The organism is Prevotella marseillensis, assembly GCF_900625065.1.
Classification (GTDB): domain Bacteria; phylum Bacteroidota; class Bacteroidia; order Bacteroidales; family Bacteroidaceae; genus Prevotella; species Prevotella rara.
Genome location: NZ_UYXY01000001.1, coordinates 1,358,015 through 1,415,685 on the forward strand (window position 1 = coordinate 1,358,015; position 57,671 = coordinate 1,415,685).

General features: G+C 50.0%; 53 protein-coding genes, 1 other RNA gene and 2 pseudogenes (2 of these 56 running past the window's edge). 15 read left to right on the forward strand and 41 right to left on the reverse strand.

The features are described from left to right. Together EJL04_RS05695 and nifJ are read left to right on the forward strand one after the other, a co-directional pair. Nucleotides 1–523: the end of an ATP-binding protein gene (locus EJL04_RS05695; protein ID WP_021854560.1), read on the forward strand. It extends 665 nt beyond the left edge of the window; 523 of the gene's 1,188 nt are visible here — the last part of the coding sequence; its start codon lies off the left edge, out of view; the stop codon is at nt 521–523. 69 nt (nt 524–592) lie between these two features. Further along, nucleotides 593–4,165: a pyruvate:ferredoxin (flavodoxin) oxidoreductase gene (gene nifJ / locus EJL04_RS05700; RefSeq protein ID WP_125104341.1), complete on the forward strand. Its 3,573-nt coding sequence runs from the start codon at nt 593–595 to the stop codon at nt 4,163–4,165. A gap of 680 nt (nt 4,166–4,845) precedes the next feature. Here the strand turns inward: nifJ and EJL04_RS05705 are convergent. The 6 genes from EJL04_RS05705 to EJL04_RS05730 form a co-directional block, all read right to left on the reverse strand. Then, entirely contained in the window at nt 4,846–5,118 is a 273-nt protein-coding gene (locus EJL04_RS05705) for a PqqD family protein (RefSeq protein WP_053399125.1), read from the reverse strand. Between the two features lie 6 nt (nt 5,119–5,124). Next, nucleotides 5,125–5,613 (reverse strand): S24/S26 family peptidase, encoded by a 489-nt coding sequence (locus EJL04_RS05710; protein WP_021854564.1) that lies wholly within the window; start codon nt 5,611–5,613, stop codon nt 5,125–5,127. Next, nucleotides 5,580–6,515, reverse strand: a complete 936-nt coding sequence (locus EJL04_RS05715; RefSeq protein WP_125104342.1) for a hypothetical protein — start codon at nt 6,513–6,515, stop codon at nt 5,580–5,582. The genes EJL04_RS05710 and EJL04_RS05715 overlap by 34 nt, the downstream gene beginning before the upstream one ends. Nucleotides 6,516–6,542: 27 nt before the next feature. Continuing rightward, complete coding sequence (locus EJL04_RS05720) at nt 6,543–6,950, reverse strand: hypothetical protein (protein ID WP_125104343.1); 408 nt, start codon at nt 6,948–6,950, stop codon at nt 6,543–6,545. Beyond that, a complete protein-coding gene (locus EJL04_RS05725; RefSeq protein ID WP_021854567.1) occupies nt 6,947–7,810 on the reverse strand; it encodes a sigma-70 family RNA polymerase sigma factor in 864 nt (287 codons plus the stop codon). The genes EJL04_RS05720 and EJL04_RS05725 overlap by 4 nt, the downstream gene beginning before the upstream one ends. 175 nt (nt 7,811–7,985) lie before the next feature. Further along, nucleotides 7,986–9,431 carry a Do family serine endopeptidase gene (locus EJL04_RS05730; RefSeq protein ID WP_021854568.1) on the reverse strand — a complete coding sequence of 482 codons (1,446 nt, stop codon included), beginning with the start codon at nt 9,429–9,431 and terminating at the stop codon, nt 7,986–7,988. Between the two features lie 274 nt (nt 9,432–9,705). On the opposite strand from EJL04_RS05730, the gene rnpB reads away from it, so the two are divergent. The 3 genes from rnpB (at nt 9,706) to EJL04_RS05745 (ending at nt 12,082) form a co-directional block, all read left to right on the forward strand. Further along, nucleotides 9,706–10,077, forward strand: an RNA gene (gene rnpB, locus EJL04_RS05735) — RNase P RNA component class A. A gap of 26 nt (nt 10,078–10,103) precedes the next feature. Continuing rightward, a complete protein-coding gene (locus tag EJL04_RS05740; protein ID WP_053399121.1) occupies nt 10,104–11,423 on the forward strand; it encodes a YihY/virulence factor BrkB family protein in 1,320 nt (439 codons plus the stop codon). Nucleotides 11,424–11,689: 266 nt separating this feature from the next. After that, a complete protein-coding gene (locus EJL04_RS05745; RefSeq protein ID WP_125104344.1) occupies nt 11,690–12,082 on the forward strand; it encodes a YkvA family protein in 393 nt (130 codons plus the stop codon). Between the two features lie 115 nt (nt 12,083–12,197). Here EJL04_RS05745 and EJL04_RS05750 read toward each other — a convergent pair whose 3' ends face one another. The 3 genes from EJL04_RS05750 to rfbC form a co-directional block, all read right to left on the reverse strand. After that, nucleotides 12,198–12,932, reverse strand: coding sequence for a DUF4738 domain-containing protein (locus EJL04_RS05750; RefSeq protein ID WP_162207750.1), 735 nt, complete (start codon nt 12,930–12,932; stop codon nt 12,198–12,200). 65 nt (nt 12,933–12,997) lie between these two features. Further along, nucleotides 12,998–14,311, reverse strand: coding sequence for a UDP-glucose dehydrogenase family protein (locus EJL04_RS05755; RefSeq protein WP_125104345.1), 1,314 nt, complete (start codon nt 14,309–14,311; stop codon nt 12,998–13,000). A 24-nt stretch (nt 14,312–14,335) separates the two neighbouring features. Then, nucleotides 14,336–14,887 carry a dTDP-4-dehydrorhamnose 3,5-epimerase gene (gene rfbC, locus EJL04_RS05760; RefSeq protein WP_021854573.1) on the reverse strand — a complete coding sequence of 184 codons (552 nt, stop codon included), beginning with the start codon at nt 14,885–14,887 and terminating at the stop codon, nt 14,336–14,338. A gap of 136 nt (nt 14,888–15,023) precedes the next feature. Between rfbC and EJL04_RS05765 the strand changes: the two genes are divergently transcribed. The 3 genes from EJL04_RS05765 (at nt 15,024) to rpsA (ending at nt 18,611) form a co-directional block, all read left to right on the forward strand. Then, nucleotides 15,024–16,112, forward strand: coding sequence for an HU domain-containing protein (locus tag EJL04_RS05765; protein ID WP_125104346.1), 1,089 nt, complete (start codon nt 15,024–15,026; stop codon nt 16,110–16,112). 4 nt (nt 16,113–16,116) lie between these two features. Then, nucleotides 16,117–16,656 carry an FHA domain-containing protein gene (locus EJL04_RS05770; RefSeq protein ID WP_125104347.1) on the forward strand — a complete coding sequence of 180 codons (540 nt, stop codon included), beginning with the start codon at nt 16,117–16,119 and terminating at the stop codon, nt 16,654–16,656. A 182-nt stretch (nt 16,657–16,838) separates the two neighbouring features. Beyond that, on the forward strand, nt 16,839–18,611 hold the full coding sequence (gene rpsA, locus EJL04_RS05775; RefSeq protein ID WP_021854576.1) for a 30S ribosomal protein S1: 1,773 nt from the start codon (nt 16,839–16,841) through the stop codon (nt 18,609–18,611). 986 nt (nt 18,612–19,597) lie between these two features. Here rpsA and EJL04_RS05780 read toward each other — a convergent pair. The 19 genes and pseudogenes from EJL04_RS05780 to EJL04_RS05870 form a co-directional block, all read right to left on the reverse strand. Beyond that, on the reverse strand, nt 19,598–20,458 hold the full coding sequence (locus tag EJL04_RS05780) for a DNA adenine methylase (protein WP_125104348.1): 861 nt from the start codon (nt 20,456–20,458) through the stop codon (nt 19,598–19,600). Then, nucleotides 20,455–21,093, reverse strand: coding sequence for a thymidylate synthase (locus EJL04_RS05785; RefSeq protein ID WP_125104349.1), 639 nt, complete (start codon nt 21,091–21,093; stop codon nt 20,455–20,457). The genes EJL04_RS05780 and EJL04_RS05785 overlap by 4 nt, the downstream gene beginning before the upstream one ends. Before the next feature lie 73 nt (nt 21,094–21,166). Then, nucleotides 21,167–21,409, reverse strand: a complete 243-nt coding sequence (locus tag EJL04_RS05790) for a hypothetical protein (RefSeq protein ID WP_125104350.1) — start codon at nt 21,407–21,409, stop codon at nt 21,167–21,169. Nucleotides 21,410–21,596: 187 nt separating this feature from the next. Next, the gene (locus EJL04_RS05795; RefSeq protein ID WP_164511702.1) at nt 21,597–22,154 is read right to left on the reverse strand and encodes a hypothetical protein; all 558 of its coding nucleotides are present in this window, start codon (nt 22,152–22,154) and stop codon (nt 21,597–21,599) included. Nucleotides 22,155–22,313: 159 nt separating this feature from the next. Beyond that, entirely contained in the window at nt 22,314–23,615 is a 1,302-nt protein-coding gene (locus EJL04_RS05800) for a reverse transcriptase domain-containing protein (protein WP_125104352.1), read from the reverse strand. A 525-nt stretch (nt 23,616–24,140) separates the two neighbouring features. Beyond that, complete coding sequence (locus EJL04_RS05805; RefSeq protein WP_125104353.1) at nt 24,141–31,121, reverse strand: CotH kinase family protein; 6,981 nt, start codon at nt 31,119–31,121, stop codon at nt 24,141–24,143. A gap of 2 nt (nt 31,122–31,123) precedes the next feature. Next, nucleotides 31,124–31,447, reverse strand: coding sequence for a hypothetical protein (locus EJL04_RS05810; RefSeq protein ID WP_125104354.1), 324 nt, complete (start codon nt 31,445–31,447; stop codon nt 31,124–31,126). Beyond that, the gene (locus EJL04_RS05815; protein WP_125104355.1) at nt 31,431–31,724 is read right to left on the reverse strand and encodes a hypothetical protein; all 294 of its coding nucleotides are present in this window, start codon (nt 31,722–31,724) and stop codon (nt 31,431–31,433) included. The genes EJL04_RS05810 and EJL04_RS05815 overlap by 17 nt, the downstream gene beginning before the upstream one ends. A gap of 341 nt (nt 31,725–32,065) precedes the next feature. Continuing rightward, a pseudogene (locus EJL04_RS05820) lies at nt 32,066–35,407 on the reverse strand (hypothetical protein); the annotation flags it as partial. A 30-nt stretch (nt 35,408–35,437) separates the two neighbouring features. Next, on the reverse strand, nt 35,438–35,902 hold the full coding sequence (locus EJL04_RS05825; RefSeq protein ID WP_164511724.1) for a hypothetical protein: 465 nt from the start codon (nt 35,900–35,902) through the stop codon (nt 35,438–35,440). An 8-nt stretch (nt 35,903–35,910) separates the two neighbouring features. Next, the gene (locus EJL04_RS05830) at nt 35,911–39,807 is read right to left on the reverse strand and encodes a hypothetical protein (protein ID WP_125104356.1); all 3,897 of its coding nucleotides are present in this window, start codon (nt 39,805–39,807) and stop codon (nt 35,911–35,913) included. Between the two features lie 51 nt (nt 39,808–39,858). Then, nucleotides 39,859–39,990, reverse strand: coding sequence for a hypothetical protein (locus EJL04_RS16715; protein WP_277595994.1), 132 nt, complete (start codon nt 39,988–39,990; stop codon nt 39,859–39,861). A 92-nt stretch (nt 39,991–40,082) separates the two neighbouring features. After that, complete coding sequence (locus EJL04_RS05840) at nt 40,083–40,574, reverse strand: hypothetical protein (protein ID WP_125104357.1); 492 nt, start codon at nt 40,572–40,574, stop codon at nt 40,083–40,085. Between the two features lie 4 nt (nt 40,575–40,578). Then, nucleotides 40,579–41,070, reverse strand: a complete 492-nt coding sequence (locus tag EJL04_RS05845; RefSeq protein WP_125104358.1) for a hypothetical protein — start codon at nt 41,068–41,070, stop codon at nt 40,579–40,581. After that, the gene (locus tag EJL04_RS05850) at nt 41,060–41,410 is read right to left on the reverse strand and encodes a hypothetical protein (RefSeq protein ID WP_241209945.1); all 351 of its coding nucleotides are present in this window, start codon (nt 41,408–41,410) and stop codon (nt 41,060–41,062) included. The genes EJL04_RS05845 and EJL04_RS05850 overlap by 11 nt, the downstream gene beginning before the upstream one ends. Continuing rightward, nucleotides 41,373–41,840, reverse strand: coding sequence for a hypothetical protein (locus tag EJL04_RS05855; protein ID WP_125104359.1), 468 nt, complete (start codon nt 41,838–41,840; stop codon nt 41,373–41,375). Before EJL04_RS05855 ends, EJL04_RS05850 begins: the two co-directional genes overlap by 38 nt. Before the next feature lie 14 nt (nt 41,841–41,854). Further along, complete coding sequence (locus tag EJL04_RS05860; protein WP_125104360.1) at nt 41,855–42,319, reverse strand: N-acetylmuramoyl-L-alanine amidase; 465 nt, start codon at nt 42,317–42,319, stop codon at nt 41,855–41,857. A gap of 273 nt (nt 42,320–42,592) precedes the next feature. Continuing rightward, nucleotides 42,593–43,627, reverse strand: a pseudogene (locus tag EJL04_RS05865) (hypothetical protein); the annotation flags it as partial. A gap of 45 nt (nt 43,628–43,672) precedes the next feature. Continuing rightward, on the reverse strand, nt 43,673–44,614 hold the full coding sequence (locus EJL04_RS05870; RefSeq protein ID WP_125104361.1) for an HK97 family phage prohead protease: 942 nt from the start codon (nt 44,612–44,614) through the stop codon (nt 43,673–43,675). Nucleotides 44,615–44,868: 254 nt separating this feature from the next. On the opposite strand from EJL04_RS05870, the gene EJL04_RS05875 reads away from it, so the two are divergent. The 7 genes from EJL04_RS05875 to EJL04_RS05905 all read left to right on the forward strand — a co-directional run bounded on the left by EJL04_RS05875 (nt 44,869) and on the right by EJL04_RS05905 (nt 51,117). Next, nucleotides 44,869–45,342 carry a terminase gpP N-terminus-related DNA-binding protein gene (locus EJL04_RS05875; protein ID WP_125104362.1) on the forward strand — a complete coding sequence of 158 codons (474 nt, stop codon included), beginning with the start codon at nt 44,869–44,871 and terminating at the stop codon, nt 45,340–45,342. Between the two features lie 3 nt (nt 45,343–45,345). After that, a complete protein-coding gene (locus EJL04_RS05880) occupies nt 45,346–46,908 on the forward strand; it encodes a hypothetical protein (protein ID WP_125104363.1) in 1,563 nt (520 codons plus the stop codon). 1 nt (nt 46,909) lies between these two features. Beyond that, a complete protein-coding gene (locus tag EJL04_RS05885) occupies nt 46,910–47,140 on the forward strand; it encodes a hypothetical protein (RefSeq protein ID WP_125104364.1) in 231 nt (76 codons plus the stop codon). A gap of 12 nt (nt 47,141–47,152) precedes the next feature. Next, nucleotides 47,153–47,572 (forward strand): phage protein Gp36 family protein, encoded by a 420-nt coding sequence (locus EJL04_RS05890; protein ID WP_125104365.1) that lies wholly within the window; start codon nt 47,153–47,155, stop codon nt 47,570–47,572. Between the two features lie 4 nt (nt 47,573–47,576). Then, the gene (locus EJL04_RS05895; RefSeq protein ID WP_125104366.1) at nt 47,577–48,884 is read left to right on the forward strand and encodes a phage portal protein family protein; all 1,308 of its coding nucleotides are present in this window, start codon (nt 47,577–47,579) and stop codon (nt 48,882–48,884) included. A 41-nt stretch (nt 48,885–48,925) separates the two neighbouring features. Further along, entirely contained in the window at nt 48,926–50,773 is a 1,848-nt protein-coding gene (locus EJL04_RS05900; RefSeq protein WP_241209946.1) for a phage head morphogenesis protein, read from the forward strand. A 110-nt stretch (nt 50,774–50,883) separates the two neighbouring features. Continuing rightward, nucleotides 50,884–51,117: a hypothetical protein gene (locus tag EJL04_RS05905; RefSeq protein WP_125104367.1), complete on the forward strand. Its 234-nt coding sequence runs from the start codon at nt 50,884–50,886 to the stop codon at nt 51,115–51,117. A gap of 48 nt (nt 51,118–51,165) precedes the next feature. Here EJL04_RS05905 and EJL04_RS05910 read toward each other — a convergent pair whose 3' ends face one another. From EJL04_RS05910 to EJL04_RS05960, 13 genes are all read right to left on the reverse strand, one after another. Further along, entirely contained in the window at nt 51,166–51,606 is a 441-nt protein-coding gene (locus EJL04_RS05910; RefSeq protein ID WP_125104368.1) for a hypothetical protein, read from the reverse strand. Next, on the reverse strand, nt 51,603–52,169 hold the full coding sequence (locus tag EJL04_RS05915; protein WP_125104369.1) for a phage virion morphogenesis family protein: 567 nt from the start codon (nt 52,167–52,169) through the stop codon (nt 51,603–51,605). Before EJL04_RS05915 ends, EJL04_RS05910 begins: the two co-directional genes overlap by 4 nt. Next, the gene (locus EJL04_RS05920; protein WP_125104370.1) at nt 52,166–52,393 is read right to left on the reverse strand and encodes a hypothetical protein; all 228 of its coding nucleotides are present in this window, start codon (nt 52,391–52,393) and stop codon (nt 52,166–52,168) included. The genes EJL04_RS05915 and EJL04_RS05920 overlap by 4 nt, the downstream gene beginning before the upstream one ends. 14 nt (nt 52,394–52,407) lie before the next feature. Continuing rightward, the gene (locus EJL04_RS05925) at nt 52,408–52,608 is read right to left on the reverse strand and encodes a molecular chaperone DnaJ (protein ID WP_125104371.1); all 201 of its coding nucleotides are present in this window, start codon (nt 52,606–52,608) and stop codon (nt 52,408–52,410) included. After that, nucleotides 52,605–53,126, reverse strand: a complete 522-nt coding sequence (locus EJL04_RS05930) for a host-nuclease inhibitor Gam family protein (RefSeq protein WP_125104372.1) — start codon at nt 53,124–53,126, stop codon at nt 52,605–52,607. The genes EJL04_RS05925 and EJL04_RS05930 overlap by 4 nt, the downstream gene beginning before the upstream one ends. 33 nt (nt 53,127–53,159) lie before the next feature. Beyond that, nucleotides 53,160–53,324: a hypothetical protein gene (locus EJL04_RS16325; protein WP_164511725.1), complete on the reverse strand. Its 165-nt coding sequence runs from the start codon at nt 53,322–53,324 to the stop codon at nt 53,160–53,162. A 2-nt stretch (nt 53,325–53,326) separates the two neighbouring features. Next, the gene (locus tag EJL04_RS05935) at nt 53,327–53,800 is read right to left on the reverse strand and encodes a hypothetical protein (protein ID WP_125104373.1); all 474 of its coding nucleotides are present in this window, start codon (nt 53,798–53,800) and stop codon (nt 53,327–53,329) included. Nucleotides 53,801–53,813: 13 nt separating this feature from the next. Further along, nucleotides 53,814–54,110, reverse strand: coding sequence for a DUF4406 domain-containing protein (locus EJL04_RS16575; protein WP_125104374.1), 297 nt, complete (start codon nt 54,108–54,110; stop codon nt 53,814–53,816). Further along, nucleotides 54,103–54,276, reverse strand: coding sequence for a hypothetical protein (locus EJL04_RS16580; protein ID WP_164511726.1), 174 nt, complete (start codon nt 54,274–54,276; stop codon nt 54,103–54,105). Before EJL04_RS16580 ends, EJL04_RS16575 begins: the two co-directional genes overlap by 8 nt. A 24-nt stretch (nt 54,277–54,300) precedes the next feature. Next, nucleotides 54,301–54,933, reverse strand: a complete 633-nt coding sequence (locus tag EJL04_RS05945; RefSeq protein ID WP_125104375.1) for an AAA family ATPase — start codon at nt 54,931–54,933, stop codon at nt 54,301–54,303. 4 nt (nt 54,934–54,937) lie between these two features. After that, on the reverse strand, nt 54,938–55,171 hold the full coding sequence (locus EJL04_RS05950) for a hypothetical protein (RefSeq protein ID WP_125104376.1): 234 nt from the start codon (nt 55,169–55,171) through the stop codon (nt 54,938–54,940). Beyond that, entirely contained in the window at nt 55,171–56,046 is an 876-nt protein-coding gene (locus tag EJL04_RS05955) for an AAA family ATPase (RefSeq protein ID WP_125104377.1), read from the reverse strand. Before EJL04_RS05955 ends, EJL04_RS05950 begins: the two co-directional genes overlap by 1 nt. Nucleotides 56,047–56,139: 93 nt before the next feature. Then, a protein-coding gene (locus tag EJL04_RS05960; RefSeq protein ID WP_125104378.1) for a hypothetical protein crosses the window boundary here: on the reverse strand, nt 56,140–57,671 show its 3' portion. Its footprint extends 487 nt past the window's final position; 1,532 of the gene's 2,019 nt are visible here — the last part of the coding sequence; its start codon lies off the right edge, out of view; the stop codon is at nt 56,140–56,142.

Consider the following 57,671-nt stretch of genomic DNA (forward strand, 5'->3'; position numbering starts at 1 on the left):
AGAAGTTGATATACTACTGATTAAGCAGATTGAGCTCAAATATCTCACAAAGATAAAAAAACTATTTTATCAGCTTGCCGTTGACGGTCCCAAGGCACCAAACATAAGCCAACTGGCAATTGATATAGAGACAAGCAGAGCTACGGTTATGAACTACATAAAGTACCTAGCGGAAGCACGGTTGATTAACATAATATATCCTGTCGGTCAGGAATTTCCCAAAAAGCCAGGAAAGATAATGATGCATAACCCAAACCTTATTTACGCAATATATCCTATTAGAGTAGAGGAACAAGATGTTATGGAAACATTCTTTGTTAACTCTATGTGGAAAGATCACAAGATAAATCAGAGCAATAAAGATAACTGTTACACAGTAGACGAAAATAAGGAGTTCAGAATCTGTGACGCTACAGGAAATGCAAAAATCAGAATGAATCCAGACACTATTTATGCCCGCTACAACACAGAAATCGGCAAAGGGAATCAGATACCATTATGGCTATTGGGATTTCTATATTAAAAGAAGAAATATTTTATTATATAATTAAGAAGGTATATAGATACACTAACATTTAATATTTTATTAAAAATGGCTAAAGAAAAAAAGTTTATCACTTGTGATGGTAACGAAGCTGCTGCTCACATAAGCTATATGTTTAGCGAAGTTGCAGCAATTTATCCTATCACACCATCTTCACCGATGGCAGAACACGTTGACGAATGGGCTGCAAAAGGCCGTAAAAACCTTTTCGGACAGACTGTTTCTGTACAGGAAATGCAGTCTGAAGGTGGAGCTGCCGGAGCCGTTCATGGTTCACTTCAGGCAGGCGCCCTCACTACAACATTCACAGCGTCTCAGGGCTTGCTGCTCATGATTCCTAACATGTACAAAATTGCCGGAGAACTTCTGCCATGCGTTTTTGACGTATCTGCACGTTCATTGGCATCAAATTCATTGTGTATCTTTGGTGATCATCAAGACGTTATGGCTTGTCGCCAGACTGGTTTCGCAATGTTCTGCGAGGGATCTGTACAGGAAGTTATGGACCTTACAGCCGTAGCTCACCTGGCATCACTTAAAACATGCGTACCATTCCTTAACTTCTTCGATGGTTTCCGCACATCTCACGAGTATCACAAGATAGAACTTCTTGAGCAGGAAGATATCGCTCCGCTGCTTGACATGGAAGACGTTAAACGTTTCCGCGACCGTGCGCTTACACCTGAGCGTCCTGTAACACGTGGTACAGCAGAGAATCCTGAAACATTCTTCACACACCGTGAATCTTGCAACAGCTATTATGACAAAGTACCTGAAGTTGTTGAGCATTACCTCGGTGAAATCAGCAAGATTACAGGTCGTGAATACCACCTCTTCTCATATTATGGTGCAGACGATGCTGACAGAATCATAATCCTTATGGGTTCTGCAACAGAGGCAGCACGCGAAGCAATCGACCACCTCAATGCAAATGGCGAGAAAGTTGGTATGATTTCTGTTCATCTCTATCGTCCATTCTCTGTTAAACACCTGCTCGCTTCTGTACCTAAGACGGTTAAACGTATTGCAGTTCTTGACAGAACAAAAGAACCAGGAGCTGAAGGCGAACCTCTGTATCTTGATGTTAAGAGCGCTTACTATGATGTTGAAGACAGACCTCTCATCGTTGGCGGACGTTATGGACTAGGTTCTAACGATACAACTCCTGCTACAATCATATCAGTATTCAACAATCTGAAACTTAACGAACCTAAGAATCATTTTACAGTAGGTATTGTTGATGATGTTACATTCACATCACTTCCTCAGGTTGAAGAAATGGCTCTTGGCGGCGAAGGAATGTTCGAGGCTAAATTCTTTGGTTTAGGTGCAGACGGTACTGTTGGTGCAAACAAGAACTCAGTTAAGATTATTGGTGATAATACCAACAAACACTGTCAGGCATACTTCTCTTATGACTCAAAGAAATCAGGAGGTTTCACATGTTCACACCTGCGTTTCGGTGATTCACCAATCCGTAGCACATATCTCGTAAATACACCTAACTTCGTAGCATGCCACGTTCAGGCTTACTTACATATGTACGATGTTACACGTGGTTTGCAGAAGAACGGTACATTCTTGCTGAACACAATATTTGATGGCGAAGAGCTTGTAAACTTCATACCTAATAAGGTTAAACGCTATTTCGCTCAGAACAATATTACAGTTTACTATATTAATGCAACTAAGATTGCACAAGAAATTGGCTTGGGCAACCGTACAAACACTATTCTTCAGAGTGCATTCTTCCGTATAACAGGTGTTATTCCTGTTGACTTGGCCGTTGAGCAGATGAAGAAATTCATCGTTAAGTCTTACGGAAAGAAGGGACAGGATGTTGTTGACAAGAACTATGCTGCAGTTGATCGCGGTGGCGAATACAAACAGCTTACAGTTGATGCAGCATGGGCAAATCTTGAAGACGATGCTACAGTAGAAGACAACGCTCCTGCATTCGTAAAAGAACTTGTTCGTCCTATCAACGCTCAGGCTGGAGACTTGCTGAAAGTTTCAGACTTCATCAACCATGACACTGTTGACGGTACATGGCAGAATGGCACATCAGCTTATGAAAAGCGCGGTGTTGAAGCCTTCGTTCCTGTATGGAATTCTGAAAACTGTATCCAGTGTAACAAGTGTGCATATGTTTGTCCTCACGCTGCAATCCGTCCGTTTGTTCTGACAGACGAAGAGCTTAAGGGCTTTGACGACACAACTCTCGAGATGAAGGCTCCTGCAGCAATGAAGGGTATGCACTTCGTTATAAAGGCAAGTGTTATGGATTGTCTTGGATGTGGTAACTGTGCTGATGTTTGTCCTGGAAATCCGAAGAAGGGTAAGGCTCTTACAATGGTTCCATTCGCAGGAAATGATGTTGAGGCTGCTCGTTGGGATTATCTGGTTAACAAAGTTTCAAGCAAACAGGATCTTGTAGACATCAAGTCAAACGTTAAGAACTCTCAGTTTGCTAAACCTCTGTTTGAGTTCTCTGGAGCTTGCTCTGGTTGCGGTGAGACACCTTACGTTAAACTGATTTCTCAGCTCTTCGGTGACCGTGAAATGATTGCTAACGCAACAGGTTGTTCTTCTATCTATTCTGCATCTATACCTTCTACTCCTTATTGCAAGAATGAAAAGGGACAGGGTCCTGCATTCGACAACTCTCTGTTCGAGGACTTCTGCGAGTTCGGTATGGGTATGGTACTTGGTAACAAGAAGATGAAAGAGCGTGTAACAGTTCTTCTGAACGAAGCTATTTCAAAAGAGGATACTCCTGCTGAATTCAAGGCAGCAGCTCAGGATTGGATTGGTGCTCAGGATGATGCTGAAGCTTCTAAAGCTGCAGCTGCTAAGCTAAAACCGATGATTGCAGCTGGCGCAGAATCTGGATGTGAAATCTGCAAGGAACTTAAGACTCTTGATCACTATCTCGTTAAGCGCAGCCAGTGGATTATCGGTGGTGATGGTGCATCTTACGATATTGGCTACGGCGGTCTTGATCATGTTATCGCAAGTGGTGAAGATGTTAACATCCTCGTCCTTGACACAGAGGTTTACTCTAACACTGGTGGTCAGTCTTCTAAGTCAACTCCTCTTGGTGCTATCGCCCAGTTTGCTGCCCAGGGTAAGAGAATCCGCAAGAAGGATCTCGGTCTTATGGCAACAACATATGGCTATGTTTACGTTGCACAGATTGCAATGGGCGCAGATCAGGCTCAGTGCTTGAAGGCTATCCGTGAGGCTGAAGCTTATCCTGGTCCGTCACTCATCATTGCTTACGCTCCTTGTATTAATCATGGTCTTAAGGCTAAAGGTGGTATGGGCAAGAGCCAGGCAGAAGAGGCTAAAGCTGTTGAATGTGGCTACTGGCACTTGTGGAGATACAATCCTGAACTTGCAGAAGAAGGTAAGAATCCGTTCTCACTCGACTCTAAAGAACCCGATTGGAGCAAATTCCACGACTTCCTGCTCGGTGAGGTTCGTTACCTCTCTGTAAAGAAGGCATATCCAAATGAGGCTGAAGAACTCTTCGCTGAAGCAGAGCGTATGGCTAAACTCCGTTATAACAGCTACATCCGTAAATCTAAGGAAGACTGGAGTAATGGTGAAGAGGCTTAATAAGCTAAATTATAATATTTAGGTGATTTTAAACGTTTATAAATCACCTGAATATCAGATCATAAGGCTGTCCCTTTAAATCGGGACAGCCTTTTTATATTAAGAAATCTAGGATTATATATAATTATTATAGAGCCTCCCCTATATTAACAAGCCATACTTAATCACACCCACAAATTATTTTCCTGCAACGATAAAATCTTAATTAATTATCAATTAATAAAAAGTCTGGTGAGAACTTTATTGTATAATGGATAAAAGTCTATGATTTTTGAATAAAAAACAAGTCATTTATATCGTAAAAACAACAGAGTTTTCACCAAGAAATCAATTACTTATAATATAAAACCTAATTGGCAAGTTTTATAAAAACAAGCTATAATACGAAGCAAAAGCAGATATATATAACATTTAGCCTCTAAAATATTACAATTTTAAAGGTATCATTAAAAAATTAAATGAATAAAAATTTCTAGATAACATCTATAATTTCTTTTTTCAAATAAATTTCATCATTGAATGAAAATCGGGCAACATTTTTCTAAACTATAAATAGAGTTATCATTATAAAAAAATCAGCAGGATTATTTTTAATTCTCCATGCTGATTTCTAAGTTAGAGTCAAATCTATAGGTTGAATGAAATCCTTCTTTTAAAATATTTTATCCTATCAGATAACTTTATTCTTCAACAATACCTGCCTTCATCCATTCTGACATTATCTTTTTTGAATCAGCAAATGCTATTTCAGTTGTCACTTGATATTTTTCTGTCAAAAGATCTGTCAACGTATTCTCGTCGAAAAAATTCAATGAGGATATCTCATTCCACAAATATGCAGAAGATTCATTCATACTTATTATATTTGTGAAATCCACATTATCAATTCCTTCTGCAACAATCACATGTTCACCACATACATTGCGTAGTTTAAAACCCTTTTTTGCTTTCATATTAAACTATAATTTTACCGGAAAAATTCTTAACCATAATTTTCTATAACCATATAGCAAGTATCTTCTAATTGGAAATAATTTATTCCAAATAAATGAATACAACTGCCATTTTATACCATCTGTCCGCTCCAGAGCACTACGCCCTTTTCTGTAAAAGCCTACAGCACAGCCTTTAATATCATTAATTCGACATAATTCGGTCTGTATGTTTCCATCTCCTCTCAATAGGATAAAATTTTCATCCATTTTAATTACCCGATGCAATACATATTGTCCTTTATTAATTTCTGCCAACACAACATCATCTATTTTAATGCTATCAGACTTTTTTAATAACGCTTTATCTCTTTTATCCTCTAAAAAAGGCCTCATACTGAAACCTTTTAATCTTATTGTAACAGTACGTCCCTCATCCAACAGTCTTATAATTTCTGGGATGAGATATTTATTCTGGATTTCTATATCTTTTTGTTCAAGATCTTTTCGTGACATAAAAGTGCTGCATTTCTATCAGGAAGACAATATAACGTATAAATATCCATTTTACTTATAATTTGTATTATATTACTACAAATTGAATCATATACCAATGTATCCCATTTCATTGTGGAACAGCAAGGCAATATCGACGCAAAAGCCTCTGTTGGTCTTAATTTCTTAATATGGTTGCAGTCCCCTCGCTCAATCCGAACTAAAGCTCTTAGCTTTGTTTTAATATTTCGATAACATGGTGTCTTTCCACTCCAAGGGCTACCATACAAATATGGAACATCATTAATTATACGGATAATCGGATTATCATCATTTAATAATTCAGAATTAAATATGTGTTTAATCCACAAACCGGTATGCGTACTTTTACCTGTTCCACTCTTTGCTATAAAGGCAATTCCGTCATCACCATATTTTATTGCAGATGCATGTATAAGCAACGCTCCTTTTGAACTGCCGGCAAATGCATAAATCATCATTAAAGCATTATTAAGGCCAAAACGTCGCATACTTGCGTCTCCATTTAAGACGCAATGACATTCAGTAAAAGTTTTATCTGTAAGCAATTCACAGCATACATTATTACATATATCATTAACAGAAAATAGATATTCTCCATTTTCTAATTTATCTACTATGACACAACCATTTCCTGTGTCAAATGAGCCTATATGGTTCTTGCATATACCGATTTCAGGTAATACAGAAACGACATACAGACAGAACAAAAAATTACCATCTGAATCATTCGATATGCTGAAATCATTCAAAGATGGTAACAAATCAATATTATTCTTACTGATATCCTCAAAAAGAATTTTTACAATAAAATCTGCGATATTAAAATAATATGCATGTGATGCAACATTTAAGTCTATATTTTCAGTTCTTACATTGTCCATCAACAATACGATATTATATGTTTTTATTTATTCAGGTTTTACATTAGTAAAATGAAAATCATCACTAGAAATATACTTTATATTAATATTTCCATTCTTTACATATTTATTCTTTATTTTTTGATACTTTTTATCAATATCTTTACGCTTCAATGCATAGCTGACAATACATGTACGATGAGGTATATTTTTCTGTTCAAAATAATTCTTCAACTGATAAGAGTAATCGCTTCTATTTAACAAAAAATCACTTTTATCATCTATCCATGCACTATCCAATTCCTGAATATCGGTAAAATATACTATTGAATCATTAAAAGATGCTGCAACTCCAAAAACATATGCCTTGGGCACACATTTATTTTTTGCAGAAACAGTTATACTTAAAGCTATAACAGAAAAAATAATACAAATAAAATATTTCAAACTTCTCATTGTCCTAAATATGATTTTAGTAATTTATTTTTAGTATTGTGACGCAATCGTCTTATTGCTTTTTCTTTAATCTGCCTAACTCGCTCACGTGTCAGACCATACTTGTCTCCTATCTCCTCTAATGTCATCTCTGGCTGATTTATGCCAAAAAAGGCTTCTATAATATTGCGTTCACGCTCATTAAGAGTCTGCAATGCACGATTTATTTCCTCACGTAACGACTCCAACACAAGAGTCTTATCTGCCATTGGTGAATCATTATTCGGCAAAACATCCAACAAACTATTATCTTCACCTTCAGCGAATGGAGCATCAACAGACACATGCCTGCTGTTAACCTTCATTGCTTCTTCAATTTTATCATGTGGAATGTCTACCTTGTCTGCAATTTCATCAATACTGGGCCTACGTTCATTCTCTTGTTCAAACTTATTTAATGCCCGATTTATTTTATTTACAGACCCCACCTGATTTAGTGGAAGCCGCACAATTCTGCTTTGCTCCGCTATCGCCTGAAGAATACTTTGGCGTATCCACCATACAGCATATGAAATAAACTTAAAGCCTCTCGTTTCATCAAATTTCTCAGCAGCCTTAATCAATCCGACATTTCCTTCATTAATCAGATCCGGCAAACTCAATCCTTGATTCTGATATTGCTTCGCTACCGAAACGACAAAACGCAAATTTGCTTTTGTCAATTTTTCCAAAGCCTTTCGGTCACCTTTTTTTATACGCTGAGCCAACTCTACTTCTTCTTCTACACTTATTAATTCTTCGTGTCCTATCTCCTGAAGATATTTGTCCAGAGAGTCACTCTCTCTATTGGTTATCGATTTTGTGATTTTTAGTTGTCTCATGTAGCATATAAATTTAAGTATTTGCAAATTTAATAACTTTCTTATTAAATGCAAAGAAAATATTGTGAAATATACAAAATATTTTCACATAAAAATAAGTAGAAGTTATAATTGGTAATTTTATCAACAATAAAATTGTCCCAAAATAACTTCTACTTAATTTAATCTACATCAACTATTTTGATATCGGAACAGCAAAATATGACTTCTTTCCTGTAGGATAAACACCCTGGATATAAAGAACAGGATCCTTACTTACAGATGCTTCTTTTACAGCCTTCTGAAGATCGTCGATTGTCTTCATCGTAACATCATTTACCTTTTGAATTATAAAGCCTTTATTGATGCCTGCTTCTTTAAATGCGCCATCGTTCACTTTCATAACCATCAAACCATAGCTAATATTGAGCTGTTTCTTTTCTGACTCATTTATTTCACGGAAGTTACCGCCAAGAACATCAAGATCTGCATTCTTGATAACCTTAGTGTTTCCTTGCTCATTCTTAAGTGTCACTGCTGCAGTCTTTTGACGTTTATTGTGCAGGAAAGTAATTGTCACCTTTTCACCCGGACGCTTATTTGCAAGATACTCCTGCAACTCAGCCATCTTCTTAATCTTTTTACCGTCAACAGCAGTAATAACATCGCCCTCTTCTATTCCAGCCTCAAATCCTGCACCATCTTCAGAAACTTTAGATACATAGATACCTTCCATTGTACCTAAATCTATTTCTTTACCATTTTCTTTCTGCTGATCAACATACTTGTTGACATCAGCACCTTCTATTCCCAGAACGGCACGTTGCACGGTTCCATAAGTCTTTAAGTCTGCAACAATTTTATTCATTATAGTTGTCGGTATTGCAAATCCATATCCACTATAACTTCCTGTTTGCGAATAAAGCATGGCGTTTATACCTATAAGTTCGCCCTTTACATTAACCAATGCACCGCCTGAATTTCCGGCATTAATTGCAGCGTCTGTCTGTATAAACGACTCTATGTCGTTTGCTCCTAAAGACCTGGCTTTAGCACTTATAATACCAGCTGTTACAGTAGAACTTAAATTAAAAGGATTACCGACAGCCAGCACCCATTCACCTACTTTCAACTTATCACTATCTCCAATAGGCAAAGTAGGAAGATTTTTTCCGTCAATCTTTATTAAGGCCAAGTCGGTCTTTTTATCCGTACCGATAATTCGTGCCGAAAACTCTCTATTATCATCTAACGTAACAGTTAATTCGTCGGCTCCATCTACAACATGATTGTTTGTTACGATATATCCATCTGAAGAAATTATAACACCCGAACCCGCACCTTCACGCTTTGGTGTCTGAATCTTTCTTTTCTGAGAGCCCCTGTTTCCCGGATTACCAAAAAAGCCAAAAGGATCAAAGAAATCTCCGAAAGGATCGTCCTGCACATCAACAGTCTGAATTTTGCTGTTTTGTAGATATTTAATATGAACGACAGCAGGTAGAGCTTTTTCTGCTGCATATGTCAGGTCTACAGGTTGACCGGGCAAATTATTTGCATAAGCATTTGTAAAAGCTCCTGTTGAGAATGACATTGCTATTAAGCAAATAGCATAAGCGAAATAATTTGATAATTTTTTCATCTCATTTATTTTTTATTTAAACTTAAAATATCAATTTCTTTTCATGCAAATTTAGACGCAAAATTTGTTAATACCACGTTTTCTCTTATATATTTGTCCTCTTTTAACACTAAAAATAATACTATTAACGGCTCTTAGTGAGAAGTGCACATAATTTTACATTCGTTTAAATGTGCAATTGGCTTATAATTCATGACAATACATTACAATAAAATGTAAAATTATGATTTTATATTTCAAATTACATGATTTTTATGTATCTTTGCAGTCGAATACAGTGTTCCGGCTCTGTCGCTTGTAAGTTCAATCTTATAAGAGGAAAGTCCGGGCAGCATAGGATGCTCCACTTCTGAAAATAGGAGCTGTTGGCGACAGCAGGAGATGCAGAAGAAAACAACCGCCATAAAGGCAAGGGTGAGAAGGTGGTGTAAGAGACCACCAGCTGGCAAGTGATTGACAGGCTGTGCTATCTGGAGGCTGCAAGTTCATGTAAACCATCGTCTGAGGGTTATCCGTCCGAAATATCACGATGGAGGGTAGAATGCTCGAATTATGGGGTAACTCATAATCTAGATAAATGACAGGCACTTTAATATGCTATACGCATTTTAAAGGACAAAACCCGGCTTATAGGGACACTGTTTTCTTTTTATCTAACCACAAAATAATATTATGAAAAAATTGATAAATAACATTTTATCTTTTTTTACTGTTACTATTTGGCGTGTAAAACGTCAAGACGTCTCACCTCTAAAATACTTCTGCTACGAAATAATAAAAAAATTATTCCTGGCAATAGAAAGTGCAACAACTAAACGAATGACAGATTCGGCTTCTGCACTTACATATTCAACATTGCTGGCAATAGTACCCATATTGGCAGTTGTTTTTGCAATCGCCAGAGGCTTTGGTTATAATAAATATATTGAGTCTTGGTTTAGAGACGTTTTATCAAGCCAGCCACAAGCAGCAGAAGTTATTATCGGATTTGTAAATTCATATCTTGTTCATACAAAAAGCGGTATATTTCTCGGAATTGGACTTCTTTTTATGTTATGGACCGTTATAATGCTTATATATAATATAGAACAGAATTTCAATAGAATTTGGCAAGTAAAAAAGCCAAGAAGTTTATTCCGTACAATAACGGACTATATGGCAATGTTTCTTCTTGTACCAATAATAATAGTTGTCACATCAGGTATTTCCATATTCGTGGCAACAATTGCAGACCAGATGGAAAATTATGCGTTGCTGGCGCCAATGATTCGCCTTATCATCGATGTGATGCCATACATTCTCATGATTGCCGTATTCATTGCACTTTATGTATTTATGCCAAATACTAAAGTAAAATTAAAATGTGCGATTATGCCAGGAATATTAGCGGGGTCAGCAATGCAAGGTCTTCAACTATTTTACATACACTCTCAGATATGGGTAAGCAGCTATAATGCAATTTACGGTTCATTTGCAGCATTACCTCTTTTTATGCTGTGGGTTCAGATATCATGGATAATATGTTTATTTGGAGCCGAACTATGCTATACAAATCAAAACTTAGAAGAATTTGCCTTTAAGGCACAAACTGAAGATATAAGCCATCGTTACAAACTGATGATGTGTGTAATCCTAGCCAGCTGTATATGTAAAAGATTCGAAGAAGGCAGAAAACCATATACAGCATTAGATCTTAAATTAATTACAGGTATACCCATTCGAATTACAAATGATTTATTATATGAACTTGTCAAAATAAATATCCTGACAGAAATATCAACAGACGATAAAGGTGATTACAACTTCTATCAACCAGCGGAATCTACGTCACGACTGAGCGTAGGTCTATTAATAGACCGTTTGGAATCATACGGCAAATGGAAACTTGAATTAGATTTTCACAAATTTAAATCAGAAAGATGGAAAAAGATTCTAATGGCACGTTCCACATATCTTGAGAATCAGCGTAATATACTTTTAAAGGATTTATAAGCGTTGGGATGTCAACAAGAAAATACAACAAGACATTTTCATTAGAACCTTATACATAAAAGCCATACATCCAATAATACCTGTATCAACCTAATCACATGTTTTCAAAATACGAATTGTATCTTTAAACCTCAAATTCATTTGTGTTATTTTATGTTATTTTAGGATGTCAATAATATTATTCATTCCCAAATATATTGGATAAAATAAAAATTATTACTAATTTTGTCATGGTATATTTTATTATAAATTAAAATCAAATAGAAATGAATTTACCTGATTTCATGTCATATTCCAATAAATTCACGAATGGTGACTTTATTGAAAAAATCTCGAGAATAGCAAAACGTGCGGGAGCAAAATTGGTTTACGCTTCTTTAATATTGTATTACACTTTGCAAAGCGATAAGGTTTCCGTTAAGGATAAAGCTATTATTATCGGTGCTTTAGGATATCTTATAAGCCCACTCGACGTGATACCTGATGCAATACCAATTGCGGGATTAGGTGATGACTTGGCCGTTTTAATTTACGTACTTAACAAGGTATGGGGAGACGTATCAGAAGATATTAAGGAAAAAGCAAAAAGCAAACTAAGTAAATGGTTTGATGAAGACGAAATAAAAGAAATTGACAACCTTTTTGATGAAACAAAATAAGACAAAATTGAGGGCGATTTGTTAATCGCCCTCAATTTTGTTTCACTCATATCATTATTTTCAATAATGTCAGCACTATTTAAATCCCCCCCCGATGCACTAAATATTAAACAAATTATTGTGCAACTGACATACTTATTTTACCCTTATACGTAATAGCCAGCTTAACAATAAAACAACTAGGACTATCAGGAATTGCCAACTGCGTCTGATAATGAAAACCTGATTTATCCAGATAATCCAATTTTATATCGCTCAAAACACATTGGCTAAGCATATTCTTTGGGACGCAAGATGCAAAATCATCTTTTCTGAAATCTTTAGAAAATAATTTTGAACTACCTGAGAATATACTAATATGAATAATATTATCATAATAAATGTTCTCAATTTCAAGTCCTTCATCATTATAAAATGTGCGATAAACTTTATATGTAGTAGGATTTATCTGAACATAACAATGATAATTCTTATCAGAAAAACTAACCACGGAATCTCGTTTAATGACTTTATTTTGGTTTAAGACGATTGGAGAATGCTGCACAAATTGCATAGCATCATTAGGATCGTCACTTTTAACCAACTTAACTATATCACCATTTTGATTCTTAAACTCAAATATATTTGGACTTTGTTTTACTATAGGATACTTTGAAATATTATTACCATAAAAAATCATCGTATCAGCAATAATCTTAAACATTACCGGCTGACTCATTGAATCAGGATAGTACACAGTATCACCTTTTATACGAAATGTAACATTTTCCCCATCTGCATCCAACCAAATTCCTTCCAACATAGATTTTGCCTTCAGGTTTTCAGCTACAGGCTTTTCACGTTTATCCAAGTTATTACAACTTCCAATAAACAATAGAGCTATTGCCGATACGAATATGTATATAATATTTCTAATCATTTTCCTATACAATGATATTCAAAACCATGCTCCGCCAAATCATCATTATCAAATATGTTCCTTCCGTCCAAGATTAATTTTCTATGCATTTTATTGGCAACAACATTCCAATCCGGTAATCTAAACTCTTTCCATTCTGTCAGCAAAATCAATGCATCAGCATTTTGCAAAGCATCGTATTTATTTTCATAATACTCTATCTTATCGCCAATTATGCGTCTACATTCATTCATTGCTTCAGGGTCATAGGCCTGCACTTTACATCCTGCATTCAACAACTTCTTTATAACAACCAATGCTGTTGATTCACGCATGTCATCGGTTTCTGGTTTAAAGGCCAATCCCCACAATGCAACAGACTTACCTTTCAAATCTCCGTCAAAGGCTTTAACTAACTTTTTAAACAACACCTCTTTTTGTCTTTCGTTAACTTTCTCAACAGCCTTCAATACTTCCAACGAATATCCATTATCATCGGCCGTTTTTATTAAAGCCTTAACATCCTTAGGGAAACAAGATCCTCCATATCCACATCCTGCATATAAAAATTTACGGCCTATACGTGTGTCAGATCCTATGCCTGCTCTAACCTTATTAACATCAGCACCAACAAGCTCACAAAGGTTGGCAATATCATTCATAAAACTGATACGGGTGGCCAACATTGAGTTTGCAGCATATTTTGTCATCTCCGCACTAGGAATATCCATGAAAATCACACGGAAATTATTCAGAAGAAACGGCTTGTATAATTTTGTCAAAATATTCTTTGCTCTTTCACTATCTACCCCAATAACAACCCGATCCGGACTCATAAAATCTTTAATGGCATTACCTTCCTTAAGAAATTCCGGATTGCTTGCTACGTCAAATGCGACATCCACACCACGTTTTTTCAGTTCTGCCTTTATTGTATCAGCAATTTTGTGAGAAGTTCCAACAGGAACGGTGCTTTTTGTCACAACTACCAAATACCGGTTTAAGTTCTCCCCTATTGTTTTAGCAACCTGAAGAACATATTTCAAATCAGCACTTCCATCTTCATCCGGAGGTGTGCCTACTGCAGTAAATACAATCTGCTGATCATTTAAGACTTCTGCCAATGAGGTAGAAAACTTTAATCTGCCGGCATTAATATTTTTTACAACAAGTTCATCTAACCCTGGTTCGTAAATAGGTATAATACCTTTCCTCAATGCTGCAATTTTCGCGCAATCAACATCCACACATGTTACAGTTGCCCCAGTCTCAGCAAAGCAAGCACCAGAAACCAATCCGACATAACCTGTTCCAACAATTGCTATATTCATTCGGCTATAAACTATATATTACACCTATACATTAAAATATTCTGCATCTTTAAAAGCCACTCCATTCAGATCTTTCTGACTTGTCTGAATATCATTCGAGTCTATCGGCCAATTTATATTCAAATCAGGATCATCAAATCTTATTGACGCCTCGCTCTCCGGAGAGTAGACATTATCCACCTTATATGTAAATATTGCTTCGTCACTTAAGACCAAGAATCCATGAGCAAATCCCCTAGGAATAAAGAATTGTTTCTTATTTTCATCGCTCAATTCTACCATTACATGCTTACCGAAAGTTGAAGAATCCTTCCGGAGATCTACTGCAACATCAAGTACACGTCCCTTAATGACACGTACTAATTTAGCCTGTGAGAAATCCCCCTTCTGATAATGCAAGCCACGCAAGACGCCATAAGACGATTTTGATTCATTATCTTGAATAAATGAAACCTGCCCTACGTGCTCTTTAAAGTCAGAATATTTAAAAGCCTCAAAAAAATATCCTCTGGAATCATTAAAAACCTTTGGCTCTATAATAAAAACTCCATCTATTTCTGTTTTTATGTAATTCATAATTTGAATATAATTTCTTAATAATTTATCTGCAAAATTAAAAATATTATCCGAATTATTGCAGCATGATTAAAAAAATCTTCATAATAAGCTACATTATTTTGTTTTTTAATCAAAAACGAGTAATTTTGCATCCGTGATAGAATTAGAAAGACATATTGAAATATTATTATTAAGGAATGACTGTGTCATCGTACCCGGACTTGGCGGTTTTATCGCCAGCCACATCCCGGCTACTTACGATGAAAGGGATTGTCTATTCCTGCCCCCTCAAAGGACATTAGGTTTCAACCCCAAATTAAACATCAATGATTCCTTACTTGTACAATCGTATACAGAAGCTTATGACATAAGCTATCCAGATGCACAGAACCGTATCTCAGGAGAGGTAAATGAATTAAAACAAATTATATATAACGAAGGGTCTTACGAACTCTGCGATATCGGTACATTATATTTAAACAACGACGGTAACCTTGAGTTCAAACCTTGCGAAGCAGGAATCCTGACACCAGATCTGTACAGCCTCAGTTCTTTTGAAATGAAAAGAGAAGAGGATGACAGCAACATATCTAAAGGAAATGACGTATGTCATGAAAACAGTGCGAATTCGGATAGGACGACTGCCACTGTAACATTTTCAACATCTCCATTAAACTATAGGATAAAAGAGAACGACGTATTAGAAGAAAAATTCAATGAATCAAGCAACAATACGCCATCAACAAAAATAAAGCTATTTAAAAGCGTATTGGCGGTATTTATTGCAATAATAACATTCTTCGCCTGGTCTTCCCCAATAAACAACAATAACAAAATTATACAAATGGGGAATATGGACAATGGTATTATTCATAACTTAATCAAAAACAGTTACAATAATATCACGAAAGAAAATATACAATTAAAGAAGGAAAGTAAAGCTGATATCAATTCAAAAAATATTAGCAACAAGTCGGTACAGGCTCCAGAGGAATTAAAGCCTGTCAAGCAAGACAAATATTTTTGTATTGTATTGGCAAGTAGAGTAACAAAAAAGAATGCAGACGCTTTTGTTACGAAGCTTACTACAAAGGGATATGAAGCAAGCACTTTAATTGAAGGCAATAAATCCATCAAAGTTGTATACGGAAAATACAAGACCAGAAATGATGCATATAACGCCCTCAATGACCTGAGAGGCAATGAGTTTTTTTATGATGCTTGGGTATACCAGATAAAATAATATAATGAAAAGAGTTAGATGTCCAAAATGTGATGGATTTATCACATTTGATGAAACAAAATACAAAGAGGGGCAGTCACTTATATTTGAATGTCCACAATGTGGCAAACAATTTGGTATTAGAATTGGAGCCACAAAACTTAGAAATCCGCAAAAAGATGAGATATTAAACGAAAATGAATATAATGACGAATTCGGAGCATTAATTGTCATCGAAAATGTCTTTCATTATAAGCAGGTCATACCGCTAAAATTCGGAGACAACATAATTGGCCGATATATGAAAGGAAGTAAGACAAACACTCCTATTGAGACAAATGACCCAAGTATAGATATTACCCATTGTAATATAAATGTATCCAGAGACAAGAAGGGGCATCTGAAATACACCCTAAGCGACGGACCCAGCTACACCGGAACATTTGTAGATAATGAAATTTTGGGGAATAAAGAAAAAAGAATTATACATGATGGCACATTATTCACAATCGGAGCCACAAGTATTATACTAAAAGCGCCAAAAGGAGGTGAAACAACAGACTAATCAGCAGGTTGAGGCAGCTGTATACACTTAAAAAAAATTAAAAACGCCATAAAATGGCAAAAATAAGGAAATAAAATTACAGGAAACTGAAATATAAAATTAAAAGGTTGTAAATTTGCAGCCGATTTATAAACAAATATAAAGTCGAACTTTATTAATTATTTAATTTATTTTTAATTTTTATGTCAGATTTAAAGAACGTACAACCATTATCAGACTTCAATTGGGACGAGTTTGAGAATGGAAGCAAAGCAAATGTAAGCAAAGAAGAACTTGAAAAAGCTTACGATGAAACCCTTAACAAAGTTAGCGAGCACCAGGTTGTAGACGGAAAGGTAATTTCTATTGACAAGAAAGAAGTTGTTGTCAATATTGGCTACAAGAGCGACGGTGTTATTCCTGCAAGCGAATTCCGCTATAACCCCGATTTAAAAATCGGAGATGTTGTTGAGGTTTATGTTGAAAATCAGGAAGACAAAAAAGGTCAGCTTCTGCTTTCACACAAAAAGGCTCGCCTCAGCAAGAGCTGGGAGCGCGTTAACGCAGCCCTTGATAACGAGGAAGTTATACAGGGTTACATTAAATGCCGCACTAAGGGTGGTATGATTGTTGACGTATTCGGTATCGAAGCATTCCTCCCGGGAAGCCAGATTGACGTTCATCCTATACGCGACTACGATGTATTCGTAGGAAAGACAATGGAATTCAAAGTTGTTAAAATCAATCAGGAATTCCGCAATGTTGTTGTTTCACATAAAGCTCTTATTGAAGCAGAACTTGAAGCACAGAAGAAAGAAATTATCAGCAAGCTTGAGAAAGGTCAGATTCTCGAAGGAACTGTCAAGAATATTACATCATACGGAGTATTCGTTGATCTTGGAGGTGTTGACGGACTCATCCACATCACAGACCTTTCTTGGGGCCGCGTAAGCGATCCGCATGAGGTTGTTGCACTTGACCAGAAGATTAACGTTGTTATTCTTGACTTTGATGATGACAAGAAACGTATTGCTCTCGGTCTGAAGCAGCTCACTCCACATCCATGGGATGCACTTGATCCTAACCTCAAAGTTGGCGATCATGTTAAGGGTAAGGTAGTTGTTATCGCTGACTATGGTGCATTTGTAGAAATAGCTCCTGGTGTTGAAGGTCTTATCCATGTTTCAGAAATGAGCTGGAGCCAGCATCTCCGCAGTGCACAGGAATTCATGCACGTTGGCGATGAAGTTGAGGCTGTTATCTTAACTCTTGATCGTGAAGAGCGTAAGATGTCACTCGGCATCAAGCAGCTTAAAGAAGATCCATGGGAAACAATCGAAGTTAAATATCCTATTGGAAGCAAGCACACTGCAAAGGTTCGCAACTTCACTAACTTCGGTATCTTCGTAGAACTCGAAGAAGGTGTTGACGGACTCATCCATATCAGCGATTTGTCTTGGACCAAGAAAGTAAAGCACCCATCAGAATTTACTCAGGTTGGTGCAGAAATAGACGTTGTTGTTCTTGAGATAGACAAAGAGAATCGTCGTCTCAGCCTTGGCCACAAGCAGCTTGAGGAGAATCCTTGGGACACATACGAAACAATATACACACCGGGTTCAATCCACACTGGTAAGATTACAGAAATAATGGACAAAGGTGCTGTTATTACTCTGAATGAAGGCGGAGAAGGTTTCGCAACACCTAAGCACCTTGTAAAGGAAGACGGTTCACAGGCTCAGCCGGGTGAAGAGCTCCAGTTCAAGGTAATTGAGTTTGTAAAAGAAACAAAACGTATCATTCTGTCACACAGCCGTACATTCGAGGATGTAAAAGAAGAGCCGAAGAAAGCTCCTCGTGCAAAGAAGGCCAAGAAGGAAGATGCTCCTGTTATAAATAACGTTGCAGCAGGAACAACACTTGGCGACATTGATGCTTTGGCTGAGCTTAAAGCTAAAATGGAAAAAGGAGAATAATAATCATATTATTCCATAATAAATAGGGAAGCAAATTTTGCTTCCCTATTTTATTATATATACAAAAACGATAACAATCACAAATGGGAGACAAACAATCATAATCACAATTACAAAACATTTCGCCTTGTTAAATTAAAAACAATACACGTATTAATGATTTTCAATAAACATTATTACAATAGTGCACTAAATTTATTAGTGTATTTACCGCATAAACATTATATACTAGTCAAATCATTTCTATTTGACACATATTACGTATATGTCATTTAATCTAAAATATACTACAATAAGGACTAAACAAAATTATTTTATACAGAAAGCTAATTATTATTATGCACAAATAGCTTTTTCTCATTAGGCAAAAGCCTGTTCAGGCATATCCAGCAAGTCAACAAATTTTGAAGAGGGGAAAAATTGAAATTAAAATAAACATAATAGTGAATAAGTCGCTAAAGCACAGAGCAATAAAAGCACAAATAGGAAGAGAATAGGTGCATAAAAGTTTCAAATCATTAACCTATTGTTTACGTACAAAAAGTCTATTGTTTTTAATGCAAAAGTAATAGACTTTTTGTACGTAAACAAGTGATTTATATAAACAGTACAACACCTCTGCATACATTAAAAACGGCTCATGTCTGAAATATCATTATGTAACAATATATTAAGATAAATTGTATTCAGCCTCACATACATTATATTCAACCCATTAAATTTAAAGAAGTATAATCCGCAAAACGAAATGTTCCGGCGTTTCTAAACAAAATGTTCCAATCTGCAAAACGAAACGTACCTCTGCGAATCCTTTTTCTCCCCCTCCAACCCAATAAAAAAGCACCGAGAATAATATACTTCTTCGGTGCTTTTTTATTGCCAAATATTTTGGCTATCTCGCAAAAAATCACTAACTTTACAACAAATAAAGGGGAGCATTACGCCCTGTTGTAACGCTGTTCCAACGCCATTATTACGGCATTATATCATGCGGCAGAGCTTGTGTGTGGCGTATCATTCCGCTTATACAGCATCATGTCCGTATATCCGGCGTTGTAATTCATGTGCGCATTAAACTCGGACTTCACACAACCCTCAAATGGGTCGCCCAATGTCCGGTTCCTGCCCATCCATTCGCAAAGCTCCACGATGGACGACTTGTTTGACGTGAAGTACACAAACGAGTGGCCATTCAGAACAGTCAGCACATCGAGGTAGTCGGAAAGCCTCCAATACATCGAATAAGTGGTGACATCCGTACTCAAATAGGGAGGGTCTACAAGAAACACCACGCCGGGCACATCCTTGTACTCGTTGAACACCTCGCGGTAGTCTTTGCTTGTTATTTCTAAGCCCTCCAGGTAATCATCGCACAGGGAATAATCAGCCTTGCGTATGTTGTTGTAAAGGACTTCCTTGCGCATCTCCTCCAGGCTCATCTTGTACTTCATGGAAAACATGAGCGAGGACGATATGGTGATATAATCCACATATCCCCACTCTTTTTCCTCCTGCTCGATACGTCTGTATATTCTTTCCCGCGCTTCCCCTGTAATCGGCTTGTGCCTTGGCACGCCTTCCGTTATCCGCCTGAAGCCTGCCAGCAGGAGGTTTGTCCGTGGGATGTTTTCCAGCCTCTTGCGGTAGTTGTCGAAGTCGTTGTACACAACCTTGGCATCCGGGCGCATTCTTTTCGTTATCTGCGAAAGCAGCCCTGAACCACCGAACAAATCCACAAACACGGTACTGTCCTTGAACTGTTCCAGCACCTTAATATATTCCCGTGCAAACATGCGCTTCTGCCCGACAAACGGCAGCGGAGCGGACATATAAAGTTTCCTTTTCATACGTTCAGTTCAAATTTGACATCCGCCTTGCCGCCCAGAAGGTCACGGGTCTTCGCTTCGTTGTTCTCATAGATATGCACATTGCCCAGATACAGGGTTATGGACTTCAAGGGAAGTTCTATCTGCCGCGCCATCAGATACAGGTGGTATATGTCGGCCGGCAGGCCAAGGTTGGCATCGGAGCTTCGCTGGTATGCCGACAGCACCAGGCATCCGTCCTCTATCTGGAACTGCACCAGGCTAAGACAGGGTGCCTGGTTGCTTTCCACTCCTGTCGCGCCCAAGAAAAGCACATAGTTCTTGCTGTTGCGTTTCTCCGTATTGATTTTAGCTATAAGCGGCGGCAGCTTCTCAAAGTATGTCGGGTAACTGTTCACCAGCGTATGGCCGCAATAGTCCCACCAGGTAATGCCGGCTTCACGGTATTTCTCCACATCACGCTCGCCCTGCATGAACAGCCTCAGTTCATCCTTCAGCTTCTTGCGTGCTATCCCATGCCCCTCGAATATGTCGAGCAGGTCTGCCGGGGTCATGCAAAGCTGCTCGTTCAGCAGGTAGCGAATCCTGCCTTTCTTGTTTTCCTGTACTTTCCCCTCTGAAAGTATCTTCGCCAGGATGCGATGGTATTTGTTCATTTCTGCCTCCTTTGTTTTATGACTGCACAAAGGTAGGCTGCCGGTACATTATCGGCACTACAAAACGCCCTGCTTATACTGCAAACGGCTTGCAGTCGCTTTGGAAGCGTTTCAACAGCCCATACACTTTCCGTTCGCTCACGGCGTACTTTTCAGACAATGCGGCCACTATGTAGGACACCTTGTCACCGTTGCGGTGCATGGTCAAATAGTCGGAATACAAGTCGACATACCGGGCGTCATCGAGGCGTATTCCGGCCTCTTGCAGCCTTTTAAGCAGTTCCCGGTTGAAGTTTATCAGTTCAAACACCTTCATATTCACAAAATTTTGTACCTTTGCAACGTCTCACTTATTAAACAACGAAACACCCAAGTGGCGTGGCAGAGGGCATTTGCCCCCGGCCGCGCGCCGCTTGGGTGTGCAATGTTGAATAGTAAGTGAGACGACTGTTTTAACAGGCCGGGGGCTTTTTTCTATCCCTCCCCCGTGGGGATTCTTCCTTTTATACCGGCTGTACGATGGTCGGCAAATCCTTCAGGTCATTCGGATAACCGTTAACAGTGGTCAGGATACATAAGTAAACCACCTCGTACTGGCTGTAATACTTGCCTTTCTCGAACGCCATGTTCTGCTCATACGGTATCGGATCTTCCAACGTACCGGCGTGCGACTTGTTCACTTTGGTGTAAAGCGACGCCGTGTCAATGGACGGCGGATAGATTGAAAGCGGCGTATGCGTCTGCACGGCCCGCCATAACCTGTTCCCGTGCCTTAACACCGTGCCGGCCTTTATCTCCTTTCCCCGTTTGCACAGGTAGGAGAACGTGTGGAACATGTTCGACAGCATAAGCGCCTTTTCATCGTCAACGTCCGTCCTTTCCGACATCTGTCCGCGCATGGCTTCCATAAGCTGGGCCTGCGGATCGGACGCGATGCGTTCGGCACGCGCCGTCTCAAGCATCTTGTCGAACTCGTCCCTGCCGTAGCCCAACGCCGATCCTATGGTCTCCAGTTCCCCGTCCAGGGCGTCCACGCCGCTGCCCGAGATAATGCCTTCCACGTCCGAGGCCGCAGGCTTCCGGTCAAGTTCCTCCTCCATGTAAGTGGCGGTTCCATCCTCCTTTGCCTCCACGCCCCAACGGACGCGCCATTTGCCTTTTACCGGGTTCGTGCATTCCAGCAACGCCACACCGGCACTTCCTTCCACTCGTTTCATTGCCTAACTGAATACATACTTTGTCCGACCTTTCCCGAAGGTTTCCGTCCGGATGATGGTCTCGAACGGGAACCCGTCGGGGATTTCCCTTACCTGCGCGAGGATGTTCTTCATCTCTTCGCTGTTGGTGAAGAACTTCCGCGCCTCGCCGTTCACCTCGATGGCCACGATGCAGCGGTCTTCGCCCTGTTCCGTCTTGATGCCCGTCTCGAAGTCCTTGACCACGATGGGCAGGTTCACCAGCTCCCGGATGCTCACTACCGTCCCGGGAAATCGCTTCTTGCCGTCCTCGGGCTTGTAAGCGACGTTCAAATCCTTGAATGATCTCATGTCTTTGCCTGTTAATTTATTGAACAACTTGTGGCAGTCCGCGTGCTTGGCCATGCCGTAGAAGCTGGCCACCAGCTCGCGACGCCTCCTTCTCGATTTTACCTCGTGCATTTTTCGGGCGAACTTCTGCTTGATGCGCTTGCGCAGCCGGACGTAGTCCGGGCGTATCACATACCCAAGGAAGTCTATGCCCTCGCCCACGGGGAACACCCGCTCATTGGGCTTTACGGAAAGCCCGACGGATTCCACTTGCCCATGGACGGCATCACGAATCTCCCACAATTCCGCTTTCGTTTCACCGAGCACGACGCCGTCATCACAATAGCGGTAGAAATGGCGGACACCGTACCTGTCCTTCAGATAATGGTCCAAATACACAGACAAAAGCAGGTTGCCCAGTCCCTGCGAACTCCGGAGCCCGATGCTGATGCCATGCGGCATAAGCCGGGTGAAGTTGTCGAGCATGGCGATGAGCTTCCCGTCCTTGAAGACGCGCCGCACGCAGTACATGACGAAGTCCTGCCCGACGCTCTCGTAGAACTTGGAGATGTCGAACTTGTAGCAGAACCGCGTCCCTTCCGGGTCTTCCTCCATGTCGCGGCGGATGTACGCCAGCAGGTCGTGCATCCCACGCCCCTTGATGCTGGCCGAGGTGGTGCGGATAAAGCGCTTCTTCAGGCGCCTGTCCACCACGGCCATGACGGCATGGACGGCTATCCTGTCCTTCATCGTCAGGATCTGGATGCGGCGTTCCTTGCCGCCCTCGCGGATGACACGCTCCCTGTAGTCCTTGACGGTGAACGTCCCGGAGGATATGCGTTCCGTCAGTTCCCTGATCACTTCGTCCCTGTGCGCAAGCAGGTAGCGGCCCTGGCGGCTCCTCTTGCGTTTGGAACCGCGAAGCACCCTGTCGAACGAGTCCGACATGTTGGAGTATTCCGTTATCTCCTCCACGATATGGCCTTCCCTGCGCATAAGCATCCGTTATTTTGTCCTACAATATGGAAGATAAGGGCCTTCCTTTCCCCGGGCCTGACTTCTTCGAGCCGTTTCCGGCCTACCAAACTCCACCCGACACGTGGTTTTTCAGCTTTCCGCCTTACAGGTTCATACAAACCATGCGCTGTTGCTGGGGCTTGCCTCCCTCGGCACCGCATTGGGGACACGTCCCCGGCGCTGTACGCCGATTCATTGATTTCCAGGCGCGAGCCGACATTCGTGTTCGTGTTCGACGCATCGTTATTCGCATTCGCATTCGACACACCGCCATTCGCGTTCGCATTGTTGTACCCGCGATAGACCACACGGCCTATGGGGAGGCGCCGCCTTAAAAATTGTTACAAAGGTACGCATTATTCCGCCAAAACAAGCGGAAAACACCCTGTATCAACCGAATATGGCAAAATGCGCGGTTCCCAAAATTTTTTCGACCGGCTTCGCCGGTGGTCTTTCGCTTCGCTCACGCTTTGACGCTTTGGCGCGATGCGTTTCCGTACACGCTTACGCAATCTCGATGGCCGACTTGTACGCGGCCACGCTCTCCGCCCGTACGATTTTGCCGCGGAAGGCCAGGCGCGAGCCGACATACGTGTACGTGAACGACGCATCGTTAATCGCATTCGCATTCGACACACCGCCATTCGCGTACGCATTGTTGAACCCGCGATAGACCACACGGCCTGCTGAAGTGCTTATCCAATACTTGTCACAGTAATGTGTCGAGGACGAGCCGTTCACGCTGCCGACCGGCACCACGGCCATGTACTTGCCGTGCGCCACGGCGGTTATCCACCAGTCGTTGCTGGTCATGCCCTTGATCATCACCTGTGTGCCGTCGGGCAGCCAGATGCGCCACTTGCCGCTGTTCCCGCTGTCGTTGGGGAGGTCTACCCAATCCATCATGTCATATTTGTTGCCGAAGATGTCCTCGTAGCCCAGGCAGCTGGTGTTGTTCACCTGCGTCACGGAGGCTTCGCCGTAGTCGTCCTCGCCCTTGTACCAGGCGTACTGGTGGACAAGGTTGTCTATCATCGAGTTCGTCACGTTCGGGTTTATCTTCGACGCTTCTTCGTAGCCGATGGTGTCCGTCATGCCGTGCCCGGCCGTGCCGCCCGTCACGCGGCTGTTCGTGTGCTGGCCCGCGCCGCACTGCTCCTGGCTGTCCCGGCGACCGTACTTGGCGTAGAACAGGTTGGCGATGCGGAAGTGCATCAGCGCGTCGATCTGCTGCATGCCGCGCTGCTGGCTGTAATAGTGGAAGTCCGTCCAGGACAGGCTCGCGGCCGTACTGCCGCCGGTGATGCAGGCGCGCAGCTTCGAGCCCACGATGCTGCTGCCCACCACCGCACACAGGTGCTCGTCGTTGGCCACCCAGTCGGGTTCCATGTCCTCTATCTTGTCGCTGTTGCTCAGAACAACCTTGTCAAACTCGGCCGTGTTCAGGATTGAGAAATAAAGGAACGCGGCATTCTCCGGCACATCCCTTATCAGGTACATCCCGGCCTCGAAGCGGCTGCTCAGCGTCGGCACGATGATTTCCTCCAGGATGCCGCCGACAGCGTCCGTGAACAGGGAGCCTACCAGATTGCTGCCCGGCACGCCGGGAAACCTGACGCGCTTGTAGCCGGACACCTCCACCTTGCACACCGAGTAGGCGCTGTCGGTGCTGTAGGCGTTCTCCAGACTGCCCTTGCCCGTCATCAGCTTGCGCCCGGACTGGCAGCCGCCGCTGCCCTTGATGTCTTCCAGGGTGAGCACGGTGGCCACCGGCACGTCAGGCATGTCGTCAGGCCCGTTGGAGCTGTAGCAACCGTAGTGCTTGCCGCCGAAGTAGTCGTTTATTCCCTTGCTCCAGAAGAAGGGTTCGTACATCATCCAGTCGCCCTCCGTGCCGTCCAGTTTGGCGGCTGTACCGTCGGCATACTTGTTGCTGTCTGCATCGTCCAGCGGATAGTAAGTCATCTCGCCGTCGAAGTTGTTGGCCGTGGTCTCCACGTTGGCGATGTTGATTGTGCGCGTGGTGGGCTTCTTCGTCACCTTGGCCAGTGCACGGTGCCGTTTCGCCAGGATGGCCGTGATATGGCCGCTGGGCGCGTAGGCGTTGCCGTACTTGTACCCGGTTTCGTTGTCGGGGTTGCTCACGTTCGCGTCGTCGCTCACCGTGTCGTCAAACTCTATCATCGTGTACTGCGGCTGCCGGATGTTCAGCTCGTCGAAGCGCTCCGCATATTTGTTGAAGGTGTCGTCGTCCAGGTACTTCGTCAGCCTGTACGTGCCGACGAGCTTGCACCGCGTGTTCGTGGTGTTTCCGGTTGCGTCGAAGCCGCCAAGCCCTGCCTCGTACCACTCCTTCAGGTCGCTGCCGTCGCCCTCAAGCTCCAGGCCGGTGATGCGGACATATTTCAGCTTGCCTTTCAGCGCGAACATTTCCTTGAACACCGACAGTCCGTCTATGAGGGCACAGTTCTCTATCCAGATGCCGGTCAGGTTCCGCTTGTTGTCAAAAGTTATCGCACTCCACTTTATATACTGCATCGAGCGCAACGTAAGCGTCTGGAAGTTCGCTGGAAGGTGCAGCCTGTTCACCGCAGCTCCCTCGGCAAAGGTGATTGTGCTCAATGCCGTACAGCCCGACGCGTTCACTTCTTCCAAACGGTTACAGCCCGAAAGGTCTAAGCTCGGCAAATTTGTATAATTCACCACGTCCAATTTCCGCAACATTGGCAACTTTGTTCCCAATACAAGTTCGGTCAGAGCATAGGTCTTTGAGCTGTTGCCAAGGACAAGTTCCTCCAATACTGGCAGATTAGGCAACGACATGTCAGTGAAACCTCCCCAGTCACCCAAGTCCAATTTCTTCATCCATTCGCCACCGTATAGATGGAAGATTGTACCGATGTTCGCCATTTGTCCGTAGGTGTAGCTCCATTCAGTGTTTTTTGCGACTGCATCGTGGGTCATCGTATCGCCCTCACGCCTGAACTCAAAATAGAAGTCACGCGCAGGGGTTGCCCTCACAGTCGCTCCTGCCGCGCTGTTACCCTTGAAGCTGATGTCCGTGGCCGTGTATTGCCCAGCACTGTACCGTGCATCAAAAAGCCCCATTCTGTTTGTCACCCACCAATGGCGGTGCGCCTTACGGTTTCCCTGCATGGCCTCCAGATAGGAATATTTCACATTGGTGACACTTCCGTCTTGGTTTACTTCCACGCCCAGCGTCTTAGGCTCTACATATTTGTTTTGGGCATCCAAGTTGTATATGCGCTCGCAGAACTTGGCCGACTGCTCCGTGTCGAACATATTGAAGATTGTAGAGTTCGACATCCGTTCCCTTATGCGCTTGTATGCCGCTTCCAGTTTATCAGGAAATTGCTCACGTAAGTTCTTCCACAGCACACTGTCATGCCCTGCATAGGCATATACGGTCTTTTCGTCCGTACTAAGTTCGGGGTCCGTGGTATTTTCGTCCACATCCCAATTATACTTCAGACGTCCGTCATTACGTACACCAAGGATTGTATCGCAATCGTAAAATATCATGTAGGCAAGCGTCTTGTCCTTGTCCGGGTCATACCAAAACGCCATCATCATGTTCTTCACACGTTGGTCAACACATCCCATAATGTCCGTAAACATATAGTAGTCGCAAAGGTAATCCACATCAAAATAGTCGGCCAGTTCGGCTTTGAATTTCGCTCCATCGTTTTGGGTGGACTTTACCCACGATACAACCCTTTGCAGATTGGTTGGAATTTTCGTGCCGGCCTCATACTGGGCATTGATGTCGTCATCATCAGGGAAGCGTGCCTCAAACACTTTCATCCAATTAGGTGTGCCGTCATCCCCCTTCGTCGTGAAGTCGTCGTCAAGGAACATGCCCATCGGATAGTCGTTGTTCAGGAATTCCCAGCATTCCGTCGGGTTCTGTCCGCCGAACTTCTCCGTCACCCATTCCTGGTCGTGGTAGCCCGGTATGTCCAGGAAGCCGAACACGGCCTCCGTGCTCTTGTCGTTGTTGAAGTTGAACTTGCCAAGGAACTGCGGCGTCTCGTCTGTCGTGCCGCGGTAGAACAGGTAGCACGGCTCGCCGTCTATCGTTGTACGCACGTCGTACTGGTAGCTTTCGTCGCAGTGCTTCTGCGCCGGTGTCAGCTCTCCTGCTGCCGTCAGCACGTTCTGCACAATTTTCGCCATACCGGTATTGTGCGAGGAGGAGCTTTCCGCATAGTCCGCCTTCAGGCAGAAGCAGTCCACCGGGGCGGCCTGTTTCTGTGAGCCGGATGCCGGACGGAACGAGTAGACTGCCTCCTCCTGCAGCTCGCCGCCCACGCCCTGCTCGTCGCAGCCCAGGTAGAGCTGCCCGGCCACTTTCGAAGCGTTCTTGAAGTAGATGCGGTAGTTTTTTATCGGATACGCCAGCGACGACGTGCCTTGCAGGCGGATGCAGCCGCCCACGAGGTGGAAGTTCAGCGACTGGTTGCCCTTCACCACGCAGAGCATGTCGTCCACGTCATACTTCGGGTCTTTGTCGTTGTTCACGGCAGCCTGCAGCACTGTGGCTACTCCGTTGTCCTGCCGCCCGGTGATGATGATATACCGCATCCCGTCGGGCACGCTGTCAACCGTCACGTTCCCGTTCTCGTCTATCACGTCGTTCGCCTCGTACAGAGCCATCATCTCGTCCGTGCTGTCCTGGTCTACCAGATAGGTGTCCAGCACCTGCGCGTCGCTCAGGTATGTGTTGTATGCCCTAATCAGGTACACGTCAGTTGTCGCTCCTTCTGCGCCGAACTCTATGTACGCCGGGGTGGCCTGGTACACGCTGTCCGATGTAGCCCTCTGCACAGAACCCGACATGATGCCGTTGATGAACAAATATACCATCTCGCTGTTCAGCTTCTCGTAGTCAGACGAACCGTCAACGCTCTTAGGGAAGCTTACGAAGGCCACCTCGTACACCTCGCCCGCCGCCATCTTCATCGACAGCTCGCTCTTGCCCCTCGTCACCATACGTGCCTCCTGCGCCGTGATGACGAAGCCGGTTCCGTCCGCATCCATACAGCGTATCACCTCCGCATCTTCGTCCACAACCTCGCTAACCTTGTACTTTACGATGAAGGCCATCGCGTTAGTCACGTTCTGCTCGGGTTGCGCCAGCGGACGGTGACGTACCGTGGCCCTTGCCGTGTCGGTCAGGCGCAAGGCGCCAGCCATCCAGCCGTCGCCGCCCCACTTGAAGCCTTCGAACACTGTCCGGATGCCATTATAAGTCCATTCCTCGCGGTTCACGTCACTGTTGCTGCGTCCCTGCGCCGAAAGTTTCAGCGTCAGGCCGTCCGTCGGCTCGCTGAGGTTCAGGTCGCTCTTCTCCGCGATAAGCCGGAAGTTGTATGTCGTGTCACCCACCACAATCCGGCACTGCTCCTCGCCGTAGTTGGAGGCGCGCAGCGTCAGGCTCTGCGCCGTGAACGGCACGGAGGCGGAAGATGCCAGCGTGCTCCCTACATATACGTCCGCCCGTGTCGGGGTTTCCTTGGGGTTATATGCAGCATATTGCAGCGTGTAGCTGTCGTACTGCTTCGTCGGGATGTAAGGCGTTTGGCCATTTTCGATGACCGACCCGTCCGCATAGTCGAACCTTGCGGACACCAGCGGGGTGTTGTTCCCGGCTTCCCTGACGCCCACGGCGAAGAGGATGCTGTTCGACTTGATGGTGTTGCCGTCCGACAGTTCCAGCTCCACCACGAGCTGCACCGTGTGGGTGCCATGCGCCAGGTTGGTCGTCGCTATGCTGAAAGACCCGTTGGCCGTCGAGCTGGTGATGCTCCTGTCCTCGGTGTCCGTGCCGTCCACATAGCAGCGCAGGGTCTTCGTGCCGGCACCGCTCAGGGCGTAGGGCACGCTGAGAGTCTGTCCTCTCGTTATGGCAGTGGCTATGTTGAACGAGCTGCTCAGCGTGAGCTGCACCACGTTTATGCTCCACGTGACCTGCGCCACCTGCATCTCGGCTCCTTCGCCGACCTCAACACGGACACGCACAGTGTTGGTGCCCACGCCCATATACTTGCTTACGTCTATGGTGTTCGTGCTTCCAGCCGCAACAGTCTGCGTAAGCGTGTTGCTGTTTGCACCTTGCGTGATGGTTACTGTCACGCGCCCCGGGTTGCCCGTGCTCTCGCCCGTTGCCGTGTCCGTCTGGTCGTATTTGTATGCCAGCTCCACCTTGTCTCCCAGCTTCACCGTCTTGTTCGGGGTGACGCGCGTCAGGCTCACCCTCGTCGTGGCAACGGTGCCGCCACCGCCGCCTCCAGTGAACATGTCTGTCGTGCTGACCACCTCGCCCGCCTCGTTCAGCAGGCTCACGGAGTAGGCCTTGTCGTCTCCCTCGCCTATTTCGTTCAGCTGCAGGGCCGCGCCGTAGGTGGACGCCTTCTCGTTTATCTTCGCCGCCACGCCCTTGCCGCTCACCGGGTTCGTAGAGTTCTCGTTCACGGCCTGGTCCACCTCCACCACCGGGATGTCCAGGCTGGCCACTCCCTGGCCGTCAGGGGCCAGCTCCTCGGTGGACGTGCCTTTCGTCACCCTGATTCTCTTTATCGCGTCACCGCCGCCGTAGCGGTTCCACGCCGAGGCTGTCAGGAAGGACGAGGTGTCAGTCCCCTCAAAGCGGTAGTCCTCCCATTTGCCTGCGCCGGCCTCGAATGTTATCACCATGCCCGGCTTCGCCTCGTCAGCTATGTCGGCGCCTGCCAAAGCCGCCACGGCCGTCTCCTTCGTGTAGTAGCCGGATGGGAGCGGGTGCAGCTGCGTCACGTTGTAGAAACCGCTGCCGCTTCCGCCGCCGCTTGCCTTCACAAGGTCATTCTCCTCGTCGCTCCACACATAGAGCGTGTCGCCGCAGATGTACGTCTTGTCCTTCAGGGCCTCGTAGTCCGACCCGTTGTACAGGCCGCTCTCCGCCCATTCCGTATACCAGCCCTTGTCGTTTACGAGGAATTGCCTACGGCTTGTGCAGTAGACCACATCCTCCGCCGGGTAGCTCTTGTCTGTGCTGCCGTTCAGCGTCGGGTCTTCACCCAAGTCGTCCACGATACTCCCGAACCTCGCCGTCGCACCTTTCAAGGCGGCCTTGGCCGTGCCTTCGTATGACGTCGCGGCCTCGTTCGCCTTGCCCGCGGCCGCCGTGGCAGCCTCCGCAGCCGCGTGTGCCGTTTCGGCCGCTCCCTCGGCCACCATCGCCGAGTTCTCCGCCTGCCGGGCCATACTCGCGGCGTCGCTCGCCGCAGTCTCCGCCTTCGCCGCCGCGTCCTTCGCCGGTTTCTCCAACAGCTCTATCGGCACGCTCACCACTTTCTCGCCCTTCACGCCGGGCAGCGAATTCACCCCGTTCAGCGAGGTCACCGTTTCCAGTTCCTGCACGCCCTGGCTCTCCGCCTTCATCGCGTTGAGCACCTGCTGTATGTCTTCCTGTGTCATGGCCATAGTCAATTCGTTTTATATTGGTTGAACTTCTTTCTCGTCTCCAAGTAGCCCGCCTCGCACTCGTGGGCGTATGCCTCACGCTCGAAGCTGATTGCACGGTACGCCGCCTTCGCGTCGCCAAGCCGCGCCAGGCGCCACAGCCACTCCAGCACGTACAGCAGGTAGAAAAGCACATACAAAAGTTCCTTCATCTGCGCAGTGTGGATGGCCTCGTGGTTATAGTCCGTGGCCGACATCGTGCAACCCTCGCGCACGAACAGCACGCCCAGCAGGTTCACGCACTTGTAGCCCTTGAAGGGGATTACCTTGTTATATAGCACTTTCATCGCATCCTCCTTCCTTCTGCTCCGTTTGCGCGCGCAGCCCGTCGATGAACGCCGGCGTACAGTAGCGCTCAGCCACGTCTTTCATCAGCCGCACTTCCGCGTCCGTGTACTCCTCCGTTCCATCGCTCTTGTATATTTTCATCGCCAAGGCGTGGGCGCGGATGCCGTTCACCATCGTGTAGATTATGTCGGCAAAGCTCTCCCTTGCGTCACCTGTCTGTTTGTGCAGGCCGTTTATGCCTGTCGGCACGGTAAAATGTTTGAAGTCTATTCTCATGCGTTTATTCCGTTAAATCCGTCTATTGAATATATGGCGATTTTGCCCTTGCCGTCCTGGAACTCTATCCTGTCCGCGCTTATCATGCACAGGTTGCCCAGCATATCCTTTATGTGCACGCCGTCTATCGCGTCTATGCGCACCTCATGCCCGACTCCGCGCAGGTACATCGTTGACACGCGACCCATTGTGTCTGGGTCTGTCTCGAAATGAAGCTCAAACAGGTCTGTACGGTCTTCGCCGTTGGGCTTGCCGGTGTATTCGTCCACAGACGACGGCCCTATCATTTTTATGTATCCTTCTTTGGCGTTTATCACTATCGAGTTGCCGTATTCCTTGTCTTCCGACTTGAATGTGCCGTTCGCCTCAACGCTGCCGTCCTCCAGTATCTTGAAGTTTTCGTTCGCCGTCACAAGGCCTTCAAGTGATATGTTGGCGGCGGATATTTTTATGTCGGACGCAGTCTGTTCCACCATCGACACGATATTTCCGTCCGCATCAAAGGCATACAGTTTGTTGGCCATCGCGGTGGTTACCAGGCCAGCCTTGTTCTTTAGTTGCCCGTCTTCGTCGAAATACTGCGACATCATCTCGTTGTACTTCGCCGTGGTGATGATGCTTGACGACTCGATGACGTTCCCGTCCTTGTCGAAGTTCGCCGCGGCTATCTTCACCAGTTTCTCGGACTGCTCGAACAGGGTCTTGTACTTGTAGGCCAGGGCTTCGGCCCTGTCCGTGCTCAGCACCAGCATGTACAGGTATATCTCGCCCGTGAACGCCAGCTTGAAGTCGCCCGTGCCGTTCCACAGCCCGCTGTGGTTGAACACCTGGTAGCCGTCCGTCACGCCCAGCTCGCCGTCGTAGCTGAACTCGTTGAAGTTCTCGAACCCGGTCTTGTCCAGCCCCTCGAACCGGATGGTCAGCCGCCCGGCCTTGGCCACGCGGTAGAAGAAGCTCAGGTACACCGCCTCAGGCTTCTTCTGCCCCTCGTTGTTCACGTCGGTGTAGTCGGGGATGAAGCGGAAGTTCGCGTGCTTCTGCAATATGTACTTGTTCCTTATATATACGGTGGTGCGACCGCCGTCGGTCTTCACGCTGGCGTAGCTCCGCTTGTCGGACAGCGGCGCGCCGTTCGCCCATATCCATTTGCTGCCGAGCAGGAAGAAGGTGGCCTCGTTCTCGGTGTCCCATTTGTTCATGCCGTCGCCGAACGACGCATTGTCCAGATAGCTCCGGTCTTCGGTGAAGTCCTTGCGCAGCCCCTCCACGGCGCTCTCTATCTTGCCCTCGGTTATCTCGAACCGCGTCAGGATGTCCTCGCCGGTGGTCAGCACGAACGTGCCCATCAGGTACACGTTGTCGCCGTAAAGGCCGTTGCCGTGGGGCTGGTTGTCTGCAGGGAAACGGCTGTCGCTGATGCCGTCCAGGTTGCCAAGCCGCACGCGGAGGCAGCCGTCGAAGTTCTTGGCGCTCACGCCGTCCAGCACGTCCACCCGCGGCTGCCCGTCCTCGGTGGCCGCGATGGAGATGAGGTTCTGGCGCAGCCGGTCCGCCGTGTTGCCCATCAGCACGCACTCGTCGCCCTCCTTGGGTTCCACGCCGCCGAACTCGCCCACGGGCACGGTGACGCCTTCCCCGTCCGAGGCGGAGATTTCCACCCAATAGCCGCGCAGGGAGGTGCCGGTGAACTCCGCGCAGCGCATCAGGTCGTGCGCCGCGAACTCGTTTTCCTGCTCGAAGGTGATCCTGTAGTTGTCGCCGTCCTTGGTGACGGTCTTTATCTTTCCGTTGGCCGCGCTGACCACCAGCTGGCCGCCCACGCTGCGTACCTTCTCTATCAGCAGTTCCAGGGCCACCAATGTCTGCCGGATGGTCACCTTGTCGATGGTCAGGTTGCTCAGCCCGGTCAGCGCGTCCATCCACAGCTGCCAGCCCTCGCCGGTCATGCCGTCCACGAACTTCACCGAACGCAGCAGCTCCCGGATGACCGCCGTCAGCCATTCGGCGTTGCCGTCGCCGTCCACCGCCGCGCCGCTCTCCCCGGCCTTGTACTTGCCGAAGTCCGCGCCTTTCAGGAAATGGATTTTCTCCTGCGCCGTGTCCTCGCGCAGCCTGCTCAGGGCTTCCTTCAATGTACGACGCGCCGAGAACACGTTGTTATCCGTCGGATAGGTGCTGTCCCAGCTGCGTATCAGGTCGGGGAAGCTCCCCGACGTGGCGGTCTTCACGTAGTTCTTCGCGTCGGTAATGCTGTCGCCTATGGCCTCCATCGCGCCGGTGCTCGTCGCGTCGCAGACCTCGATGTCCATCTGCGAGGGCAGGTTCACCTTGCGCGTGACCTTGGTGATGCGGCTGCTGCGGAAACCGGTTTCCGGGAAATACTTTTCGCTTTCCAGGCGCACGCGGCGGCCCACGTACAGGTCGATGCCGTTCTCCTCGATGTACACGTGGTCGGTCGGGGCCTTGTAACGGCTCACGTCGATGGCGTGCTCTTCGTTGTACTTGTCCACCGCTTCCTTGAACTCCTGCTCGGCCAGCGGATAGTATTCGTCCGGCATGCGGATGTTCCACAGGATGTACTTGTCGCCGGGCTTCGGGCTGAGCGTGTCGTTCGGAAGCTGCGTGTCGTCGTCATACGGCCATGTCGTTATCAGCTCGAACTCGTGGGTGTCGCTGTTATAATTGGCCTCGAAATAGTAGGTGCCATCCTCCTCGTCGCCCAAGCCGGCCAGTTCCGAGCCCTCCTGGAAGGACACTCGCTTCACCTTGCCGCCTATCTCGTAGCTGTTCGGGTCGAAGCCCAGGCTGTTGTCCTTGAAGTAGAATATCTTGAACGGGTTGCCGTCCTCGTCCTTCACCTCCTCGCTGCGCACCGAGCTGACCGTGCCGGTGCGCTTGGGGTAGATGTCGGAGAAGGCATCCGCTTCGTAATGGTGCCATACGCCGTACTTCTCCACGTTCACGTCCACGTGCTTCACGCCGCCGGGAAGCTGCAGGCGGCTGTGCCCGTATTTCTCCGGGTCGATGTTCTTGCTGCTGCCTATCGGGTACAGCCGGGTGTAGAACTTGGCGTTGTCGGCCATGTCGCACTCCAGGCCTGTCAGCCCCTTGCCGTAGCCCAGCGCCACTTCCTCCCCATGCTCGCAGCGGCACACGTTCACCGTCTGGCCCTCGCACCACCATTCGGCCCGGTTCCCGGCTTTCTCGGCCACTTCCTTCAGGGCCTCGTCGCAGTACTTGCCCTCGTAGTCGATGACGATGTTGTCCGTGCCTTCCACTGTGCCGACCTTCCAGTCGGTGGTGTTGTCCATGCCGTTGTTGATGCTCCTGACGATGAGGGCCACGTGCTCCCTCGGCGGCGCGGTCAGCGTGAACACGGGTTCGTCCGCCCCGTCCGTGTCGTTCAGCACGAGGAAGCGTCTCAGCAGGCTCTCGATGCCGTAGAGCTTCACGTCGTACTTCCACTCCACGGTCGACACCTGCTCCGGCTTGTAACGCTCCATGAGCCAGTACCGCTCGCCCATGAACTCGGCATAGTCGTTCACCTCCAGCGCGATGTGCTCGTACAGGGTGAACGACAGGGTGAGCACATTGTCACCCTGCAGTTCCTTCGCCTGCGTCGAGTTGTCGTCGCAGGGCACCTGTGTCTTGGCTGTGCCGTCGCTTCCGTATATCGTTATCATAATGCCGTTCAAATGCAGTTATATTGTCGTTCAAATCCCCGGCTTCGGTTCCCGGAAGGTCACGTAGAACCGGCTGGCCTGTTTCCCCGCCTGCCACAGGTAGGTCAGGGGTTCGTAATCGCTGCTTTCTTTGTAAAAAACGTGCAGCATCATGTCGAGGTCGGGAAAGCGGATGTCCAGCCACCCGTCCTCGCCCTGTTTCAGGAACGAGATGAACGCCTTGTACCGTGACAGCCACTCATCCCGCGTGTCCGCATACAGGGCGAAGTACAGCTTCACGTCCCGCGCCTGGTTCCTCACGTCCAGCGCGGACGAGTATTTCTCGCCGTCCTCCTCCCGGATGTCAACCGCCACGTGGGTCTTCGTCTTCGCCGGGGCCATGATGGCCTTCAGGTTGTTCCGGTCGCCACGTTTCTTCTCCACCAGGAAAGCGCCGTATACCTTCCAGATGTCCGTGCCGTTGATGAGCACCTTGCCTCCAAGTATCGCGTCCATTGCCATAGTCACTTCATTTTAAGTCCGTCCCTGATTATTTTCTTGATGTCATCCTTTATCTCGCCCAGATGCTTCGCGCTGTTGCCCGTGTTCTCCTCTATCCGCCGCAGGCTGTCCACAGCAGTGCCCATCTGCGCACTTACGTCCTGCATCTTCTCGTCCATGCTCGACAGGTGCATCGCACTCGTCGTCCATAGCCCCTCTAATTTTGTGCCCTGCTCCTGGCTCATCGCCGTGTACGCCCCGGCCCTGCCGCTCTGCGACGTACCGTAGCTCCCGGGATCTATCATGCCTGAGTCCGTCATGGCCTCGCGCCATGATTCCGCCTTGTCCGCTATCGCCGAGTTCATCGCCTCTATATGGGCCTTCTCCTCCTCACTTATGCCGTCGGCCGCAGCGTCGGCTATGTATTCGTACAGCTCCTTGATGTCGTCCTTCAGCTCCTCGTTCACGAAACTCTCTATAAGCGCGTCCGTCACAGTCTCGCTTATGAAGTCGCCGAGTTCCTCCGTTATGTCCTCAGCGCTCCTCACCATCTCCTTGTACTTCTCCAAGAAGCCGTCCCACGTGTATCCCGTCAGCTTCTCGTTCAGCGCGTCCGTCAGCTCCTCCAGCGTCCCCGCGCGCTCTATGTATTCCTCCACCGCACTTTTCGGGTTCTTGTGGCCGTCGCCGCTGAACAGCTTTTGCCATTCCTTCGGGTTCGAGTCCCTTAGCAGCTCCATCTGCTCCGGCGTCAGGTTCCACAGGTCGCCCGTGCTGTCCACCGTTATGTTGAAGCCGTTTTTCCTGAGCGTCTCCGTGAAGGCGTCCCAGCCCTCCCAGCCGCTGTCCGGCGAGTGCTTGTTGAAGCTTCCTTTGCCGCCCAAACCGAGGAAGCCGTACCCCGTGTTCGTCCAGGCTGACGCCAGTCCCTTGATGATGTTCCGCTGGTTCTCCTCCCACTCAAGCTCCGCTTTCCGCGCGTCGTTGTAATAGTCTATGCTCTCGGCGTTCGTGTTGTCACCTTGCCCTATGCGCTCTGCAAGGCTGTCTATGCTCTCGCGCAGGTACTCGTTGCTCTCCGTCAGGCGGTTCACCGTCTCCATCACCTCCTTGTCGTTGCCGCCGAGCCACGAGCCGAGGCCGCCGAACGTAAGGGAGTCGAGGATGTTCCCCACGCCATTGACGACTGACTGCATGGGCTTGGTTATTATGCCGCCGCTAAGCACGTCGTCAAGCACGCCGCTGACAGAGCCAAGCACAGTATCCATGAGGCTTGACACTATTCCGCCGATGCCGTCCTGCGCCAGCATGTCGAGCAGTCCGAGCACTGCCGATATGATTTCTCCGGCAAGCCCGCTGTCGCCAAGCGCTGCAGTGAGGGTCTTGGCAGCCTCGCTGTCCTTGCCGAGGAGCGACTGGAAACCTTTTGCCAAGGCATTGCCGGCCTGGGCCGTCAGCTTGTTGTCGCCGAAAAGGCCGTCAAGCTTCATCAAGCCTTGGCCTATGCCTTGCAGGTTTCCCGAAGTCAGGCCGCGCAAGCCCTCGCCGAGATTGTCGAACATCGCCTTTGCCTCCGTAGCGGACGAGTTGAGGGCGGCCGTGGTCTCCTGTACCTGCCCGCCGAAAATCCGCACGTCCTCGGAAGCGGCGTCAAATGCCTCGTGTGCCTTGTCTACGTTTTCCTGCGCGGAGCGTATGCCCTCCTCGCCGCGGTTTTCATTGCGTGCGGTTTCAAGCTCTTTTTCAGCTTTTACGAGGTTTTCTTCGGCGGCGCGTGCGGCATCTACGGCCTTGGAGTATCTGCCCATCGCCTCCTGGTATGCCGACAGGTCGTCGGACACACGTTTGAATATGTCGCTGTCCCATGCCGTGCCGGAGCGCTCCAGTTTCTCTATCAGGGAATAAAGGATTTGCTGCTCCTCAAGGCTCGACTGTCTGAACGTGTCACTTTGAGCCATGCGGCGTAAGCGGTCTATCGTAGGTTGCAGCTGGTCTTTGAACATCGTGCCGAAGTCCCCGAACACGCTGCCCCAGTCAACCTGCTGCCTGACGGCGTTTATCTCCACCTGCTGCAGGGCGCGGTCACGGCCGGCGACGAGCGACAGGCGCTCGCCCTCATTCTGTGCGTTCCTTATCTTTTCCGCGTATTCCTCTGCGATGGCCAGCTTCTGCTGCTGGTAGGTACCATATTCCTTGAGGTAGTTCCGCATGGCCCGTGCCTCCGAAGCGTACACCTCCTGTGTCTTGTGCTCCTGTTCCTTTGCGGCGTTGTCGCGCGCCTTCTGCAGCGCATCCGCCTGCTCGTCCGTCAGGCCGTCCGCACCAAGCCCGGCAAGTCCGGCCTCCTTGTTCTTTTTCCTGAACTCGGTCTCCTGCCTGTCTATCTCTGCAATGCGTTGTTTATAGTCGTTGTCGATTTCGGCCAGTTTCTTCTGCGTGCCGTCTTGCATCAGGGCTGTCTCGTCGTCCTGGTTCTGACGCTGCAGGGCGAGCAAGTCCTTGTCAAGGTCTTCACGGGCCTTCAGGCGTTCCTTGCCGAGACGCTCTTCTTCTTTCGCGCGTCTCTCGGCCTCACGCTCCGCTTCCTTCCTGTCCTGCTCGTAGGATGCGCCCTGCGTGGTCTTTTCCACTGCGGACTGGCGTTTCAGGATTTCATCTTCATAAGACTGCATGGTGGCCTCGTTGCGCTTATAGTTCTCGTTATGGCGTTGCCAGCGCTCACGCCGCGTCTCGAAGTCATCGATAACTTTTGCGTATTTTTCATACCGTTCGATGGCCTCGGGGTCTATCGCCACGCCGGACTGCGCCCTCGTATGGGCATCAGTCTTGGAGAAGGCATATTGGTTGCGGTCCGCCTTGCCTTGTGCGCTGTTCATGTACGCTACCGCATCGTCGTACGCCTTCTTGTTCCTTGACATATAGTTGTAGTCGGCCTGCGAGCCGCGCAGCTCGTCCACGTTCTTTGACGCGAGGTCTTCCAACCGTTCCTGATAAGCCCTCGCATAGGCGGCGGACATGATGTCTTGCGTCAACTGGCGGTACGCGGCGGAGGCGTTGCCCGCCAATATGGCCTCCTGTGACAGGCTTCCGAAATAAGCCGGGTACTGTGACTGCAGTTCCTTGACCGCCGCCGTCCTGTCACGCATCGATGCGTTGGCGTTCTGGGTCATGGCGTAGAGTACGCGCAGCCCCGCCGTCTCCTTTGCTGCGGATGTCCTTGCGTCGGCCATCGACTTGTTCAGCCTCTCCTGCTCGCGCCGTGTTTCCTCCAAGGCGTCCTTTGACTTGAACAGGCTGCCCACCCAGCTTGCAATCTCCTTACCGTACATGGACAGAACGGTAATGGCCACCATCAGGGCGGTCTGCCATGAGAATATTGACGATATGAGCTGCCGCCATACCGGTACGGTGCTTTGGCCTGAGGCCTTCAGTTCCTCGTTGGCCGCCTTGGCGCGCTTTATCTCGTCTGTCAATACAGGCAGGTTGTTGCTTATGGCGAGAAAGAACATATTGAGTCCCATAGTAGCTGCAGGGAGTTCCCTCGCTATCTGCTGGACGCTCATGTGCAGGCCGTTGTACTGCCGCCCGGCTTGTGTCGCACCGGTCGGGACGGTATCCGTATTCTCCGCCGTCTCGTCAAGCTGCCGCAGCTGTTCCTGAAGCTCCTTTATCTTCGATTTCAGGGCTTCCATTGCGGATATGTTCTTGCTTTGGTCGAGGTCGGGAACGGCGGTCTCGGCGGTTTTCTTCATTTCGGAGAGCTGCGCATTAAGTGCGGCTATGGCCGTGCTGAGGATGCGCACACGCTCCCCCGTGCCGGACGCCTTGCCCATCAGCGCGTCCAGCTTGTGCTGCATGGTCTCCAGTCCCGCACTCATGCGGTCTTTCAACAGTATCTCTATCTCTACAGGTTTTGCCATAGTCTTTCTCGCCTCGTCGTATTCGGCCCATTGGGCTTAACTCTTAATTCTTCACTTCTTCAGGTTACTCTGGAAAAATCCTACTATTTCGTTCGCCTCGTCCTCCGCGCTCTTGCCGCCGTCTTTTTTGCGCACGTAGCGCGGCGCGTCCGCAAGCATCATTATCAGCGTCTGGTAGTTCACGCCCTCAAGGATGTAGCCCACGCTCCAGCCCGTCGCCGCCGCTATCTGCCATACAAACCCAAAGGGGCTATGGGACGGCTCGTACACCGTCTTTAACTCCCCCTCCTTCTTCGGCTCAGCCTCGGCTTCATCGGGTTCGTCCGTTCCGCCGACCTGATAATACTCGTAAAAGGGTCAGTACCAAGCAGCAGCACGAACTTCCGCATGCACGCCATGAGGTACCGTTGCTCCATCATGTTCCTTATCCACCATGCCGTGGGCCGCACGAGCAGCTTCCGCCATAGCCATCCGCGGCACAGGGTGTAAGCCACCATCAGGCTCAAGTCCTTGCCGTGGGCCGCGATGAAGGCCATCTCCTCCTCCTTGGTAAATTTCTCCATCTCCGCCGCAGTCACGCCCAGGCGCAGGTACACCCTCGACAGCCTTATCAGTCCGCCCAGGCGCGGGCGCCGCATCATGGCCCGCAACCGCAGCGGCTTCTTCCGGAACGGTATGCGCACTTCCTTCAAGGGGACGGACACGCCGCCGTCAAGCAGCGCGGCCGCCCCCTCGGCCTCTATCATGCGTGCAGTCTTAGCGTCCATAAAGTTATTCGCCTGCGGTGTCGTTTACCTCGTATGGAGCTGTGTCCGGCTCCTCCGGCTTGTTCACCTTCAGCTGGCATTCTATCTTCGACACCTCCGTCAGCGTCAGCTTGCCGCCCAGGTTGGCCATGATGGTGCCGTTGGGTATCTTCATCGTCTGGCCGCTCACGAACTGGATCTCCCACGGGCCGCGCAGCTCCACGAGGTCGGTCGGGGCCTTCCAGCCGGTGTAGCTGCCCGTGCTGCCCACCAGCGTGCCGCCAAGCACGGCCTGGATGTTCTCATAGTCCAGCTGGATGAGATTGAACGTCGGCGCTATGGTCGCGTTCTTGTTGGCCAGTGTCAGCACCGGAGCGTCCGGTACCTGCTCGGCTTCCACGTCCGTGCTCTCCGGCTTCGTGCCGCCCCAATCCCAGCTGCCTTTCTCGATGTAGCCGATTTCCTTGCTGTTGAACTTTACAACGGCTATGCCGTATATGAATTTCTTACTTGCCATCTTTCTTTCGTTTTTGGATGAATATTGTGATTAAAACCCCTGCCAGTATTCCAGCCCCGAAACCGTAGAAAAAGATTTTAACGGGGTTCGAACGCTGTTTTCTTTCCTCTTCGTACAGGCCGGCCATCTCCTCGTAGCGTTCCCGCCACACGGAGGATGTCCGCTCGTAGTATTCCACCAGGAGCTGCAGGCTGTCGCAGCTCGCGTACACTGTTATCACGTCCCTGTCACGGCTCACCGACACGCTGGCCTGGCCGCTCTTGCCGCTGTACTGCGCCAGCGGAGGGAGCCTCAGGAGGCTGTCAGCCGGTATCGCCAGCCTCACCTCCGACTTCGGCACCGTCTCCGTCCGCACCAGGCGGACTTCGCTCCTCATGCTGTCCGCCCGGCCCGTCGCCGTTTCCGTCCGTGCCGTTTCCCGCGCTGTCTTTCGGGTGCTCGCGCACCCCGCGAAGCACAGGGCAATCGTCATGATGCTTGCAAGAATTGGCAGTGTCAATGGCCTTGCGAAGGCGTGCCATCTCGCGTTTCGTCGCCTGAAGGTCTTTCCTCGTCGCATTGAGTTCGTCTTTTAACGGTTCAACGATATTGTCCACAAGTATCCGGGTGGCGTGCTCAGCGTTGTCAATCCGCACGGTCTCGGCGTCCGCCTTCGCCTTCTCGGCTTCCGCGTTGGCCTTGCGCACCGTCGCGCGGAGCGTCACAATGCCAACAACGGTCGCCAGAAGTGAGCCACCCAGTACGAAATTGAGAATTTCACTGAGTTCCATCTGATACTATGTTTTTATTGTTTGATTCCTATCGATTCCAGCCATTCAGGCACATCGAAACTCGGGCAGGCTTTCGCCGCCAGCTGATTATGCCCTACAACCGGGATGGAGGGGAAACGCCGGTGGAAGTCTTTCACGTAGGCTTCCATCGCCTTCTTCTGCGCCGGGGTACGGGTATCCTTGGGGGTCTTGCCGTCAGCGGCAACGCCGCCGACGTACACAACGTGCCGGGATGTGGTGTTGTACCCTTTTGCCCCGTTGGTAATCTCCCAGGGATCCACCTGTGCGTCCTCGTTGTTGTCCACCAGGCGTTCCACCTTTCCGTCCAGGTGTATCATGTCGGTATAGCCGACCTGCTTCCACCCGCGGCCACCCTTGCTCACCGGGTCGGTGTGCCAGTGGCGGATGTCCGCCGCGCTCACTTCGCGGCCTTCAGGAGTGGCCGTGCAGTGTAATACCAAACGTTTCAACAGTGCCATAGTTTACTCACTTTTGGCCGTTTGGGTTATCGTTATCTTCGCCGTCTTGCTGTTGTTGGACTGCAAGGTCAATGTCAGGGTTCCGCTTTTCTGCTCACCTTCATTGGCTTCTGCCGAAATAGTCACGGTATTGCCCTTCTTGCTTACGCTGAAGCCCTCAGGGGCTGCACCCACTGTATATGCACCACTCGCAGTAACTGTCACGTTCTTGCTGCCACCCTCGGCCGGGATTGTCACGGTAGTCGGGTCTGCCGTGATGCTGCCGTCCGACGATGCTTGATAGCCGCTGCGGATTGCCACACCGGCATCCGCTTTCTTGAACATGCAGATGAAGTAGTGCCTGAAGTTGATCTTGTTGCGCTGGTATTCCGGGTCGGTCGATGCCTCGCTGTAATACATCTTGGTAGAGCCGGTGGCCTTGAACACACGCGGTACATAGAAGGCGAACGAGCATTGGAATTCCCCGGCTTCGGCCAAGGCACCGACAGCTTTCTTCTTGCCGGCAACGGTATAGAGCGGAGTATTCCCGAACTCATAGATGTCGAAACCGTACAGGCGGCCTATCCGGCCTTCCGTCTGGTTCAGGTTGTACTGCTCCTTGAACTTCTGGTCTGCCATCAACAAATCGTTTACATGGTCACTGCACAATACCAGGCGACGCTTGTCTGCCGGTACACGCAACTTGTCCAATGCGGCTTTCAGGCGCACGATGTCACCAGGCACAAGGCGCAGACGCCCCGTGTCGGCATCACGCTCGCCGGTCGTTACCAATACCGGAGTGGTGTCCGTATTTTCCGTAGGGCACAGCGCATGGGCTGCCTTCGCAAACTTGGCGTCATTGATGGCATTCGAGTGGCTCTCCTTCACACGGCTCATCTTGTCGTAGCTGATGGCATACAGCTCATCGTCCGTGATGGGGGTCACCTTCGTCTGGAACTTGTCAAGCTCGATTGCGATGTCCGCATCGTCCAGAGCCTGCAACGGGATTGGGTAGGTCGTGTTGTTAATCAGCACTTCCGGGTCAACTCCCACCTCTACCAGGTGGATGATGCCATTGTTCACCAGGGACGAGCTGTCAGGTATGCCGTCCAGCCACGTGCCTTCCAGCAGGCCGCGCAGGGCCTTAACCAGCTCGCCCGTCCAGATTTCCTTATACACTCCGGCACGCAGCACGCCTTGGGGCACGGTGCCGCCGAACAGGACGGCCACGGCATTCATGCCGGCCGCACCGATGGCCGGAGAAATGCCGGCCGCCATTGCCAGCAAACCGCCTGTCATGCAGTTGAACAGGACGGCAGCCAGCACCATCATGATTTTCTTGTTCATTGTCATTGTCTTTATCAGGTTTCACATTCAGATTTCACACTCCATGCCGTACTCCGCCTTGTACAGGCGCTTGTATTCGTCCGGCTGTTTCTCTCGCATTTCTTCCAGTTTATCCGACGGAACTTCACTCAATTTCTTATAAGTGGCCGTCGTTGCGGTTGATACGCCTCCCTGAGGTCCGATTACCGCGCTCAGCTTCACCTGCGGCGACATGGCACCGAAAGTGCTTTCCAGGTCTTCCACTCCGATTTTCTTGCCAAGCTCGATGAACTGCTGTTTCTTGTCCTCACCGATACGCTTTTCCGCGATGGCCTTTTCCACCGCCGCCGTGATACGTCCGAGCTGTAGCGTCTCGTTTTCTTTGCGGAGCTTGTCCGCATCTTCCTTGGAGGCTTTCAGTTCCGCGAGCTTTGCACTGATGGCCGCCTCGTCAGCCGTTTCCGGCAGGCCCAACTGGAGGGCCAGCATTTTCTGATCCATAACTTTTTGTTTTTGGGGTTTGTTATTCAACAATGGCAGGAGGCATTCGCCGTCCTTGCCGAGATTTATCACTGTGCCGTCCCTTTTCAGGACGATGGCATCGTCATTGGCACCTATGTCCACCAGCGACACCTCGAACAGCTTGCTCTTCGTCACCGTCGGCCGGGTCTGTCCCTGCACGAGGTGTTCCTTTGCGTCGCTCAGTTCCAGGATGTCTATCCCGGCACTGACCATGCGCAAGCTGCCGAACTCATACTGTTTCTTGCACCGCTTCGATAGTTCGCTGGCCTCGTCAAAGACCAGCTCGCCGGTCACTTCGCCGTTCTCGGACTTCAGGTCTTTCACATAGCCGATTACGTTGCCGCGCTCGTGCATGTAAAGCAGCACGGGATTCCGGCAGTACTGCTCCACGTTCATGCCTGCGGTCAGCACACGGGAGCCGTAGCTGTTCAGGCTGTCGTTTGAAATTCTTACTCGTCTTGCACTCATTTTGTTTTCGCGTTTTGCGTTTTACGCTGCAACTGTCGTGCAAGTGAGGGCAGAGCCAAACTCGTTTGGATTATGCCGAACGCAGCCGACAGTCGCTGTTTTTGACTGCAATATTACACCGCAAAGGGCTGGCCGCCAAAAAAGTGTGAAACGGTTGCACACTTCTATGCAACTGTTTCCTATCTTTTTGGCGTTCAGCCCGAAACGCCGCAACTTTGCCGTAAGATACGCACGCATTCAAGATTTTACCAGATATGAAGAAAGCAGACATTGAGAAGAAGAAGTCGCTCGGCAGGGCGTTGTACCTTTCCGGGATGGAGCAAACCGAGATTGCCGACAAGATAGGCATATCACGCGTCACCGTCTCCAAATGGTGTTCCGCCGAGGGATGGAAGGAGGCGAGGGCGGCCAAGAGCATCACACGCCCGGAACTGGTCAACAAGCTGTTGCTGACCATTGACAAGCTCATAGAACAAGTAAACGCATCCGAGGACGCCAACCTCATCGCCGGGCTCGGCGACAAACTGGCTAAACTATCGTCGGTCATTGAAAAGCTCGACAAGAAGGCCAACGTGGTGGATGCCATAGAAGTGTTCATGGCCTTTTCCAAGTGGCTGGAGCACCGGGCGCAGACCGACCCCGAACTCACGCCCGACCTCATCAAGGCCATCAACAAGTACCAGGACAAGTATATCGTCGAAAGCATGGGCACGAGCCTGGGGAGGTGACGCATGGCGACACAGGCTGAGATTAAACAGAGGTACGCGGAATGGCAGGAACACTGCAGGCATGTCCAGTCCATCACCGACACCGCGCTGCTGGCAAGGGAAACGCCGGTGGAAAAGGACAGGCGCATCCGCCGCCTGCAGAAGGACTATGCGTCATTCTGCGAATACTATTTCCCGCACTTCCTGCAACTGCGCGACAAGGTGACGGGCGAGGTCGTCCGCACCATACACAACGCGCCGTTCCACAACACGGCGGCCGCCAAGGTCAAGAGTACCCCGAACCTGAAGGCGGTGTTCAAGTGGCCGCGCGGACATGCCAAGTCCACCCATTTCGACATCTTCATGCCTCTTTGGCTGATGTTCCAGCCCAAGAGGCTCATCAACTTCATGGTCGTGGTCGGCAAAAGCGAAGACAGTGCCATCCGCCTGCTTTCGGACATACAGGCGGAACTGGAGTTCAACCAGCGACTTATCGCCGATTTCGGAGAGCAGAAAAGCATCGGCGACTGGCAGGAAGGGGAGTTCACGGCACAGTCCGGAGTCAAGTTCCTGGCCTGCGGACGCGGCCAATCGCCCCGCGGTCTCCGTGAGCGTGAGGCACGCCCGGACTACATCGTCATCGACGACCTCGACGACGACGAGCTTTGCCGCAACGAGAAGCGCGTCAAAGACCTGACTGACTGGGTAAAGGAGGCGCTTTTCGGAGCGCTGGACGTAGGGCGCGGACGCTTCATCATGGTGGGCAACCTCATTTCCAAGACTTCCGTACTGGCCAACATCGCGGCCACAAAAGGTGTATATGTGTCGGAAGTGAAGGCGGTCGACCGCGACGGGAATCCCGTCTGGAAGGAGAAGTGGACGAAGGACGAGGCACAGGAGTACCGCGACTTCGTGGGCTACCGGGCATGGGAGAAGGAGATGATGCACAACCCCATCAAGGACGGCACCATCTTCCGCCACGACTGGATACGCTTCAAGAAGGTGCTGCCGCTTGAAAAGTACGACCAGCTCGTGTGCTATACCGACCCCTCGTTCAAGTCAACCACGGCCAATGACTACAAGGCCTCACGCTTTTGGGGAAAGATAGGCTCGGAACTCCACCTCATAGACTGCTATGTCCGGCAGGACACCGTTACAGGCATGGTGCGCTGGCTTTATGACCTGTACGAGCGCACGCGCGACGAGGCGGCTATCCTTTTCTTCATGGAGGCCAACTTCATGCAGGACATCATCCTGGACGAGTTCACAGAGGAAGGCAAACGCAGAGGCTACCAGCTTCCCATCACGCCGGACATGCGTAAGAAACCGGAGAAGCTCCAACGCATCGAGGCGGTATCGCCGCTGTGGGAACGCGGCTTCGTGTTCTATAACGAGGCATTGAAGGACACCCCGGACATGCAGGTCGGCATAGAACAGACGCTCGCGCTCGAACGTGGAAGCCGGGTGCATGATGATGCGCCGGATGCGGACGAGGGGGCCATCTGGATACTCCAGAAGCATACAAGACAACAGATTTATAAACCGAGGCTTGGCATGAGGCGCCATTCCTCAAAAAACAGCTGGTAATATGTTCAGACTGATAAAGGACTTGATTTTTGCATGGCAATACAAGCGTGCCGTGAAAAAGGCCGTGAAACTTTCAAAGCTACACGGCATGAAGTTTTATGTGGTTTACCTGAATGGTGGATTGAAGGTCGTACCCAAGAAAGCTGTCAAGGAACTGGTGGCACGCCGCCGGTTCCGCAAAGGGGTGACCGTGCAGGACATCGAAAAACGGGCATTGTTCGTTACCCACTGAAAGGAGGCGCTTATGTTTATCACAGACGAGGATTACAAGGTGGTCATCGGCGAGAGTGCGCTGAAAGTGGTTTCACAAGTCAGTTCAGAAAACCGGGCCAACGCCGAGATGGAGGCACAGGAGGAAATGGCCGGGTACCTGCGCCCGAAATTTGACTGCGCGGCCCTGTTCGCCGCAGAGGGCGACGCACGCAACCGGCTCGTGGTCATGTACTGCTGCGACATCGCACTCTACCACATGGCGGCATCCCTGCCGCAGAAGATGGGCATGGAGATACGCAAGGAGCGGTACGAAAGGGCCGTCAAGTGGTTGGAGGGCGTGCAGGCCGGGAAGATTGTGCCGGATCTGCCGGTCGTCCTGGACGAGGACGGGGAACCGGTAAGCGGCACGTTCATCTATGGCTGCCAGAAGAAACAACGTTATAACTGGTAAGGATATGGGAATATGGAATGACATCAGGCAGTATTTCACCGGCCATGACAACCGGGTACTGCATACAAGATACGGCGACTTCAACCTCGCAAAGGAAGGTGACCGCAGGAAAGTGCGGAAGATGGTCGTAAACCTGCAACGCACGACCGACGCGCTCACGCGCAAGGACATACAGGACTGGCGGAACGCCTGGCAGCTGGCCATCAACGTGGACAGCCCCAACCGCAAGCTGCTGTACGACATCTACCGGGACGTGGACGCCGACCTGCACCTCTCCGGCTGCATCGAGCAGCGCAAGGGGTTCGTCATGTCGCGCTCGTTCAAGATTGTCGGCACGGACGGCAAGGAGGTGGAGGAAGCGGCGCACTACTTCAACCAAGCATGGTTCCGCCAGCTGATGAAGCTGTCGCTCGATTCGGTCTATTGGGGCCATTCGCTCATCGAACTGGGCGACCTCGTGACGGACGGGGACGGCTGCGTCTGCTACGACGGTGTGAAGCTCATCCCCCGCAAGCACGTCATACCCGAATACGGACGTGTCGTCACCGACCTCGGACAGGACTGGACGACCGGCATCGAATACCGCCGCGCCCCGTTCGCAGACTGGCTCATCGAGGCGGGACAGCCGGACGACCTCGGACTGTTCCTCAAGGCGGCCACGCAGACCATACCGAAAAAGAACGCGCTGGCGTTCTGGGATACCTTCGCGGAGATTTTCGGCATGCCCATGCGCATTGCCAAGACCACCACCCGCGACGAGAAGGAACTGGCCAAGATGGAACACATGATGGACAGCATGGGAGCGAGTCTCTGGGGCGTGTTCCAGGAAGGCACGGAGATTGAGGTCGTGGAAAGCACCAAGGGCGACGCCTTCAACGTGTATGACAAGCGCGTGGACAGGGCGAACTCCGAACTGTCCAAGCTCATCATCGGACAGACCATGACCATTGAGGACGGCTCCAGCCTGTCGCAGTCGCAGACGCACCTCGAAGTGTTCGAGAACCTCGTGGAAAGCGACCGCACCATGCTGGCCGACATCGTGAACAACCAGCTCATCCCGCGCATGGCGAAGCACGGCTTCCCGGTCAAGGGGCTGCGCTTTGAATGGGACGATTCGGTGGACTATACCCCGGAACAGCAGGTGGCCTTCGAAAAGATGGTATCAGACCGCTACGAAGTCGACCCGAAGTATTTTGCGGAAAAGTACAACATGCCCGTCGGAGAAAGGCGCACTGCACAGGTTCCGGCAAGCAAGGATGGGGAGGAAGATGACAACAAACAGCAAAAAAACGCACGCCTTTTTTTCGACTGAGCCCCGATGACTATTCGGGGCTGCACCTACGTTACAACGCCTTGCTCGGAGAAAGCCGTCTGACGCTGGGAAAGAATGACGACATCGACAAGGCGGCCAGGGAGTGGGCATCCGTCATTAAGAACGTCGAGGCACGGAAAGACGCGGAAGCCGCCGCAAGGATTCTGCTGTCGCACGGCATAAAGCTGCCCCGGCTCATGAAGAAAAAACTCGGCGCGACTGTCGGGGCTGAATACAGCGCCCCTATCGGCGAGGGGTTTGACGGCATCCTGTATTTCAACGAAAGGCGCGAACGCGACTACAAGAGCTACAGGGAAAAGAAGATGAAATACGGTTCGGGGGCGCAGGACAACACCTTCCTGCACGAACTCGGCCACCATATCGACTGTATGCTGGAGCCGAAGGCGTATTCCACCGTGGAGCACCAGTGGGACATGAAGGGGGTGAACAAGGAACTCATACAGAAGGAGCTTTCCAAATACGCCCTGCAGAACCGGGCCGAATTCGAGGCGGAACTTATCAGCGCCACCCTGCGCGGCAGGACATTCTCCAAGGAGCTGCTTTCCTATTCCAATTTGAATTCCCCGGAAAAGATGGATGAACTGGCCGGGAAGCTGCTCGGCTACGCCTCCGGCAAAGACCTCTGCACGCCGTCGGAGGACTTGAGGCAGAAGTTCGAGGGCATGATGCGCGCCCTTTACCAGGAGGAAGGCGCGTCGCTCCGCATCGGCATACTGGCGGAACCGGCCGCACAGGAATTCATCGGCCTGCACGCGGAAACGCTGGACGGTTCCTTCAAGCAGGTGGAGATGTCCGACATCATGCGCCAAAGGCTCAGCCGCTCGAACTACGTCTTTTCCGGCATGAAGGCTTTCCATGAGCTGAACGAGGCGTTCCCGTCCCTGCTGGATGAGAACGGCAATAGAAAGACGTTCGAACGCTTCCTGAAGGACGTGCGAAGCATCGACGCCACCTACAACTCGAACTACCTGCGCTCGGAATTCAATTTCGTGCAGGCTTCTGCGGAGATGGCGGCCAAGTGGGAGGGGTTCATGCAGGACGGCGACCGCTACTACCTGCAGTACCGCACGGCGCACGACAATAAGGTGCGACCGGAACACGCCGCACTCCACGGAGTGACGCTGCCGATAACGGATTCCTTCTGGGAGGAATACTATCCGCCAAACGGGTGGAACTGCCGCTGTACCGTGGTGCAGGTGCGCAAGTCGCGTTATCCGGCCACACCGCACGACGAGGCGATGGCACTCGGCGAGGAAGCCCTGCAGCGCGACACGAATGGGATGTTCCGTTTCAATCCCGGCAAGCAGGAGAAGGCCGTGCCGGACTATAATCCGTACACCATCAGCCGGTGCAGGGACTGCGACATTGCCAAAGGGAAAGCAAAGCTCGCCAAGGCGTTCATCCCGGACAACGAACTGTGCCAAGCGTGTCAGACGCTTAGACAGGCCTTGGAACGAAGACGCAACAGACGGCCCACACTCCAGGAGTTCAGGGAGCTTTCAGAAAAGGTAAACGGATGGGCAGACGGCAATCTTGACACCGTGCAGTTACCTGACTCAGCCGAAACTGGCAATCCGGCAAAACGCTCTTATGTGACAAGCGGTGACGGATACAGAATAGGGGTCGGGAAAAAGTTCTTCAATGAAATGATGGCCAAGAACAAGCGGAATCCGGAGCTGCCGGACATCGTGGAAGCATCCATGAATTTCAGGGAATGGATTCCGCAGGCTAACAGAGTACGCACCGAAGAAGGAAGACATCACGACTTCGGATTTTCAGTTTACCATGTCGAATGGAACGGGCATACCATCGAATTCAAATGCAAAATAACGGATGGGGAGCTGCTTTACAATATGACATTCATATAAAAGAAAAGAACGACCGTCATACCCGAAGCCTGCGCTCTTGCGAGCCGACATGTGGGTAACCCGTCGTTCTCAGTGCAAATATACAAACAATTTTTCAAAACCGATTCATTATGAACAGAATTATCTCCTTTTTGAAGGAAAGCAACCGGTGGAAACACCTTGCCGGGGGCTTTGTGGTTGGATTGTGCGCATGTTCCGCGTTCGGTGCCGTATATTCGGCTGCCGTGGCGGCATCATGCCTCGAACTGAAAGACAAGCTGCACGGCAGCCCGTGGGACTGGACTGACTGGCTTCTTACAGTGGGTGGAGGCGTCGCGGCAAGCGTCATCTGGATGCTGCTCTGACATCTGACAAGAACCCCGCAGGCCGTTTCCGGCTTGCGGGGTTCTTTGCTACTGCAGCGACTTTATCGCCACGCATTGATACACCTCTATGTTCTCAACGATGTCCTCGTGGTTGTGGTTGGTGTCGCTCTCCACAAGGTCGAACTCCTTAAAGGTCTCGCCCTCCATGCACGCAAGCGCGGCGTGTATCTCCTCCAACAGCTCGAACACCTCCAGGCTCTCTTCCTTGAACGGGCTGCCGTCGCTCACGCTGCCCGTCCAGTCCGTCACCACATGGAGGGCCACTTCCGGCTCGGCGCGGTACTCCACGCCGTTCACTATGGCGTTCCACTTTATAGGCCGAAACTCAACGAACACCGCCGGACGCGCCCAGCTTTCCTCCTGCTCAATGAACTCCACGTTGTGGTTCCACAGGTCTATGTGCTTGATCGCACCGCCGCCGACCTCCTTCAGACGGTCGCACAGCATCTGATACAGTTCTTTTCTCATTTTCTTTCTATGCTAAAATCCATGTCAAAATACTCGTTCAGGTTGTCCTCGATAATCTCCCGCACAATACGCTCAACCTCCGGCCCTGTGCCGAGAAATCTCCGCCGGGGTATGCGGATGGTAGTCCCGGCACGTTTCAAGGCCATAAAACGCCAGAAATCGGCCTCCGTGCCCAACTGCCGCGTCCGCTTGTCGTTCCGCCGCTGGCCGTTCTTCTTCCGGCCGAAACTTCCGGTGGCCTCGTAATACTTGTGCCAGAAAAAACGCTTCATCTTCTCCGTCACCACTATTTCCCCGCCGTCGTTGTGGATGGCCGCATACGGCAGGTCGGTGTAGAACGTGATACTGTCGTCCGTTGTCCGGCTGCGGATGCTGCGCCGCAGCGTGCCCGTGTCCACCAGTATCGTCCCGCCCGGACGGGTCGGGCTTTTCCGGCGTGCCCACGCATCGCTGAAAAAAGCCTGGCGCTCGAAGTTCCTGTCAAACTCGTCGCCAAGCTCCACCCGGATATCCGACAATATCCGGCGTATTACCGCTCTGGTATTCTTGTCCGTTCCGCTCATGTGTCAAACTTCAAATACAGCTGGGTGTCTTCCGGCAGGTCGTTCTTGGGGTTGGCGGACGCTTTCAATATGTTATAAAAAGTCCTCTCGCTGATACCATACACAGGATATATGTACCTCCGCCATATCTCCCTGTTCGGGACTCCCTTCTTGACGTAGAGGTCATATATCCTGTTGATGTCAGCGACGCGTTTCTGATAACTCACACCGTGCCGGTTCCCCATAATTTGTTTTAATGTCAGTCCATAACCTGTTCACTTTTTGGCTTGTAAGGACGGATGTCAAGCGTCATCTCGCAGCTTACCGTCACACGACCGCTCCCCTCACACTGCGGACAGGTTTCCATCTTGCGTATGAAACGTCCTGATACGATTTTGCCCGTGCCGCGGCATTTGCGGCACAAGGCTACTTTCGGGTCTTTCTTCACTTCCTGCTTCATGCGGCATCCTCCTTCTTTGGTTCCACGAAGAAGGTCTCGTCCTGTGACACTTGTATGCCACACTTGGCCATCTTGCCGCCCATGTCCTCCACATCGCGGTCGGCCAATAGCTTGTCCTTGGCTATCTCTTCCGTCTGGCGGACATAGCCGGGCAGGAATTCCTTTACAAGCTGCAGCGCACTTGCCCATGTGAAGCCCTTGAGCGTCTTCAGCTTCGGCGTACCCGTGCGGAAGCCTATCGTGCCGTGGGCCATCTCAAGGCTTTTCTTCTTCGAGAACAGTTCGGCCTGGTTCTCCGTGGCAAACGCCTGGAGCGTGTCGAACGCCTTGTCTTTTGCGTCCTCAAGCTCAGCCAGCCTCCCTGCGTATTTCTCGCGGATACGTGCGCATTGCAGCTCGATGTCCGCCGTTATCTTCGCGCTCTCGGCCGCCGTCTTGGCGTATGTTGCGAACGCCTCGTCTGCCGCTTCCCTCGTAACTCCCGTGATAATCACTTTCTTCGCTCTCTTTGTTACCATTGTCGTAAGTTTTATTTGGTTAAACAATATGTTTCAATTCTCTTCCATGTCCGGAACTTCCATACAGAGCTTGCCGCGCTCATCCTCAATCTCGAACCATAGGCCCTCTAATATGTCCATATAACGGGCATCGTCAAGTTCCCTGCAATACTTGTGTATGTGATCCATCAGTTCCTTCACTATCTGCCTGTTCGTCATCGTCAGTTCGCTTTTTCATTGTTTGTCATATTCACTATCACGTATTCTTGGCGCGGCGCGAGTTCGGGCTTGGCTGGCCTTTTCAGCCCGCCCTTGCGCCTGATGGAACGCAACTTCACGCTCAAGGCTTCAAGTTCCGGCTGGCTTATCCGGGCGAATGGCTTGCCGGCTATCCGTGGATTCCGGCAGAAGTCATCCACGCGCGCCCAGTCCGTGGTGTCGATGCCCATCTGCTGCATCAGCCTCAAGCAGGTGCTGCGCCATCGCCTCAGCTCGCGGCGTATGGCTTCGCTGCGTTCGTCGTAACCTGCCACGCGCTCCATCTCGCGGCACATGGCCCCATATTCCGCCTCTGTCATCAGGCGCAGGTGTTCTGTCCGGCCGTTGGTAAACTGGTACACCAGTGTTTCCTTGTCTGCACCCTTCAGTTTTTTCAGCAAGGCGTAGAACCTTGCATAGTTCGTCCCTTCCTTCATGGCGCATATTCTCCTACATTTCGAACAGCACTTTTATCCCGCACGAACTGGCCACGTCAAGTTCCAGCTTGGCTCCCTTGCTGAGTTCCCAACCTTTCAGCATGAAGATATAGCCGCAGCACAGCAGGTTGGCTATGTCAATCCTCATGTGCTCGCGCCAGTCAGCATCCTCCGGCAGCCCGTTCCTGAACGGGTTTACAGGCTCCATGCCCAAACGCCTCAACTGCACTTCGGCCACGGCGAACGCCCTCTTGCGCTCGTCGATGTCATAGTGCGCTATCGCACCGCTGATGTAAACTTTCTTATTCATCGCATTTGTCTTTTTGGTCTTCTTCCATCCTCCTGAAACGCTCCGGCAGCACTACCGTGTAGTTGCACTTACGGCAGCACTGGCCTTTTTCCTTCACTGGGAACGGGTTGTAGCCGTACCCCTCAATGTCATTGCCGCAAATGCAGCACCTTTCATTCTTTTCCATATAGTTGGTTTTGTTACTTCGTTTTCATAATCCGTTGCTTGTCTGTATAAGGCCTTCCTTCCACACCACGTAGTAGCTTCCGGCCTCGCCTATGGAACGTCCCAGGCAGTATGCTTTGTAGCCCATGACACGCACTTTCATGTCGCAAATGTATCTCAGGCGCAGCGCGTCGCTGCCCATCGGCGAGCTTTTCTTTTCCTGGCTGATGAAGATGAAACATTTTCTCGGGAAACGCCGTATCAGCTCAACGGCCTTGTCGTAGCTGAATCCGGCATCGTCCTTGGCCACTTGAAACGAGTCCACTATGACGAACTTCGGCGACTTGGGCTTTCTCAAACGCTCGACAAGCTCTTCGTAGCTGTCGTCCGTGGCTACACGGAACTTGCCTTGTACATCGTCCATGTGCAGGTAACACATCCTGCGCTGGAAACTCTGGTTCACGCGCTCCTCGTAGCTTAGGTACAGTACCGGCCCGTAATTGCACAGTTCCTTGCCAAGCTGCATCACGAACGAGCTTTTGCCCTGTGCGCTGGCACCGCTGATGAACCATGAGGCGTTCTCGGCAGGGAAGCCGAAAGGCTTGCTCCACTTCTCACCCCACGGCAGCGTCACCCACTTCTTGGCGGCTATCTCTTTCGGACTGTACGCACGCTTCATTTGTTTACCTCGCTTCCTTCTGCTGTTTTTGCAGTTCCGCAACAAGGGCGTCTGCTGCCGCCACAGCCTTTTCTGCGATGTCCTCGTCGGTGAGCACGCTGTCTGCCCAGCTTTTGGAGAACACTTCCTTTGCTATTTCGTAACGTCTTTTCTCCCAGTCCGGCTCGTTCGCCTTCTTCATATCGCGATGGATACCGATTATAGCCTCCATCGCCTGCATTTCTATCTTGGTCATCATTATACTGTCATTTTAAGTTTCTCAATCTCCGTATATACACGTCTCAACCCTCCGCGTGTTTTGCGCACTATCTGCGCAATGTCCGCGCCTTCCGGGGCGTTAGCCTTGGCTACAATCCGCGCCTGCGTCATCAGGAATGCCTCGCGTTCCTTGCCGTCGTCCGGGGTGACCTTGCTGTAGCGGTCGCCGTAACGGCTCAGCATCTCGGTGTAGCCCACCTTCTTGCACTCGATCGAGCGGTTTATCTTCTCCTTCAGACCGTCGGCCCCCATCATGTACCAGGCGCAGCACCGTTCGGTGGCGTTCCACAAAGCCTTCAACTCCAGGAAGGCTTCATACTGCAGGTCGCCCGCCTCGTCCAGGATTATGAGCGGCGTTTCAATGGAGCGGAGGTAATACACCAGGTCGTCGTACACGTCTGCATACCGGCCCTTGCTGTCCACACCGAACTCGGCGGCAATCTTGCGCACTAATTTCAGCTTGGTCTTCACCTGCGAGCAGTCGATATAAACCGCGTTCCTGTGGGTCTGCACATAGTACCGGGCCGTGAATGTCTTGCCTATGTTCGGCACGTCACAGAGAATGGCCGAAAGGCAGGACTTCTGCGAAATCTCCAGCTGCGAGGTGATGTACTCAAAGGTGGGTGTCTTGGCAGCCTTCCACTCCATGCCGCCGCGCAGGTTCACGCCTAATCTCCGGGCGATGCCTATCCAGTTGGCGTCGCTCAATACCTTGTCCGTCTGTCCGTTCTTTACGGCACTGTACACCGAAGTGGTGATGCCGAGGGAGGCGGCGTGCTTCGCATCGCTCGGATAGTTCGCGCGGTTTGCGGCTATCGCCTCCATAATCCTTTGCTTTTGCGCTTCTGTAATCATAATCTAACGCTGTTTTAATGTTGTTCTAATTGTCGTATAAGTGAGCGTCAATGAGCTTGCTCGTTTGACCGAGCGCAGCCGACAATCAGCTTGCTAAAGGTCTTCCAATGCCCGCCTGGTGCTGTCCATGTCCGGCTTCCATTCGTAATCTTCCGGCTCGTCCTGCACCGGGACGGGAGGCAGGGTGTAGCATTCCGTATCCACTTCTTCCGCGTAGGCCTGCGGCCCAGCTTCGGCCTTGCCCACTTTCGCGATGGCATTGTCGCGCAGGTATTTGTTGAAGTGTGACACATATTTCTGCTGCTCAATGTAGTTCGCCACGTCCTCGTCCGTCTGCTCGGCCATCACGCGGCTGTAGGTCTTCACGGGACGCACCTTGTCAATGTAGCGGTCGCCCTGGAACAGGTACACGTCGGTCGGCTTCCCTTCCTCGTCCGGCAGGTAGTAGGCCGTCACCTTGCGGTTGTTCGGCTCCAGCTCCTCCAGCACCTCCGGGCCGCTTATCCACCAGTCCGCGTAGGCCACGCGCACCGTCGAGTTGCGCCGTATGCTGGTTTCCACTTTCTCGCCGATATAGCGGCTCAGGGTCAGGCTGTCGTATGGGCGGAGGGTCGGGTTTATCTTCGCCACGAGCACGTCCCAACGGGTCATGCCCGGATATTTCTTCTGGTTCGGGTGCAGTGAGTTGTTCCATTCGGCGCAGTCACGGCGGTCGTCGGCCACCAGCTCCTCGAAGGTGTAGTATTTCTTGTCCTCCCATGTATGGTTGCCGCTGTCGCTGATTTTCTTTTGGTCCACCCTGCGCGCGCCCTTGTTGTACCAGCGGCCCACGCCTTCGTGGTTCTTGTGCGCTATCGTGGTCTTGAACGCGCCGTTCAAAGGCTCAGCGTATTTTTCCTGCGAGTTCTGCGGAGCACAGAAATGTACGAACTTGAACACCTCGCCGGCTTTCAGGAAGCCACCCTTGTACTTGCTCATCAAGTGCTGCTCAACCTCGATGCCTGCCGGGATGCCCCAGCCGTGCCGTGCGATGAGCCGGAACATGTCGCGGAAACACTCCACTACAAGGGCGTCATCCTTGCCGCGTCCGTAGGCCAGTCCTATCCTACATTGGCTCACCACGTCGTAGGCGTAGTATGCGTGTACGTACTCATTCCCCTTCATGCGGCGCGGCAAGTCCACGTCGTCCATCGTTACCTGGCTCAGCGACCATTCGCCGCCGTGGCGGTGCATGTGCGGCATCTGCTCGTGCATGAATTCGGTATAGCCGCGCAGGGCGTGCTCCACAAGCAGCTTGTTGCTTGGTTTGTTCAGGATGTTGCGGATGGTGCTTTCGCTGAGTTCTTTCGGCTCCCCGTTCTTGTTGGTAAAGTCGTCCGGGTTGAATATCTCGCCGGTTTCCAAGTCCCAGGCCTCAAGCTCGCCGCACACAAACTGTATGTACATCTCATGAACGTCGCTTCCGTATGGCTGGTTGGGCAGCACTCGCAGGCTTAACACGAGCCGCTCGGTCTTGTAGTCCACCTTACGGGCGCACTGGTTGCCGAACTTACCTGTAATCAGGCACTCGTAACCGAACTTCTTGTAGTCGTTCACCTTCCTGCGGAAGCGCAGCGTGCTGGCCG

Excerpts from the sequence above, each read along its gene's own strand:
- nifJ (WP_125104341.1), top strand. The coding sequence starts at position 593 with ATGGCTAAAGAAAAAAAGTTTATCACTTGTGATGGTAACGAAGCTGCT.
- EJL04_RS05705 (WP_053399125.1), bottom strand. The coding sequence starts at position 5,118 with ATGAAAGCAAAAAAGGGTTTTAAACTACGCAATGTATGTGGTGAACAT.
- EJL04_RS05710 (WP_021854564.1), bottom strand. The coding sequence starts at position 5,613 with ATGTCACGAAAAGATCTTGAACAAAAAGATATAGAAATCCAGAATAAA.
- EJL04_RS05715 (WP_125104342.1), bottom strand. The coding sequence starts at position 6,515 with ATGGACAATGTAAGAACTGAAAATATAGACTTAAATGTTGCATCACAT.
- EJL04_RS05720 (WP_125104343.1), bottom strand. The coding sequence starts at position 6,950 with ATGAGAAGTTTGAAATATTTTATTTGTATTATTTTTTCTGTTATAGCT.
- EJL04_RS05725 (WP_021854567.1), bottom strand. The coding sequence starts at position 7,810 with ATGAGACAACTAAAAATCACAAAATCGATAACCAATAGAGAGAGTGAC.
- EJL04_RS05730 (WP_021854568.1), bottom strand. The coding sequence starts at position 9,431 with ATGAAAAAATTATCAAATTATTTCGCTTATGCTATTTGCTTAATAGCA.
- EJL04_RS05740 (WP_053399121.1), top strand. The coding sequence starts at position 10,104 with ATGAAAAAATTGATAAATAACATTTTATCTTTTTTTACTGTTACTATT.
- EJL04_RS05745 (WP_125104344.1), top strand. The coding sequence starts at position 11,690 with ATGAATTTACCTGATTTCATGTCATATTCCAATAAATTCACGAATGGT.
- EJL04_RS05755 (WP_125104345.1), bottom strand. The coding sequence starts at position 14,311 with ATGAATATAGCAATTGTTGGAACAGGTTATGTCGGATTGGTTTCTGGT.
- rfbC (WP_021854573.1), bottom strand. The coding sequence starts at position 14,887 with ATGAATTACATAAAAACAGAAATAGATGGAGTTTTTATTATAGAGCCA.
- EJL04_RS05770 (WP_125104347.1), top strand. The coding sequence starts at position 16,117 with ATGAAAAGAGTTAGATGTCCAAAATGTGATGGATTTATCACATTTGAT.
- rpsA (WP_021854576.1), top strand. The coding sequence starts at position 16,839 with ATGTCAGATTTAAAGAACGTACAACCATTATCAGACTTCAATTGGGAC.
- EJL04_RS05780 (WP_125104348.1), bottom strand. The coding sequence starts at position 20,458 with ATGAAAAGGAAACTTTATATGTCCGCTCCGCTGCCGTTTGTCGGGCAG.
- EJL04_RS05785 (WP_125104349.1), bottom strand. The coding sequence starts at position 21,093 with ATGAACAAATACCATCGCATCCTGGCGAAGATACTTTCAGAGGGGAAA.
- EJL04_RS05790 (WP_125104350.1), bottom strand. The coding sequence starts at position 21,409 with ATGAAGGTGTTTGAACTGATAAACTTCAACCGGGAACTGCTTAAAAGG.
- EJL04_RS05800 (WP_125104352.1), bottom strand. The coding sequence starts at position 23,615 with ATGCGCAGGGAAGGCCATATCGTGGAGGAGATAACGGAATACTCCAAC.
- EJL04_RS05805 (WP_125104353.1), bottom strand. The coding sequence starts at position 31,121 with ATGGCCATGACACAGGAAGACATACAGCAGGTGCTCAACGCGATGAAG.
- EJL04_RS05810 (WP_125104354.1), bottom strand. The coding sequence starts at position 31,447 with ATGAAAGTGCTATATAACAAGGTAATCCCCTTCAAGGGCTACAAGTGC.
- EJL04_RS05815 (WP_125104355.1), bottom strand. The coding sequence starts at position 31,724 with ATGAGAATAGACTTCAAACATTTTACCGTGCCGACAGGCATAAACGGC.
- EJL04_RS05825 (WP_164511724.1), bottom strand. The coding sequence starts at position 35,902 with ATGGACGCGATACTTGGAGGCAAGGTGCTCATCAACGGCACGGACATC.
- EJL04_RS05830 (WP_125104356.1), bottom strand. The coding sequence starts at position 39,807 with ATGGCAAAACCTGTAGAGATAGAGATACTGTTGAAAGACCGCATGAGT.
- EJL04_RS05840 (WP_125104357.1), bottom strand. The coding sequence starts at position 40,574 with ATGGACGCTAAGACTGCACGCATGATAGAGGCCGAGGGGGCGGCCGCG.
- EJL04_RS05845 (WP_125104358.1), bottom strand. The coding sequence starts at position 41,070 with ATGGCAAGTAAGAAATTCATATACGGCATAGCCGTTGTAAAGTTCAAC.
- EJL04_RS05855 (WP_125104359.1), bottom strand. The coding sequence starts at position 41,840 with ATGGAACTCAGTGAAATTCTCAATTTCGTACTGGGTGGCTCACTTCTG.
- EJL04_RS05860 (WP_125104360.1), bottom strand. The coding sequence starts at position 42,319 with ATGGCACTGTTGAAACGTTTGGTATTACACTGCACGGCCACTCCTGAA.
- EJL04_RS05870 (WP_125104361.1), bottom strand. The coding sequence starts at position 44,614 with ATGAGTGCAAGACGAGTAAGAATTTCAAACGACAGCCTGAACAGCTAC.
- EJL04_RS05875 (WP_125104362.1), top strand. The coding sequence starts at position 44,869 with ATGAAGAAAGCAGACATTGAGAAGAAGAAGTCGCTCGGCAGGGCGTTG.
- EJL04_RS05880 (WP_125104363.1), top strand. The coding sequence starts at position 45,346 with ATGGCGACACAGGCTGAGATTAAACAGAGGTACGCGGAATGGCAGGAA.
- EJL04_RS05885 (WP_125104364.1), top strand. The coding sequence starts at position 46,910 with ATGTTCAGACTGATAAAGGACTTGATTTTTGCATGGCAATACAAGCGT.
- EJL04_RS05890 (WP_125104365.1), top strand. The coding sequence starts at position 47,153 with ATGTTTATCACAGACGAGGATTACAAGGTGGTCATCGGCGAGAGTGCG.
- EJL04_RS05895 (WP_125104366.1), top strand. The coding sequence starts at position 47,577 with ATGGGAATATGGAATGACATCAGGCAGTATTTCACCGGCCATGACAAC.
- EJL04_RS05905 (WP_125104367.1), top strand. The coding sequence starts at position 50,884 with ATGAACAGAATTATCTCCTTTTTGAAGGAAAGCAACCGGTGGAAACAC.
- EJL04_RS05910 (WP_125104368.1), bottom strand. The coding sequence starts at position 51,606 with ATGAGAAAAGAACTGTATCAGATGCTGTGCGACCGTCTGAAGGAGGTC.
- EJL04_RS05915 (WP_125104369.1), bottom strand. The coding sequence starts at position 52,169 with ATGAGCGGAACGGACAAGAATACCAGAGCGGTAATACGCCGGATATTG.
- EJL04_RS05920 (WP_125104370.1), bottom strand. The coding sequence starts at position 52,393 with ATGGGGAACCGGCACGGTGTGAGTTATCAGAAACGCGTCGCTGACATC.
- EJL04_RS05925 (WP_125104371.1), bottom strand. The coding sequence starts at position 52,608 with ATGAAGCAGGAAGTGAAGAAAGACCCGAAAGTAGCCTTGTGCCGCAAA.
- EJL04_RS05930 (WP_125104372.1), bottom strand. The coding sequence starts at position 53,126 with ATGGTAACAAAGAGAGCGAAGAAAGTGATTATCACGGGAGTTACGAGG.
- EJL04_RS16325 (WP_164511725.1), bottom strand. The coding sequence starts at position 53,324 with ATGACGAACAGGCAGATAGTGAAGGAACTGATGGATCACATACACAAG.
- EJL04_RS05935 (WP_125104373.1), bottom strand. The coding sequence starts at position 53,800 with ATGAAGGAAGGGACGAACTATGCAAGGTTCTACGCCTTGCTGAAAAAA.
- EJL04_RS16575 (WP_125104374.1), bottom strand. The coding sequence starts at position 54,110 with ATGAATAAGAAAGTTTACATCAGCGGTGCGATAGCGCACTATGACATC.
- EJL04_RS16580 (WP_164511726.1), bottom strand. The coding sequence starts at position 54,276 with ATGGAAAAGAATGAAAGGTGCTGCATTTGCGGCAATGACATTGAGGGG.
- EJL04_RS05945 (WP_125104375.1), bottom strand. The coding sequence starts at position 54,933 with ATGAAGCGTGCGTACAGTCCGAAAGAGATAGCCGCCAAGAAGTGGGTG.
- EJL04_RS05950 (WP_125104376.1), bottom strand. The coding sequence starts at position 55,171 with ATGATGACCAAGATAGAAATGCAGGCGATGGAGGCTATAATCGGTATC.
- EJL04_RS05955 (WP_125104377.1), bottom strand. The coding sequence starts at position 56,046 with ATGATTACAGAAGCGCAAAAGCAAAGGATTATGGAGGCGATAGCCGCA.